This window comes from Adlercreutzia sp. ZJ473, from assembly GCF_013185065.1.
Taxonomy (GTDB): domain Bacteria; phylum Actinomycetota; class Coriobacteriia; order Coriobacteriales; family Eggerthellaceae; genus CAAEEV01.
Map to the genome: position 1 here is coordinate 1 of NZ_JAAVTO010000011.1, position 57,556 is coordinate 57,556.

Here is a 57,556-nt window from a genome sequence, read left to right on the forward strand (position 1 = left end):
CGCGAGTACTTCGCCAAGAAGAAGCAGGCTGGATAGCGGTACCACGCACGTTTACTCGCGGTACCAAAAATCGTTGACCACGGTACCAAGTCAGTTGATTGGCGGTACCGCGAGCGTTTATTACTCACCTCGCCATCGGGAGGGAGCGCGTCTCGTGTCGGGGAGGCGGCTCGCTACGCGATCTCGAGGTCCCTGGGCTTCGGCGGCCTTGGCTCGAGGGGGCGTTTCTCGCGGCTCTCTTGAGCCTGCCTTGCGTGCTCGGGGCGGTGAATCCTCATGCTCGTCTTGGCTACCATCGTCTGGTCCTTCGGCATGGCCTTCGTCATCGCCCTCATGTACGGCAGGCGCCGGGCCGCGTCCGCCTTGCCGTTGAAGTCCTCGACGTCGAGGTCGATCGCGGCGTTCAAGTCGAAGGCGCCGTCGTGAAGTCCGGCAACGGCCTCGCGGGCCTCTGGCAACGTGACGTCGGCTTCGAGCACCCCGCCGTCGACCTCGGCGAAGTCGCAGTCGTAGAGCGTGTAGTCCCAGCCCCCGTCGCGTTCTTGGACGTGGAGGTAGCCGTACTCGGGGATGAAGAGAGCCTGCTCCTTCAGGGATGAGTCCCTGGCCTGCTCGAGGGAGAGCATCTCGCGGTCAAGGTCGGTGATGATCTGGTCGGTGGCAGCTCTGATGTCGGCCATGCTTTCCTTCAGCTCCGGAGCCTGCCTGCCGGAGGACCAGCCGGCGATGTAGCCGAAGGAGTAGTCGGACGTGTCGACGCCGTAATGGTCGGCGACGGCGAAGGCCACGCTCTCGGCCTGCACTTCGCGGGTGAGGCGATCGGGCCTCTTCTCCCCGTCCTTCGCTTCGGTGAAGTCGTGCATGTGTGCGTGCGCCAGCTCGTGCATCGCAGTCTTGACCGTCTGCGTCTGGCTCATTCCCTCCTGGATGGCGATCCTCTTGTCTTCGGGATTGTGGGAGAAGTATCCTTTCGCGCCGCCTTCGATTTGCTCGAAGACCACCGGGCAGGGCGCGATGTTCTCGATTGCCCGCATGACGTCCTCGTATTTGCGGACGTCTCCCTCAAGCGACTCGACGCCCAGGGAGGGCAGCTCGCGGCCCGTGGTCTGGCTTACGTCGAAGACGTTGCTCACCTTGAAGCGCTGCCTGACGCTGACGGTCTCGTCGATGATGGGCTGTCCGTCGTCGTCGAGCTGGAGTTGGCCTTGCTCGTCGACGCGTGGCTCGTAGCTTCGCACCTTCTGCGGAGCCGGTGCGATGATCTGGATGGCCTTCTCGCCTTTGCTCACCTGGCGTCCGAACTTGCGCTGCCAGGCTCGGTATCCGGCGACGAGGGACGCGTCGGGCTTCTGCAGCGCGATCAGGATGCAGTTGTTGAGGGAGTAGTTGTGGAAGCGGCCCATGACGCGCAGGTACTCCGCATAGCGGCCGGAGGCGAAGATTTCCGACACTCCCGCTTCCAGGCGGTCGAGGGTCTCTTGGAGCTTGGTCTTTCCAGAGTCGCGTGCGTTGCCGCTGGTTGCTTCGTCTGCCACGGCATGCTCCTTTCAACGGCGCAGGCGCCGGAAGACCGGCGCCTGCTTGGGGTGGGTGGGGGTTGTCTCTAGCCGTTCAGCGGATCGTCGTCCGTGTCAAACGGGATGGTGCTTCCGGGGCCTGAGGCAGCGGGGCTCATGAACTCCTGGACTCGCCTCTCCTCGACTTTGCGCTCGTTGCGCTCGGGCTCGAGCTTGATCTTGTAGTAGGCGAACGCGCCGCCTGCTGCCAGGGCGACGATCACGGCCCAGGCGGCTCCGGCGGGAATCTGGGGTTGGGGCTCCTCGGGCTCGCTGCCGGTCTCGGCTGCCTCTGCGGGCTGCTGGGCGCTGTCGCTTTGGATCTGGCTCAGGCTGTCGGAGATGCTGGCGGTGCCGCCTTTTGACAGGGCGGCCAGGTCATCCTCGTTGACCTGGGTGAGCAGGTACACGTTGTCGTTGGCGGCCTTCTCGTCGACCACGAGGTAGAAGACGCTGTTGTCGGGGGACTTGATGGTGTAGAACTTCATGCTTTCGCCGTCGACGACCTCGTCGACCGTGCTGCCGGTGCCCGCGAAGGAGAGGGAGCCTTCGTGGAGCTTGTCTTCTTCGGCCTGAGGCGCCGGGGCGACGGGGGCCTCCTCGACCTGCTCTGCCCCTGCGGGCTCGGCTTCGCCGGGAGGGTCTGTGTTGGCGAAGGCGAGGGCGGGGACGGCGAGGGCTGCCGCCAAGGCGAGGCAGGCGAGAGCCGCGCTGGCCCTTTTAATCGAGGCTGACATGTTCGGGTCCCTCCTTCTCGAGTCGGGCAAGCAGGGAGAGCAGCTCCTCGGTGGTGGAGGCCTTGCTGCGGAAGACCTTGACGATCTCCTCGTCCTCAAGGAGCCTCAGCTGGTCCTCCTTTGCCTTGAGCAGCGACTTTCTCTCGGCGATCTCGTTCTGAATGCGCTTGATGTCAGACCTCAGTCGTTCGATCTTCTTGTTCATACGCACCTCCTGGAATTGGTTTGGGCTGACTTGGTAGGGACGCGGCGCCTTCTGGTTGGAAAGCGACGCCTGGTCATCCGTGGAGTCGGCCGAATGCGAGGAAGTGCTGCTGCCAGTAGCTGGTCTCGATGGACGCATACTGGATGGGATCGCCGCAATGGATCATCATCCCGCCGCCCACGTAGATGCCGACATGGCTTGCGCCTACCTCGGGGTAGGTGTTCTGGAAGAAGACGAGGTCGCCGGGCCTCGCCTCGCTCGGGCTGACGTAGCTGCAGCGGCCGCGAAGGCCCTCTGCCGTAGTGCGGCCAACGTCGCCGACGGAGTGGTTGACGACCCAGCAGACGAATCCCGAGCAGTCGAAGCTGGTGGATGGGCTGGAGCCGCCCCATACGTAGGGATAGCCCAGGTACTTCTCGGCTTCTTCGACCATCGCGGCGAACTGAGCGTCCTTGAGCGCTTCAGCAGGGATGCTGTATCCGAAGCCTCCCGTTGACGGGTTGGTTGTCCAGGAGCCCTTGAACAGGTCGTCGCGGTTGCCCTTGGTGGCCGCGAGCAGCTGGTAGTGCGGGATCTCGTCGTCAGTCAGGAGCTTTGCCGCAGCGCCGGCGATGCCCGTGTTGCTGAGCGAGACGGTCATGATGCGGGCTGTGTGGGTTTCCTTGACGGGATTGCCTGACTCGTCGAGTAAGGGGTTTCCGCTTTCGTCAACCACGTCGCGCTGCTCGGTCTCGGTGCTGGCCGCATAGGTCAAGGCGTACTGCGCCGAGGCGATCTGGTCTAAGAAGCCCCTTGTCTTGGCGAGGTCGTATTCGCCGTAGCGAGCCGTGAGCAAAGCCGCCAGCGCGTACGGGTCGTGCCCGATCTCGTCGATTCGGTAGCGGTACTCGTCATAGCCGGGATAGCGCGACTCGGCGCCGGTGGCCTCGGCTTCGACTTGGGCTTCGAGCGCCGAGTAGGCGGCGTCGACGTCTTTGATGCTCTGGTCGGCCGACGCATAGGAAGAGGCCACCGAAGTCTGCATGAGCGATCCTGCGACCGGCATGGCGACGGCGCCGACGGCAAACGCCGCAAGCAGAGACAGGGCCAGCGCGATCGCAACCGCCTTGGCGCCACCGCTGCTCCCGAGGGCGACGAGTCGCTTCGCAGCTGATGCCCGGGCCATTCGAGCTGCGTCGGCTGCTGCCGAGCTCGAGCTGGCGATGCCCCTTGCGATCGCAGCCGTGTTCGTCGGCGTGCCCTTCGCCGCACAGGCTCGCATGAGCTCCTTCTTGGCTTTCCTGCGTGCCGCTCTTGACGCGCTGCTCGCCGTCCCTCCCGCGCCCTTGGCGTTCGCCGCGCCCGGTGCCCCCGCAGACTTCCTGACTGCCCGAGCTGCCTGCCTCATGTCGGTTGGTCTGGCCCCGTGCGCGGAATGGGGGCGCAGCCGGGTGGCGGCAATGCGGTCTTCGGCCTCCGTCACTGCCTGCTCGCTGGCGTCGTCATCGTCGTCATCGCCTCGATTGGACTTCGAGCCGAGGCGGTGCGTCAGGGCGGCGCCTTCCTCGATGAATCGCAGGGACGTCCGGCGCAGCTCTCTGGATGCCGCCGGTTTTTCGCTCCTCGCGTTTGCGGAGGGCGGGTTGGCTTGGATTCTCGATGCCGCCGTGCCGCAACCCGCCTCTGATCTCATGCGGCGCTTCGTGCGTCGATTGCGTCGAGCATCCGTCCCGTTCCTCACGCTGTCCTGCCTGGAGGAGGAGCTTCTCAGCCTGCCGCCGGCTGCCTTCGGCGATTCGGGGCTCGGTTCGGGGGAGGCCCTCCGCTCGAGGCCCTCCCCGGCTGCCTCGACGCGATCCTCTGTCTCGAGCTTGCTCATGGCCGCCCAACCTTCGCTTCGCCGGGCTTCGTGGTCATCAGGTGATACAGCTGCGTGTCCGTGTCGAAGCGGTTCTCGAAGGGGACGATGATGTCGCCGAAGAAGAGAAGGCCCTCGCCCGGGCTGGTGTTCGTCACGTAGGAGAGCTGCTGCTTGGAGATGCTCAGATGGTCGGCCAGGATCGCCCGATCGCCTGCGGACTGGGCCAGCATCATGATGAAGTCGGAGTTGTCCAGGATGTTCTCGATCTCGCGGCTGCTCAGGAGGTCCTTCACGTTTTGGGTGATTCCGGTGGGGATGCCGCCCCACTTGCGGAAGCGCTTCCAGATCTCGACGGTGTAGGCAGCCGTCTGCTCCTCGCGCAGCATGAGGTGCATCTCATCCATGTAGTAGCGGGTATGGCGGCCCCTGTCGCGGTTGACGGTCACGCGGTTCCATACCTGGTCCTGGACGATGAGCATGCCGATCTTCTTCAGCTGCTTGCCCAGCTCCTTCGTGTCGAAGCAGACCAGCCGGTTGCTCAGCTCCACGTTGGTGCGGTGGTTGAACACGCTGAGGGAGCCGTGGACGTAGGGTTCCAGGGCGTCGCCGATGCGCTTTGCCTCGACGGTGCCCTGGCGGTACAGCTCCTCTTGCAGGTCTCCCAAGACGGGCATGTTCTCGGGCTGGGGGTCGTCCATGTACCTTTGGTACGTTGGGCGGATGCAGCGGTCGACCGCGGCTCGCTCCAGGGGATCCAGGCCGTCGCGCGAGCCCATGACGAGCTCTACCAGGGAGAGCAGGAAGTCCGCCTTGAACGCGAGCGGACTGTCCTCGTCGGAGTAGTTGAGGTTCACGTCCATGGGGTTGATGTGGTCGCTGCTGGTCGAGGAGACGACCACGACCTGGCCCTTCATGCCCTCGATCAGCGGGCGGTATTCGCCCTCGGGGTCGCCCACGATGATGTCGTCGTCGGTGTACAGGCGCGCGTATGCCATCTCGCTCTTCGCTGAATAGGATTTTCCCGACCCCGGAATGCCCAGGATCAGTCCGTTGGGGTTGCTCAGCTTCGTGCGGTCAGCCTCGATGAGGTTGCGCGTGATGGTGTTCACGCCGTAGAAGATGGCGTCGCCTCCGGTGCTCAGCTCTGCGGCCACGAAGGGGATGAAGATGGCTGCGGCCTTGGTGGTCAGGATGCGCAGCTGCTTCTCGTGCAGGCTGAACGAGCCGACGGGAACGACGGATCGAAAGCCCGCCTCCTGCTGGTAGCTCAGGGTCTTGAGCTTGCAGTTGTGCTGCTGGGCCACGGCGTCGGCTGCGAAGAAGGCGTTGTCCAGGTCCTGGAGGGTCGCTCCTTCGACGACGATGACGAACGCGGCCTTGAACAGGCGCTCGTTGTGGTTTTCGAGCTCGTGGTTCAGGTTGCGGGTGTCGTTGGAGAGCGTCACCAGGTCGGGCGGCAGGATGTCCGGGTCGTAGCCGGCGCGAATGGCCTTCTTCTGCTCCTCGATCTTCACCTTGTCTATGTCCGACACCTTGCTCTTCACCATCTTCTTGGCAGCCAGTTGGTCGAGGGGCTCGAGGTGAAGGTCGATGGTGATGGGGCATTCCAGCGCCAGGAAGTCGGCGAGGATCTTGTCCGAGAGCTCCGGGGCGTCGATTATCAGGTAGGCTGCTCGCTTGTAGGCGCCGTCGATTCGGAACCAGTCGCCGTGGCCGAAGTCGAACTCGTTGGGCGTGGCGGCGTCCTTGGCGATGTCCGCCCTCCCGTGGTCTGGGGCGAAGACGGCCTCTTGGGCGTTGGGGCCGGCGCAGACCTCGGCGATGAGCTTCGTGCGCTCTTTGCCGTTGAGGACATGGGCGTGGACGCCGATGGCGTGGAGTCGCGAGATCGCGTCGGAGGCTATGCGGGACAGGCGCCCACGTGCCTCGAAGGGATCCTTCGCCTCGATGGTGAGGGTGACGTAGTGCTCCTTCATCAAGCCTCCCGATGCCTGTGCGTTGCGAAGCGCGAGCATGTCGGAGTACTCCTCGCGGAACGCGTCGAGCCCGTCGTCCTCGCGTTTGTCGACGATGGCGCAGGTGCGCTCGGCTCCGTGGGGCTTGCGGTTGATGCAGGTGATGTCCACCTTCACGGAAGCGTCGAAGTGGTTGAGGAAGTCGCACCACTTGTCGAAGATGTCCTCGCGCTCCTCGCGACGTGCCAGCTGGTAGTCGATGGAAGTGAAGAACACGGTCTCCGAGTAGGTGCTGTCGCCTGCCATGACGATGCCGTCCTTGGCGATGGCGACGAAGGGCAGGGTGTCTTGCGCCGTGATCTCAACCTGCTTTGCCTTGTTCTTTGGGCCGGGTTTTCCCGCAGCGGCGCCGTGGGCTCCTCGCGGGACTCCCTGCCTGATGGCGGATGGCGCGTTGCCTCTCGGGGCGGCAGGTTGCGGGTCGGCATTGCCGCGCGGAATGGTGATGCACTCGCCGGTCCTCCGTGCGCGGCGCTCGGCTCTGCGGTCGGCCTTGCGGGCTTCCCGCTCGGCTTCGCGACGTGCGGCCTTGGCGCGTCTTCCCTCCTTCTTCTCGGCTCGTACCTGCTCTCGGGTCTTCGCGTGCCGGGGCTTCTTGAGCAGCATTTGTCATCCACCTCCTAGCTCTTGAATCGCTTCTTGCGGATGGCGGGCTTGCGGTAGCGCACGTCGATGAAGTTCGTCAGCGCGGCTTCCAGGGGCAGGCCGTTCTTCTCGTACAGGCCGAAGGCGAAGCCGGGGACCATCAGCAGCGCCATGAGGGCCACTGCGAGGGTGTTTCCCAGGCAGGGGCGGGCAATGAAGAAGAACGGGAGGCCTACGGCTGCGGCGATGCCGAAGCAGATGAGCTGGCGTCGCGTAAGGCCGAAGGCGACCTTCGATTTGATGGAGTTCAGGTCTTTGGGCACGTCGACGTAGCCGGGCATTTTCGGGTCTCCTTTCGTCTCTAGTGGGCCGCGAACACGGAGCGGGCCAGGCTGGATGTCTTGAACAGCGAGAAGCAGAGCAGGATGGTCATGCCGGCGATCTCGAAGAGGGCGGCGTGGATGTCGGAGGAGTCGGGGATCTGCGCGACGAGCACCGCGTAGATCCCGACGCATACGATGATGAAGAAGCCCTGCGCGGCCAGCGCGGCCATGCCCCTGAGGTAGTTCGTGCCGATCTGGCCCCATTCGCGGTTGGCGAGCGTGGCCATGGGGATGGGCGCGATGGACGCGGTGAGGTAGATCTCGATCATGCGGCCGTAGATGATGACCGTGATCAGAACCGAGAGGATCTTCATGCCGAGCGACACGAGCGCCGACTCCACAGCCAGCATGAGCAGCTCGCCGATCTCCATGTCCTTGAGGGACTCGTCGATCCTGTCCAGCACTGAGGCCGGGTCAACGGAGGTCTGCGTTCCGATGAGCCCGGAAGCCTGCGTGACCATGTGCTGGCCCACGTCGAAGAGGGCCATGATGATGGTGAACGTGTTGCTCAGGACGAGGACGGCGACAAGCGCCTTGAAGAAGTACGCGAAGAAGTCGAAGGTCTGCATGTCGTGGAAGTTGTTCTTCTCAGTGATCATGGTGATGAGCTCGACTACCAGCACGTAGGTGATCACGATGCCCGCGATGGGCAGGACCACGTTGTCGGAGAGGCTTTGGACTAGGGAGAAGATGCTCGCGTTCCAGTCGGCAGGTGAAGCCGAGACCTCGCCTGCGATCGATGCCGTCTTGTCGTTCACTTCCAAGAACATCGAGCTCACGTTGGAGTCGATCATTCCCGTAAGCGTTTCCCTGGCCCAGGTCTCGATGGCGTCAAGAACGCTATCAAACACCGGAATCACCCCGCAGGCTAGAAGAGGTTGGCCAGCAAGGGGATGAGCTGCGTGCCGATGAGGATGACGCCGCCGCCGCTCATGAGCTGCTTGATGCCCTGGCTCTTCGCTCCGGGGTTGTCGCCGCCGTAGCCTTCGAGCAGGTTGATGGCGCCCCAGGCCCCGAGGCCTGCGCCAAGTGCGGTGACGAGCGTTTGAAGAATGCCGATGGCAGAGGTGAAGAATTCCATATGCTCACTTCCTCTCTTGAATTCGGGATGGAAGCCTTCCAGAGAGGGATGAGGCGCCGGCTCTCTGGAAAGGCCTTTTCGGCGAATCGGGGGAAGTGTCCTTGGTCGGCTAGTCGATATCGGGGAGGTCCCCGTCGAGGAAGACGAGCTCCTCGTCCAAGTCGATGACCGCTTCGCTCAGGTGCTTCTGGCCGTAGTCGTAGCGAAGCCTCGGGTCGGACTCCGCATGTTGGCGGTATCGCGGATGCTGGGTGATGTCGTATTTCTTGGAGCGGAAGGGGCGCAGGCCGCGAACCATGAGTATGCACTCGTCGTTGGGCAGGACGGCGATCTCGTCCTTGGTCATGAGCTCGCGTCCGAGCGTCTGGTAGTTCTGTCCGTAAGATCGGTTGGACCCGCGCGTGTCGGACTCGTTCATGAGCTCGATGGTCTCGCGGCCGAGCGCCTCGCAGATGTCCCTGAGGGTCTCCTCGTCGCGTCCGCCCAAAAACAGGCGCATGTCGCAGTTGCCGATGATGGTCGCGGCATGGTCCTTGTAGATGGCCTTCAGCTGGCTTTTGTTCTGAACGATGATGGTGGCGGAGATCTCGCGGCTGCGGATGGTGCTGATGAGCCGCTCGAAGTTGGGAATGTGCAGGTTGGCGAACTCGTCCAGGAGGAAGCGCACGTGATAGGGAAGGCGCCCGCCGTGCACGCGGTCGGCGCGCTCGGTCAGCAGGTTGAACAGCTGCGTGTAGACCATGGCCGCGACGAAGTCGAAGGTGCGGTCGTTGTCTGACGTCTGGATGAAGAGCGCCGTGGGCTCGTCGCCGACCATGTCGAGGTTCAGCTCGTCGTATCTCATGAGGTCGCGAAGCTCTTGGATGTCGAACGGCGCCATCCGTGCGCCGACTGATACCAGGATGCTCTTGGCTGTCTTGCCGGCGGCCAGCTTGTACTTGCGGTACTGGCGGACGGCGAAGCAGTCGCCTTCGCGGCTCGCCAGCTCCTCGAACAAGACGTCAACTGGGCTTTGGAACTCCTCGTCGTCCTCACGGGCTTCGCACATGTTGATCATGTCCAGCACGGTGATGATGTTGCGCTCGCTCTCAGGCGCGAAGTTGACGACATAGGACACGAGAGCGCACAGGAGGAGCCGCTCTGCCTTGGTCCAGAAGTCCTCGGTCGAGCGCTCGCCTGTGCCGATTGTGTTGCAGATGATGACGTTGACGAGCTTCAGCACGTCGCTTTCGGAGCGCACGTAGCTGAGCGGGTTGTAGTGGAGGGACTTGGGCATCTCGATGAGGTCGAGACATTTGATGCGAAAGCCCTCTGTCTCCAGGATATGCCCGACGTTGGGAAGGATGCTGCCCTTGGGGTCGGTGGTGACGTAGCTTACCCCGGGAGAGGCCTGCATGAGGTTGGGCTCCACCACGCCGCGGGTCTTCATGGAGCCGCTGGAGCCCTCCACGAGCAGGTTGTTGTTGCGTGCGGTGAAGTAGTCCTTGGGCCGCGTGTTGATGGTCTTGCCCTCGGTGCGGGTGAGAAGGATGTTGCGGTAGGGATTCGGGTCTGTGTACGGCTTGAAGTCAGCGGGGACGGACCAGCGGGCGGAGCCGTACTCGACGCCATCGCGGAGCTTCCTCTGTCCGTTGAGCTTCAGGTAGAGCAGGCCGCTGGCGGCGATGCCTGCCACGGCGCCGGTCATGAGGTCGGCGGGCGCGAGGGAGGGCCAAGGCGGGCTGAACGCGCAGCGGGCGTTGGCCAGCGCGGTCGTCCACTGCTCAAGCGGGTTGCCTGGCAGCTGGCTCGCAAGCCAGCTGAGCCTGTCGGCCACTGCAAACGAGGCCAATCCCGCCGCGCCGATCCCGGCAGCGCGGGCTGAGCGCCGGTTGAGCTTGGGCTTGGGCATCAGCGGCTCCTCTCAGGCTCGCGCAGGTGGTCGCGGGCCTTGTCTTTGGGAAGCGACTTCGCGATCTCTCGCAGGCGCTTCACGACGGAGGGACGCTTGTCGGGATCGAGCTCGAGGGCGGTGTACTCCTTGAACGCGGCCTCGAGTTGGGCGGCCTGCTTCGCGTGGAAGTACACCAGGTACTGCGGCGGGTCCTTGGACTTGTCCTTGAGAAGCGCGTAGGTGACCTGGTGTCTGCGGGCGATGCGCCCGAAATCCGCGATGCCGCTTTTCGCGATGGGGATCTGGGAGAGCTCGGCACCGTCGGCAGACAGCTGGCGGAGGGTCTTCTTGCCGGGGCGGGGTGCCTTGTCTTTCTGGGAGGCCTGCTTGGCGCCTCGGTTCCGGTACATCCAAAGGCGCATGACGGACAGCAGCATCTGGGATCCCGTCCTCGTGGTGGTTGCGCAGAACGACACGGAGCGGTCGTCGACTTCCTCTTGCATCTGATCTCCTTTCGAGAAGCCCCCGGCACGCCCAGCCTGAGCATCCGTCTTGATCTGGAGATTCGGTCGGGGATGCGTTGCTGCGTGCCGGGGCCGAGCGGGTCGGTCTCTTAGTTAGAGGGGCATCGTCCTCGCCCGAAGCTGGCGATCGTCGGTGTCGCCTAGCTCCTCTCCTTGGTACCTGCCGCGTATCTTGCAGCAGTTGTCTCGGCGTCACGCTCGGCGCTGGAGCCGACATACAGGCAGCACCAGGCGACGAAGGCGTTTCCCGCCATGAGCAGGACGATGAGGGCGACGGCTGGAAACATGGAGGGCCTCCTTATTGGCAGAACACGAGCGTTCTCTCGTTTCGGTAGGTGGTGTATGAGCAGGTGCAGAGCGTGAAGGTCTGCCTGGATGGGTCGAGGCTCGCAAGGGTCGCGCAGGATCGGTCGTTGGTCTTCGACACCCAGTCGGCGTAATCCTGGGAATCGGCGAACTGGGTCGTTGCGAGCTCAGATGAGCCGTCGATGATCTGGGCGCCTTTGACCTTGAGCTCATAGGTCCTCTCCCTCGTGTAGATGAGCACGTCTCGGTGCTCTTGCGCGAACTCGGATCTTGAGAAGCCGGCTACGTCGGCGAACATGCTTCCGTCGTCCATGTGGTGGGCGCAGATGATCACGTTCGGGGAGTCGATGCCCTTCTCGCATCCAGCTGCGATGAACGGAATCCCGTAGACGTCGTATTGCCCGTATTGGTCGTGGGTCAGGTAGTAGTCGGGGCTGCTCGGGGAAGCCTGCACGACGGGGTAGTCCACGCGGGTTCCTGGTATCTCTATCCAGGCCACGACCTCCTCTGGCTGCCCATCCCAGTCGATCGGGCTCGCGAGGTCGATCCCGGAAAGGTCTTTCAGGTCGCAGATGAGGTTGTCCGCCTCGTGACGGAGGACGGAGCGGTTCTGCCCGTCTGCTGCCACGAACGCGGTGCCGGCGGCCAATGCGAGGGCGAAGGCGGCGAGCAGCGCACCCGCCGCCTTCCTGAGGCTAGGCCTCTTCATCATCAGCCCGACCCATGAGCTTCGCGCCTTTGCGGGCAGCCAAGGCTGCGGCGCAGCCGCCGCAGACTACCAGGGCCAAGATTCCTCCAGCTACGGCTGCGCCGGTCTTGGGGTAGCCCGCCTTGGGAGATGCGGGCTCCTCCGGGTTGCTGGGAGGATTGGGGCTGTCCGGGGCGTCGGGCCCGCTGACGACGACCGTCTGGGCGGCGTCCTCGATGTCCGCGTGGGCTGCGACCTCGACGCCGTCCTTGGTGAGTGCCTCGAATGCGACGACGGTCTTCTCGGCAAAGCCCGTCGCGTCGAACTCGAAGACGACGTCGACGGCGCCCCCTGCCGTCTCGGGGGTGAACGTGGCGGAGGATCTGATCTCGTTGCCGTCCGCATCTGTCAGAGGCTCGCCGGTTTCCTTGTCCATCAGCGTGCCTGCGACGGTGTACTCCTTGCCGGGGATCAGGTTATTGAACGTCACCGTGTCGATGACCATGGCCTTCTCTCCCGCCAAGACGTTCTTGTCTCCGTCCGCGCCGTCTGCGGCGCTGGTGGAGATTTCCGCGAAGCGGATGGTCTGGCCGTCGTCGTCGATGTCCTCGTGCTTTGCCACGGTGGCCTGCTCGGCATTTGCCAGCTGCTCGAACACCACGATGCTCTTGCCGGCCAGCATGCGGGAGTCGATGGCGAACTCGACCTCAGCCGCTCCGTCGGGCTCTTCTGGGATGAAGGTCGCCTGGGAGACGATCTGGTCGCCGTCGGCGTCGAGCAAGGGCTCTCCAGTGGCCTTGTCCATGATGGTTCCAGTGAGCGTGTACTCGGCGCCGACGGTGAGGTTGGTGAAGGCGACGGTGTCGATGATGGAGAGCTCGTCATCGAGGGCGCCCTGGTTGTCGTTGGTCGAAGAGTCGATGGCGGTGGTGCGAATGTCGATCACCTTGATGGTCTGGCCCTCGTCTTCGATGTCGGCATGAGCCATGTACTCGACGCCCTCGTGGGTCATGGTCTCGAATGCGACGATGTCGTGGCCGGCGAGGTCAACTCCGTTGAACGTGAAGCAGATGCTCGCGGTGCCGTTGTAGCCCTCGGCGACGAACGTGGTCTGGGAGGTGATCGCGTTGCCCTCGTGGTCAACTGCGGCCTCGCCTGTTGCCTTGTCCATCAAGGTGCCGCTGACGGTGTACTCTTCGCCGGGAATGCAGCCGGTGTAGTCGACGACGTCCACGATGGACATCTGCTCGGCTGCCTGGGACTCATGGGTCCCGTTTGCCTCGTCGGTCGCTGTTGTCTTCATGGTCTTGGGCATGTTCTCCACGCTGAGCTCGAGCGCTGCGGTCATGGCGCCGTCCTCGAGCTCGACCATGCCCTGGTCGTTGACGGTAAAGTCGTAGACCACAGGCTCGCCCTCGGCGTCAACCTCGTTGATGACGTAGCCTTCAGGGGATCCTGTCTCTTGGATGTGCCAGCGGCCATGGGTCGCGTTCCTCACTTCGATGCAGCCGTTCTCGTCGGTCGTCATCTCGTCGTCGAAGGTGCGGTCATCGTTCCATACGTGGAACTTCGCGCCGACGACGGGCTTCTCGGGGTCGAGGGCGTCGACCTTGCGGAGCTTGATCTCGGTGGGCTCGTCGACAACGTCGACGGGTTGGTCGAAGACGTCGATCTCCTGGCCCTGGTATTCCAGGGCCACGGTCTTCTCTGTGACGTCGAGGGCGTATCCGTCCTTGGCCTTCGCTTCGTAGACCGTGTAGGCGCCCAGGTAGAGCTCGCCGGTGGAGGCGGTGCCGTCCTTGCCGGTCTCAAGGGTTGCCACGATGTCGCCGGCCTTTGCGCGGATGGTGCCGTCAGGCGTGACGATGTCGGTGGCGGCTTTGACGACGTAGACGGAGTCGTCTACGGGCTCGCCGTTGTCGGAATCGGTCTTGGTCACGTTGATGATGCCCTTCTGCGGCATGTCCTCGAAGGTCACGACGATGGGGTCATCCCAGTTGTTGTAGGCGGAGCCGACCTCGACGGTCTTTCCCTCCAGCGCGAGGACGTAGCCTTCGGGAGCCTGAGCCTCGGTGATGGTGTAGGTTCCCTGCTCAAGCAGCATGGGGAGCGTCACCTCGCCATTGGCGTTGGTGGTCCAGGTGTCGAGAACCTGCTCGTCGGGGTAATGGCTGGTCCAGGTTGCAAGGTTTCCGTCTGCGTCAACCAGCTGGAAGCTGCAGGGCAAGGGGATCTGCCTGCCGGACTCGGCGTCGACCTTGACGACCTTCAGAGGCGTCTGGGGGATGTGGTTGTTGACCAGAGGAGGGTTGTCGTACTGCCCTTCGTCGGAGATGGTGATCTTCCAGTCGTCGACGGGGATCAGGTCGCAGCCGTGCTCGGCCTTGAAGCTCTCGGAGACGGAGCTGGGGATGACCTCGTGCACGTTGTAGGAGCCGAAGGCGAGCGCGCCGGTCCAATCGTCGGGGATGCCCAACGCCTTCGTGGTGGCCAGGCCGTCTTCGTCGGTGACGATGGTGCAGACGATGCTGCCGGGAGAGACCTCTTCTCCGGTCTCGGGGGAGACGACGGGGTTGGCGGAAGCGTTGATGATCTGGAACTGCACGCCCTCGAGGACGATGCGCTGCTGCTCCTGGTCGATGCCGCTCTCGCTCTCAGCTTCGACGGGGACCTCCTTGACCAGGCGGTAGTCGCCGCGCTTCACGGAGTTTTCCGCCGTGGGCGTGTGGTAGGTGGTCACCACGGGGCTGTCGGCTTGGTCGGAGACGATCTGGGCGGACTGCTTCCTGGGCGCGTTTCCGCAGCCGTCGTCGAGGTTGTAGCCCAGAGGCGCCTTCACCTCTTCGACGACGACGGTGCCCAAGGGGATGACGGGGTTGCCGTCTTTGTCGGCGTAGAGCGCGTCACCGGCGACCTTGTGCTCTGCGTCGAAGAGCGCCCGCCCGCTTTCGTCGGTGGCGAAGGTCCAGCTGCGCAGCTGCTTGCCGGACTGCTCGGCCTCGTCGGGGCTGTCGTAGTAGCCGTCGTAGTAGTCGACGACGAACTGGGCGCCTGCAAGGGACGCGTCGCCTTGGGGGACGTCGCCGGCGGATGCGTCTGCCTTGGCGACGATGACTCGGGGGGTTCCGTACTGGGGCTCGTCGGAGACGGCGCCGGAGTTGACCTTCGCGGTCTTGCCGGCCTCGACCTTTACGGGGTAGGTCTGGGGGTCGAGGGCGTAGCCGGTCGCCGCGACGGTCTCCTTCACCCAATAGCCGCCGCGCGGGACGCCGCCGAGCTCGCCGTGGCCGTCAGCGTCGGTGACGATGGCGCCGAACGCCTCGGTGCAGCTCTCGTCGGAGTACACGGTGTAGGTCGCGCCGCCCAGGCCGTAGCAGTCGTTGCCGCCTGAGATCTCGGTGCGGGCGCTGGTCTTGCAAAGCTCGATGCTGCCCGGGCGCTCCTTGACCTTGACGCTCGTGCACATGTTCTGGCTGTTGGGGCTGGTCCATTCGACGCCAGTCGCCTCGTAGGAGTCCTTGTTGTCCTGGTAGAACTTCTTCGCGGCGTCGAAGACGCCGTAGAAGTCGCCGTACTCCGGGGTGACGTACGCGCTCATGTAGCCAGGGGTGTAGGTGCACCAGATCATGTACTGCAGGTAGCCCATGCGCTTGTACGCAGACCAGTCGGAATGATGCCCTTCGAGGTACTTCTCGTACAAGCCGATCTTCAAGGCGGTGCCTTCGTCCATGGGGCTTGAGCTGTAGCTGGACCCGGGATATGCGGTGGTCGTGATGTCGATGCAGTAGGCGTATTCGCCGTCGATCATGAAGACGGAGTCGGCCCAGGTTGCCCCGGTGCTGCTGTCGTGCACCTGGAAGTCGAACTTGTCCCCGGTGTCGACGAGGGTCGCCGTGGCTGCGTGGGCTTGCCGGGCTGCGCCCTGCAGGAGCACGGACAGGCCCGAGAGGACGAGTGCCAGAGCGAGGAGGCATCGCAGGCACTTGTCGGGAGTCTTTCTTGCTTCAGTTGCCATTTCGCTTCCCTCCTTAGAATGCGATGTCCTCTTCGTATGCTTCGTCGGGGCCGTGCTCGTCGAAGATGCGCTTGATCTCGCGCGGGTCCACGTCCTTGCGGCGCCTGATCGCCTTGCCCGCGTCATCGCGGATGACGTGGCCCTCTTCGTCCAGCTCTGCCTTGGTCAGCCACACCAGGCGGTCTGCCAGCAGGGGAAGGGAGCAGAGACGGGGGTCTCCCTTGACGGGGTTCACGAACTTGGGGCTGAACTCCCAGCCGGACACGTCTTCGCCGGCGATGGCGGATCCGGGGGGCAGCGCCACCTTGAAGAAGCTGTCGGGCTCGCCCTGCTTGTTGGTGTACCCGATCTCGTTGATCGCTTCGGCGCCGACGATCACGTCGACTGTCTCTCGCTTTGCCATGGCGTTTCCTTTCGTTTCTGGGGGCGGACGGCAATGGAGCCGACGGGCGGCTCCATTGGGGGATGGCGTGCTTGGGTTTTGGAAATGAGAGGGCTTCTACTCGAAGAGCAGGCGGGCCTGCGCTTGGGCCGCAGCTGCGATCTCGGTGCGCCAGTTGCGCTCGGGAAACGCCAGGGGGCGGCAGCGCTCGAGCAGGCGCTCGTAGATGCGCTGGGAGCTCATGCTGTCAGGGGCCTTCATCTCCTTTAGCGAGAGGTTCGTGGTCACGACGAGCGCGGCTTGGGAGCGGTAGATGGAGTCGATCAGGGTGAACATCTGCTCGCGGGTGAAGTCGGTGATGCGCTCGGAGCCGAGGTCATCCAGGACGATCAGGTCGAATCGGGCGATGGAGTCGATGAGGTTGTTGCGGTTCTTCGCGCGAAGGTCCTGCAGCTCGTTGAGGATGCGCGTAGGCGCGGTGACCAGCACCCTGTGCCCCGCCTCCTCGACTTTGCTTGCCAGGTAGCTTGCCCCGTATGACTTGCCGCAGCTTGGCGGGCCGAACAGCAGCAGGCCGACGCGCGAGGCCTTCATCTTCGGGAAGCGCTCGGCGTACTTGGTCAGCTTGTCGTAGGGCGGTGCCGTCGTGCAGAGGCCGCTGAGGTCGGCGCGCCAGCCGGGCAGCTCGATGTTCTCGGGGGCGCCTGAGGCCCTGCGCCTGCGCATGGCCTCGCGGCGGGCAGCCGCCTGCTGGCGCTCGTGCTCCTCGCTCTCGCATCGGCATATGCAGGGCAGCGTCTTGGTCGTGCCGAGCCATTCCAGCCTGACCTGCTTGGCACCGTGGCACTTGCCGCAGCGGAGAAGCCCGTCTTCGCCGACGTAGGTCCCAGGGGCGCCGGGCTCGGTTTCCTTGAACTCGAGGTTGCTGAGGTCGATGTCCATCACAGCACCTCGCATTCGTCGAACGAGTAGTCGGGCTTCTTGGACGCCTTGGCCTCCTGGGCGCGCTGCCTGTCCGTCCGGGCCCATCTGCGAATCACGGCGAGGTGGTTCTTGTAGGACTTCCCCGAGCAGGCGATGTACTCGCTCAAGCGCTCGATGCGCACGGCCCAGTCTGCGGGGAACTCTTCCTGAAGGGTGCGGTAGTCGCCGTCGGAGAGCAGCACGTTTTCGTACTGGCCGTAGCGGCTGCGAGCCTCGCTTGCGCCTTTCTTGGGCTTAGTGGTTGATGAGTACGTCTTTCCCTCGCAGTGCGTACTTGTTTCCGTCGGGTTCTCCGTCATGGTGCAGCCCGTCGTCGGCTTTTCCGACGACGGCGAATCCGCCGGCGCAGGCGCCGTGTTGTTCTGGGGGATCTCGTAGATGGTGTAGTCGTAGCCGCAGAACCTGCCCTCGTCGTCGTGGGCTTGGGTGCGCACGACGTAGCCGGCATCCTCGAGCTCCTCGATTCCGGAGCGCACGGCGTCCTTGCCGTCTTTGGACAGCGCGGACAGGCCGGCAATGGAGTACTCCCAGTTGTTGGGGAAGGAGAGGAGCTGGGACATGAGCCCCTTGGCTTTGAGGGACAGGCTCTTGTTTCGGAGATGGTGGTTGGACATCACGGTGAAGTCCCTGGTCTTGCTTACGCGGATCACGGGCATGGCTGACCTCCCGTCATCGGGCTGGGTTTGGGCATGGCAAAGCCCTCCTTTCGACTTGGGTTCACGCAGGGTGCGCTTGGCCGAGGGACGGAAGGAGGGCTGGTTGGAACGGGCGGGCCTAGAGGTACTTCCAGATCATGCGCAGGAGGGCTGCGCCGAGCGCGATCGCTGCGTTGACGGCTGCGGCGACTGCGAAGGCGATCAGCGTCAGGGTCCCTTTCAGGAGCGAGGCGACGATCCGCATGTTCAGCTCACCTCCTTCTGGAAGACGTCCTCAAAGGCGAAGGACAGCGTTATCGATCCGTCGGAGTGTAGCCGGACCTGCTTCACGAACCGGTGGATGACCTCGCGAGTCATCGGCTTGTCGGGCTCGACGATGCCGAGCTGCTCGATCAGGTCCGCAACGCGCCCCTCGTCCCGCAAGGCAAAGTCCAGGCTGCGACGCTCGTCCTTGAGGGAGCATTCGCGTGCCGCCAGGTCGCATAGCGCGTCGGCAACGCGCTCCTTCTCTTCGAGGTAGCGGCTCTCGGTCAGTCGGCCCAGGGAGAACGCCTCGTAGAGGCGGAGCTTCTCTGACTTGACCCTGGACCTTTCCGCGTCGAGCTCCGACAGGCTTCGCGCGATGCCCGACTGGCGAAGCTGGATGCTCTCCGCCTTGCTCTCGAAGGCGAGCTTTGCCGCCTGCGCGACTTGCAGCTGCCTCTGCAGGGCGGCTCGCACGATTTCCTCGAGCTCTGCCTCGGAGACGGTCGCGTCGCAGCCGCATGGGCAGTTTGCCACGTAGTGGGTGACGACGCGCTCCTCCCTGAGCGTCTTCGGGGCCATGTTGCACGTCGGGCAGACGATGATGCCCGAGAACAGGCCCTTCAGCGGCTTCCTGCGGGGAGCGCATTTCTTCGACCTGATCACCTCGTTGGCTCTCGCCCATTCATCAGGCGTGACCAACGCGGCATGGGCGTCTTCGACGTAGATGCGGTCTTCGGGCCGAACGAGGCGCTTCTTCCTGGCTCCGACGCCGATGACTTCGGTCTTCCCAGCCTCGAGGGTGCCCTTGTACGTGACGTTCTGGAGGATGTGCCGAACCTTTCCCGAGGTCCAGGCCGTCCACTTGCGCTTCCCGTTGGGGATGCTCCCGCGCTTCCCGATCATCTCGTGGTAGACGCTTGGGGCCGGAACGCCTTCCTCGTTGAGGGTTGCCGCGATGGTTGCGGTGCCGTATCCCTGCACGGCCAGGTCAAAGGTTCGGATGACCCACTTGCCGGCCACGGGGTCGATGCGCAGGTTGCCGCGGGCCTCCTTGTCGTAGAAGTAGCCGAAGGGCGCTGCCCCTTGCACATGCTTGCCGTTGAGCCAGTTCGCCTCAATTCCGCTCTTCACGCTCTTCGACACGTTGAAGCTGTACCCGGCGTTGATGATGTTCTTGAACCCCATGACGAAGTTGTCCTCGGACGCGTTGCCGAGACGTGCGGAGTCGTAGTTATCCGCCACGGCGATGAAGCGGACTCCCAGGAAGGGGAACAGGTTCTCGACGAGGGAGCCTGCGTCGACGTAGTCGCGGGCTAGCCGGGAGAAGTCCTTCACGATCACGGTCGAGACCGCCCCGTCCTTGCACAGCGCTATCATCTCCTGCAATGCCGGGCGCTCGAAGCTGGTGCCGCTGTAGCCGTCGTCTACGAAGAAGCGCACCTCCTCCCCGATAAGCTCGGGCTCGTCGGCGATGAAGTCCTCGAGGAGGGTGCGTTGGTTTTGAACGGAGTTGCTCTCCTCGTCCGGGGGCTTGTCCTTGTCATGCTCGTGATCGGATACCGACAGTCGGACATAGCAGGCGATCATCCCAGCACCTCCTTCAGCGCGTTGAGCCTCGTGGCGTAGTCTTCGAACTTGAACGTGATCCTCAAGGTCTTGTCGGGGAAGACGTCGACCTGCTTGACCATGGCCTCGATGATCTCAGGTGAGATGTCGGGCATGCCGTCGAGGCCCTTGATCAGAGAATCCACCTCAGACGAGGGGCTTCTGAGGCTTGAGATGGCGTCGATCCTCTGGCTGAGCTGAGCGACCTTGCCCGACAGCTCCTCAGCTTGCTCGTCCAGCGGCGCCTTGCCTGACTCCCATGTCGCTCGGCTGATCGCGCCGCTGGAGAAGCTCTCGTAGAGGTGGCGGCGAGACTCGTTGCATCTTGCCAGCTCCAGCTCCAGGACCGAGGCCTCTCGGGCCAGCGTCGCCTCTGCCTCGAGCGACTTCTCGACGAGTCGGGCGCTGCCGCGCTCGCCGGTGAAGGCTCCGTGGAGCGCGAGCTGCGCCCTGAGGGCGTCGGCCACTGCCATCAGGACGTACGGCTCGGCAACCGTGGGGCCGTCGGGGCAGGTGATGCGCTGCTTCTTCGCGGTGCAGGCGTACGTGGGCGCCTTGACGACGTCACCTCTGCCGATGTCCCTCACGAAGCCCATGTAGCTGCCGCAGACGCCGCACCTGAGCATTCCCGAAGGGAAGAAGCTCGGCATGGCGTCGCGGATCTCCTTGGTTCGCGCCTGCTTCTCTTTGGACGCTTTGCTGCGGGCGTCGTAGCTGGCGTTGACTTCGTCGAAGACCTCGCGCGAGACGATCGCCTCGTGGGCGTCGCGGATGATGATGCGCTCGCTTTCGTCTCGCGGGCCGCGATGCTCGGAGAAGACGCTCTGGTCGCTCTTGTTCAAGACGAGGTCGCCGGCGTAGGCCCTGTTCCTGACGATCTTCATGACGGCTCTCCAGTCCCAGGCGAAGAAGCTCTCCTTCTTGCCGGCCCAGTCGCCGCCGGCTTCTTTGGCCATCCCGGGCGTGGGGATGCCGCAGTCGTTGAGCTTGTCCGCGATGCGCTTGAAGCTGGTGCCTCGGAGGGCTTCCCCGAAGATGAGCTCGACGACGGGAGCCAGGTCGGGGTTTACCACGTAGCGCGTCACGTCCTTCGGGTTTCGCAGGTACCCGAAGGGCGCGTTGCACAGGGCGAAGGTGCCGGCATGCATGCGGGCCAAGTTGGAGTTGCGGATCTTCCGGGAGATGTCGCGCGAGTACATCTCGTTGACCAGGTTCTTCACGGGGATGATCAAGCGAGACGCGTCGCTGCCGGCGTCGAGGGTGTCGATGTCGTCGTTGACGGAGATGAAGCGCACGTTGAGGTGGGGAAGGATCCGCTCGATGAGGACCCCTGCCTCGAGGTAGTTGCGGCCGAAGCGGGAAAGGTCCTTCACCGCGAGGCAGGTGATGCGGCCGCTTCTGATGTCGTCGAGGAGCTCCTGGAACGCCGGACGCTCGAAGTTCGTGCCCGTGTGCCCGTTGTCCCTGTAGACCTTGACGACCTTGACGTCGGGAAGCTTGGCGATAGCCCGCTCGACGATCTCGACCTGCGTCTCTATGCAGCCGTCCTCGCGGTTGTTGTTCTCGTGCGACAGGCGGGTGTAGATTCCGCACAGCCACCTGCCTGCCTTCGCGGGGGCCTTCCTCGGCTCGCTGCTCGCAGAGGGCTTCCTGCTCTTACGCGCCATTTCGGGACCATCCTTCCTTTCGCGCCGCCGCTCCGGGCCAGTGCTCGCTGCGCTTCTTCCGGGTTTCCGTCACCTCTTTGAAGAGGGACTTGCTGACGAGCGGCTCGTGGTGGCCGGCCACCGTCGGCTGCCTGTCGGCAGGGAGGCGCTCGGAGGAGACGATCTTGTTGTCCTTCTTCCTTCGGACCACGCGGCGCAGAACGTAGCTGCCCGTGTACATGGGGTTGTCGACGATGCACTTGATGGCGCTGGCGGTCCAGCCGCGATCTTCGCGGGCCTTGTCGCCGTAGAGCTGCGCTCTTCTCTGGCTCGGGGTCACGTAGCCTCTGCCGTTCATCTTTTCAGCGACGGAGTGGAGGCTGACGTCTTCTTTTGCCAGCTCGAAGATCTCCTGGACGACAGGGGCCGTCTCCTCGTCGACTCGCATGCATGATTCGATCGAGGCATCGTACACGTAGCCGAAGGGGACGCTCTGGCGTCGAACCACGAGGTCGCCGCCGGGCTTCACGGACCGCTTGTTCTTCGAGTTGACGCGATGAAGGTAGTCTGACAGGTCGCAGGTGCTCAGGTCGAAGCGCTCGGCCGCATCGAGGTAGCGGATGCCCAGGGGCTCCATCACGTCTCGGACCCACTGGTAGGCCAGGGAGCTGTTGGAGCAGAAGGTGGTGATGCTGGGCACTGCCACGCAGTCGACGTGGCGGTTGATGACCAGGCGGCGAAACTCGTGGAACACCGGGTCAAAGGGGTATGGCTCGCCTGCCGACCTGAGCACTGCGCTGACCTTCAGGCCCGGCTTGCGCCCGACGAGCTTGAGGCACTTCTGGTAGTTCGCCTCGACTCGATCCGCGTCGAGCGTCTTCTTGATGCGCCAGTCGTAGGCGGACAGGTAGACGAGCACCTTGCACTCGCCCTGCTTGCTCCTTGCCATTACGCAGCACCTGCCTCGGCGAGCATCAAGTCTGAGAACAGGAACTTGATGCGCACGTTGCGGTCGGAGTCGACGGTGATGCGGTCGACCAGCTCGGCCAGCATGCGGCGATCGACCCCGGTCGCGTCGCGCCAGCACTCGAGCGTGCTCGCCCATCGGCTTGCGTCGTTGGATTCGGCAAGCGCGATGCGCTCTGCTTCAAGCGCCTTGATCTGGCTCTCGCATTCCGAGGCGCGCTCCTCGTAGGCGGCCTTGTACTCAATGAGCTCGTCTTTGGTGATCAGGTCCTTGGAGAAGTCGTCGTACAGGCGGCGGCCCATCTTCCGGCACCGCATCATCTCCGCCTCGGCGGCACGCTGCCGGCTGGCGAGAAGCCTGTCCTTCTCCGTCGCCGCAGTCGCCTGGCTGGTCTTCGACCAGGCCTCTTTCGTCTCGAGCATGTGGCGGATTGCCGCGAGGATCGAATCGGTGACGATGGCGAGCAGCTCCTCGTCGCGGATCGAGTGGGAAGTGCAGGATTTGCAGTCCTTCCGGTAAGAGGAGCAGCAGTAGTAGGCGTACTTCTTGCCTTTTGACGTGTTCGTGTGGCGGCAAAGCGTGTCCCCGCATTCCTCGCAGAACACGAAGCCCGAGAGAAGGCCGAGCTTGTCCTTGCCGGGCGCGGTGCGGGTGTCGCGTGACATCAGGTTCGAGACCATGCGGAAGGTGCGTTGGTCGATGATCGGCTCGTGCATGTCTCTGACGACGGTCCACTCCTCGCGCTCGCGTTGCACGACTGCCTTTGAGCGGAAGCTGGGCTTGTACGTCTTTCCCTGCACCGTGGCTCCGGTGTAGGTCTCGTTTGACAGGATGCGGATGACCTCGCGGGCGTGCCATTTGCAGCGGAGGCCCTTCTTGAAGTGGGAGTGCTGCTTGCAGTCTCGGGATTGCTTGAGGTCGTGGGGCGTGAGGAACCCGAGATCGTTGAGCTTTGCCGCGATGCCGTTGGCGTTGAGGCCGTCGATTCGCCACTCGAAGATCATGCGGACGACCTGGGCGCCTTCTTCGTCAACGACCAGATGCCGCTTGTCCTTCGGGTCCTTGAGGTAGCCGTAAGGCGCGAAGTTCGAGACGTACTCGCCGCGCTTGCGCTTGACGTCGAGATGGGCCTTGACCTTCGCGGAGGTGCTGGCGCAGTAGTTGTCGTTGACCAGGTTCTTGAAGGGGACGATGAGGGCGTCGGTGAAGTCATGCTCGCGGTTGCTGTCATAGTCGTCGTTGACGGCGATGAAGCGGACGCCCAGGGAGGGGAAGATGCTCTCGATGTAGCGGCCGACTTCGAGGTAGTTGCGGCCGAACCGGGAGAAGTCCTTCACGATGACGCAGTTGATCTCGCCGCATTCGACGGCATCCAAAAGCGCCAGGAAGTCGGGGCGGTCGAAGTTGCTCCCGGTGAAGCCGTCGTCGGCGTATTCCCGGACCAGCTGCATGTCCGGATGGCCGAGGACGTAGTTTGCGATGATCTGCTTTTGGTTCGAGATCGAGTTCGACTCGGCTTCCCTCTCGCCGTCGTCACGCGACAGGCGGGAGTACGAGGCGACTCTCCAGGGGACGCCTTTGGTGAGATTTGTCTTGGAGGACATAAGAAAACAACCTTTCATGATTCTGCCGTTAGCCAGAACCTCGAAAAGCTGCTTGCTGGTTATTGCGTTGTCTGCTGAACGAGGTAACTATAGCAGAATGCGCGGGTGGCGCGCTAGTGGGTGCTGGACAGGTAGTGCGCGCAGCACTCCTCCAGCGTCGACTCGCCGGCGAACTCAACGCGCACGATGTGCTTGCCGTGCCGGTAGAGGTACGGGTTGCCGATCTGGTCGATGTAGCTGCGGAGGCGCTCCTCGAACGGCAGGTTGGGGTCCACCACGACGTCGCGGATGTCCCTCAGCGCGTCGATGTCGATCTGGTCGTTGGGCAGCGCGGCTGCCGCCTTCGCCTTGCCCAGCTTTGTTGTCGTGAGCACTGTCTCGTCCCTTCGGTCACGGAAAGGCACGTTCCTTTCTCATGCGGGGGATTGATCGAGGCGGTTGTGGAAACCTGTCAGCCCGAGTTCCATCAGGAGCTCGGGCTCGGTGCGTCCGGCGCGAGCAGAGTGCCGAAAACCGGCTGCTGTTTCTTCTGAATCTGGATCCGATGCTTCATGTTGCGTGGGCGTTTCAATAACTCCTCTAACACTCTGCAATTTTATTTACTTATGAGTGTATAATCTCGCTATGTCAAAGAGAGGGAACATCCAGAACGTCTATGACCTCGCCGCTGGCCAGTGGGGTTTGCTCACCTCTGCCCAGGCCATCGACATCGGCATCAGCAGAACCCAGCTCAACCGGATGTCCGCAGACAGGCGGCTGGAGCCCATCTGCTACGGAGTTTATCGCGTGGCCGCCGGCGAGGAGACGATTAATGTCGGCGCAAAGGCGGCGTGGCTCTCCCTCTATCCGAAGAAGACCGCCTACGAGCGCCTCGGGGCTCAACCCCATGACGCAGTCGCCACGGGACGCACCGCGGCCTGGATGCACGGCTGTGGCGACTTCCACGCGTCTCCCTACTGCTTCGCCGTCGCACGCGAGAAGCGCTCCGCCCGGACCGACCTCGAGCTGCTTCACGATGTGGTGGACGAACGCGACGTCACGCTCTCCTTCGGCATCCCCACGGCAACGATCGAGCGCACGGTCGCCGATCTCGTCAGGCTCCACGAAGACCCCAGCCTGGTGGACGGCTTCATGTCCGATGCGGCGGCAAGCGGCCACCTTTTCGACGAGGAAAGGCTCTCCGATCTGCTGAGCCCTCTCTCAAAGGAAAACGGCTTCGCGTCGGGAGGCGAGTTCGCGAGGCACCTCATTGAAAAGAACGCGGCGCATGTCGCAACCGCAAGGGCGATCAGCGACTTTGCGAAGGCCGTCATGGCGTCTGGTGCGTTCGACCAGGCCCGGCACCTCTCGGAGAGCATGCGAGATACCATGCTCGCAAGTCTTTCCCAGCTGTCAAGCGAAATGGAGAAGATCGCCCCGAACACTGAGCTTCCGACAGAGGCGCTCCTGACGCTCAAAGAACTGATGGACGCCCTGGCAATCCCGCATTCTGCAATCGGCAAAGACGAGGCGTCGAAATCGGCGGGCTTGCTAGCGGATGCGTCGGAAGAGTTGGATCGACACGCAGCCCGCGCTGACAGAGCGAGTGATGATGTACGCTACGAGAAGAAGGAGCAGGGATGTCCCGATACGCAAGCGCCCGGGCCCTCGAGCAAGCGATAAGAGAGGCGGCCCGCAAGTCGCCTCGAGATACGAACAGGGCAATCGAGGGCTTTTACCTCGACAGGCTCCTGTGCCGCGTGTTCTCCGAAGCCAAGCCGGCCTTCATCCTGAAAGGCGGCCAGAGCCAGCTTGCCAGAAGAATCGACGCGAGGGAAAGCCGCGATACAGACCTGGTGGGAACCTCTGCGGAAATCGAGGAATCACTCGCCAAGCTCAAAGAGCTCGCGTCGATCGACCTCGACGACTTCTTCGAGTTCAGGTTCATCAAGGCAGACCCCATATCGGTATCACAGGAGTACCGCACGGGATACCGCGTCGAGTTCCTGCCCGTAATCGGGCGAACCAAGCGGCTCAACCCCCTGCACGTGGACCTCGTCGTAGACCAAACCCCGCCAGAGAACTGGATGCTCGTATCTCCCGCGAGCAGGCTTGAAGTCGAAGGGCTGCCCGTCTACGACTACGCGCTCCAAACCGTGGAGGAGAGGATAGCCGACAAGGTCTGCGCAACCATGCAGCTTTACGACGGCAGGCCGTCCTCGCGTGTGAAAGACCTGGCAGACCTTGCCGTCGCGATGTGCACCGACGTTGTCGACGCCGACATCCTGGCGGAGAAGATCAAGCGCGAATCCATCTTGCGCGGCATGAACGCGATCGAGCGATTCGAGGTGCCGGGCGAATGGGTGGCCTTCCGAGGACAGACATACGCGAAAGAGGCCCGCGCCTGCTCAGCGTCCAACATGCCAACCAGTATCGAGCAGGCAGTCCAGATGGTCGCCGACTGGCTCGCGCCCGTCATGAGCGGAGCCGCCCGAGGCAAGACCTGGCTCCCGGATAAGGGGCGGTGGCGGTGAGCGCGGAATCCTGGTTTTCGACTTGACCCCGCCGGAAGCCTCTCGCTGCTACCGGCTCGCGAGGACATTCGGTTGCTCATCGATAACTGCGCCGTTCTCCTCGAGGATATTGGGCGTGTCGGCGTCTTCGAAAACGGCGTTTCGGAAGCTCGCCTTGAAGACTCTGATGGAAGGCAGGACCTGAGAGTAGGCGATCTTGCCCGACTTGACGTCAATCGTTCCGAGACCGTCTTCGCCGTATCGAGCGAAGAGGCGCGCGTCGTCGTGCGAGAACTGAAGCGAGTCGACGGTTGCCGTGTGCGCCTTGTCTGCCTCGAACTCGATCGCCTTGCAGGTAAAGTCATCGAGATCGGCGATGACGATGGCGTACGTACCCCCAGGGTGGCTCGTATCCAGCGTATACGCATAGTACCTGGAGGATGGAGACATGGCGCTGAACGTGACTTCGAGGTTCAAGTTTTGAACGGCGTCGAAGATTCGCTGATCGTCGTCTACCAGATTGTGGGCAACGTCAAAGCTGAAGCTCTCGTCGAATGCGGTGATGGTGTCGAAGGGCCCCATGCAGACAATTCGGTTGTTCGGGAGGCTGGCGTCGATGGTCGTGCACTCATGCCAGACTTCGTTTGAGGCGACGACGCCAACGAAGGTCAGGCGCGAGTCCTCAACCTGGTATCGAATCGTATGAACCGTATTGCCCAAGTCTGCGACAAGCAGCTGAGACTGCGGAATCGGGCAAATCGATTCAGGCCTGATTGCGTCAGGCAACAGCTCACTGAGGTCTCCCTCGTAGAGGAGGGTGAGGTCGTCTGCGTCGAAGGCAAGGATATTGTCTCTTTCGGTTGAGACGAATATGATCCTTAAGTCTGTTGAGTACCTGATTCGATCGGGACTGTACAGGCACTTAACCGAGCTCAAAGGAGTGAAGCCGTCTTTGCTGATCGAGTAGAGATGCAAGTCAAGATCATCGGTGGCGAGGAGCAGGCGACTGCCGTCAGGGCTGATGGCAAAGGCCTCTATCCTGCAGTCCTCGAGTTCGAAGTCTCCGCACTCGTCAATCCTTCCTGCGTTTGGGTTAAACCAATAGACCAATCCCTTCGAAGTCATCAGGAGCAGCCTTCCGCCGAGGGACTCGATGTGCGACAGCAGTTCCGCATCGGAGCCAAACAGGACCTTCAAGGGCTTCTTGGCGCCAAGGTAGTTCGCCTGAGTCAGGTCCCATATGCTCACGGCGTCCGTTGCGTGGGAGCACAGAAGGTAGCTTTCGTCAGACGAGAACGCGAATGCCTGAACCAGCGCCGCAGAAGCGTCGGTCAACAGCTCTTGGTTGAAGGAGTCGACGAGTCGGCCGCTGAACGAATCGTAGATGCGAATCTCGTCTTCGAGTCCAACGGCCAGGTATCGGCCGGTGGGAGAGAACGCCGCGCCAAAAGGATGCTGACCGATTCCGAACAGCGACTCCTCCGCGTTGGTTTGGTAGTTGTACCGCACTACGTTGTTTCTTTTACTTAGGAGGCAGAGAACCTCGGGGTGGTTGGTGTCGAAGTGGGCGGTGGTGACTGTGCTCTGGAAGGTGTGCTTCCAACACTGCTCGACTTTTCCTTCACTCCAGTCGATTTTCCACTTGTGGAGAGTGTCTGACGTGAAGGAAAAGAGCTCGGTTGCGTCGCTGCTTCCGAGGTGGAACATTCTGTGCTTGGCGAATGCTCCTCCGGATTCAAGCTCGGCGTGAAGGCCTGCGAGTCTGGACTTTGCTTGGCCGGGGATGATGTCCAGGCTGCTTCCTCCGATCATCATACGCAGGCAAGAGGACGGGACGGGGATGGATGAGACTATTTCTGCCCCACCGTACTCCTCTGTGGTTCGCCCTTTCGTGTCGATCGTGAAAACGCGGCTCGTCGTCACGAAGCCGATGAGGTCGGCATCTCCATACGGCACGAGCTGTTGAATGCTGCCTTCGTCCTCTGTCAGCTTTCTGTACCCGAGAATCGAGCCCGTCAGGGAGTTCCAGACAAACACTGCGCTTTCTGATGCGGTGGCGAACATGGGGCTTGCGCCAGAGGCTCCGAGGAACGAGATCAGGTCGACGTGCTCGTTCGACGCCGCTGACGCAAACGTGTCGCTGCCGATCACCGCAGAGTCGAAACGGCAGCCTCGAAGGTCGCATCCGTACGTGTAGAAGTGAACGCTGCGCAGGTCCTTTCCCGTGTAGTCAAGAGACCCGAAATCGACGTTCAGCCTTCTGTACAGCTCGAGCATGTGAAATGCCGAATAATCGTCTTCGTTGCCGTTAAGCCGTCTTGATGAGCAGCGGGCCCATGCCTCGTCGAGCTCGCGCTTGGTGAAGAGCGGCGCGAGAAGGTTGAGGGTCTCGGTCTCCTTGGCCTCAAGGCTCCACTGCTGCGAGGTTGAAGGATCGGCGTTCGTCGAGTAGGGCCTCAGGGAGACACGCATGCAAACTGCATCGAAGAAGTCCCTGAACTTCTGGTGCATGAACGCAAAGCTGATCTCACCATCGCCCAGCTCAACCTCATGGAGGATCTTCGTCTGGTCGCAGAGGATGTGCAGGTAGGCTCTGTAATCCCAATGCGGAGCTTGCGTGATGTCTGCGGGTCTTGAGAGGCAGTAGTCAGAGTCAAACCAAGAATCAATCCTGCCTTCGGGCTGGCTTTGCAGCAGGTTGGCAGCTTCGCCTCTCGTCATCTCGAAGCGACCCGACTGCTTCATCGCCGCGCCGATGACGGATGACGCGTAGATGAGCGCCGTGGAAATATCGAGAGGCGTCAGCCTTGCGTCTTGGGAGAACTTCGCAATTTGGCATTGGATGAAGTTCCAGATGATCGCGGCTTGGGTGCTGATATTCGGCTCCTCGGCAATAAACCTAAGGCCGCGTGGGTCGCCGATGTAGCTCTGCTGCTTCAGCGTGTTGGTGTAGAGCGTGATCATCAGAGGGTTCGCCAGCGTCTCCCACATGTTGCTGCTGTCGGCAGGGACCGGGGCTTGGTGGTCTTCCAAGTATTTCCTGATGTTGGCTTTTTCCAAGGGAAGAGCCTCGATGTATTCGAGCTTCTTCGACCAGAACGACACTTTGTCAGCCTGCTCTCGCCCGGTAATTACGATTGTGAGGTTGGGATAATGCATCCATTGATCCTCAAGCTCTTTTTGTATGTAGAGAGAAGCGTTGTTTGTGGCTGACGATATCTCGTTCCATCCGTCGAGGAACAGGAAGGCCGGCTTTTCGGCATGCTCGTCGTCGCATTGCGCGAGGAAGGCCTCCCAGCAATTCTCGGCGTTTCTGAAGGCGATCTCCCTGATGTAGTTGGCGAGGCAGTTGCCGCCCTCAACGGCTCGCCAGGTGAAAACGTTTAAAGGGATCAAGGCCGACAGGTATCCCTCTGACAGCGCGGTTCTCGCTGCCGTCTGGACGGAAACGGTCTTGCCGATTCCGCCTTCCCCTACAAGCATGGCATGGCGGTTCCTCTTGAAACCGCCGTCGTCGAACAAGAACGACCAAACCGACGGGTAGTCGGATCCACGAGACGAGTACTGGCGGGTCTCGATGTCGGACCTCAAATCAGGGAACAGCTCCCTTGACACGCTGTCGAGGTAATACGTTCCGCTGTTCTTCTCGATGTTGGCCAAGTGGTTCTTGAGGACCTCAATCGCTTCGGCGCTGCCGCCGAAGCGGGCGAGGCTTGCCTCAAGCGTCTCGAGGCCTTGGGAGAGGCGAGGCGAAATCACGTCGCTCCATTCGGCGCCTTCCAGGCTTAGCTGTGCGCATATGCCGTCGAGGACGCTCAACCAGAAGGTCTCGATGATTGATCGGATCTCGGGGTTGCTGGTGTTTGCATGCTCGCGAATTTGAGCAAGGTCGGCTGCTTCTTCGCCATACCAGCTCGATAGCAGAGCAGAGCAGTTCGAGGAGAATGCGCTGAGCGTGAATCTCTCGGAGCCTTTCGACCTGATCGCTGCCTCGGATATGGTCCTTACGCGACTTGCGCACTTCCCGTCGATGGGGGAATCGCCCCTTATCTTGTTGGGAAAATAGTTCTCGCTGGGCCATTCCTCGTGGCTGACATCTTCTCTCGAGATGCCGTATCGGCTCCAGTTTCCTATGTACGTCGTTCCGAAGGCTCCTCTTAGGTATTCGGCTAGCAAGCTGGCTTTGTTGCTGGGAAACACGCTAATCACTCACTAAGTACTTCAGGGACAGGCCCGTGCGGTTGCGGTGTGGTCCTGTGCGGTTTCCGCGATCTGCGCGCTGGTCTATCGTTTTTCTTGTAATGAAGCCATTTTACCAAGGAGCCTGAAATGAAGACCTAATCCGATTTAGCGACACCCAAAAATCGGTAATCCACCCAGGAAGACTGCAGCTCCTTGGCGTGATTGCCAGCAATTTCAAGACATGTTGAGATAGCTGGAATCCCCAAACAGAGTCTTTGGTCGCGCCGCCGCGCCTGGGTGGCCTGGGTCCTGCTGTCTCAACTCGAGACAAAGGACTCAAGATGAGCTTTCGCAATCCTGGTGCCTTCCTTGGCACAAACGGCGCCTCCCGCACCCGCCCCTCTGCAAAGGTCCTTCGCGAATCAGGCACGCAAACCTGGTCGATCTGCTTCGAGGGAACCGTTGAGTCTATCACGGCCTACGACTTCGGCGACGGCTTCATGGTCGTGGTCAACGGCAGCGGCGCGGCGACGGTGGCGAACCTCGACCATGACCTCGTGGTGGACAGGGACGCGGATCATGATCGATTCTGCGAGCAGCTGCGCACAGCCTACTACCGACTGGAATGGAACAACGACGATCGCGAAGCCCACCATCGTACCGGCTACGGCAGCTCGGAATGGGGAAGCGACGAGGACTTCCATGATCCGATGGAGCGCTATCCGGTAGTTGGCTGCTTCGACGATGCCGACTTCCGGCTGAACTACCTTCCGCTGTTCGAACGGGTATTTGCTGAGATCGATGATGCGGTGACCGCTGAGATATTCGTGAGGCACTGCTTCGAGGACTGCACGTTTCGCCATCTCGGCGAGATGTTCGGCATGAGCCACACTGCTGCGCGCATGCGCTACAACAAGGTGGTCGCGCTGATGCGCGAGATCTTTGGCGATTACTTCGGCGGCTAGCACGAGCGCGGCTCGGATGTGCCCATCCCGCCCGCCCTTCGCGCCTGCCTGAGGAACCGAGAATGCGCCCCTGGGGAGTGATCTCCAGGGGCTTTGGTTCGTTGGCCTCCTGGCTTGCGGACCGGGGTTGGCCTGTGGCAGAGCGCGGCCGCTTTTCGCCGATGATGGTTGGCGTCGAGGCTGCTGTGGGCGCATCGGCTCTTCGGGATTGCCGGGCGCTGCGCCATCGAGGGTCCTCTTGCCGGATTGTGGCGGGCTGGTTCGGCTGGGCGCTTCCACGTGCGGCGTTCCACCTGCAGCGATGCGCCGGGCCTCTGCGGTGTGCGGGCCTGTTCGCAGCCCTGGTCGGAACGCGGTGCTTTGGCATTGCGATCGGGCTGTCCGACGCCCTACCCCCTTGTGCTTCTACGGTGGGGCGCCCATGTCTTTCCGTTGTCCCTTCGCTTGCGGCGAATCTTCGCAAGCCCGCTCCCTGCGCCCGCAAGGGTCGCAAAAACTTTCCGTAGACGAAAACTCGACTGGCGCCGCCGTCCCGGTTTTGCCTTCCTCCCTTGTTGGGCAGTCGCCGGCTTGCGGACTCGCGGCCACAAGGGCAACGGGCCATGGGGGCCACCGCCCACGAATACGTACAGGAGGTACGTGTTATGACTACCAGCATCCTTTCCGATCGCATCAATGCCGCAGCCATCAGGTTCCTGGAGCGCCAGGGCTACAAGATCATCGACCCCGCCTGGGACATCGCAGAAGGTCAGACCGGCATCGTCGCCGACGACAAGGGAACCCTCGTTTTCGTGGAGACGGCAGCTTCCCAGGCCGGTTCCGACATGCCCGCCGAGGACGAATCCGACGAGAGCCGCAGGGCTTCTGAGGGTGCAGTGGCTCGGTGGCTGGCAACCCCTCAAGCAGCGGAATTCGAGGACATCCCGATTCGCTTCGACGTCATCAGGGTGCTCGTCATCGGCGCTGACCGCGCACTGCTCCGCCACCACATCGGCCGCTTCGGCATCGCCGCATGCTAGCATGTCAGGAAGTCTGAGCAAACGAACCGAAAGCCCCTTGCAGGAGATCCCTGCGAGGGGCGCATTCTCGGTTTCTCAGGCAGGCGCGACGAGCCGCGCTCGCGCTAGACGTATCCGCAGCGGCGGCGCTGCGGATACGTTGCCTCGCGTTATCGGTTGTAAAATATCGTTTGTGCTTGAAGCTGCCGCGCTGGTGTCCACGTTGCCGACTATCGTGGCTGTGCGGGAGATTCTGCCTTGTTGCCGACGGCGTCCCAGGAGCTGTCCGCCCCTGGACCCCGAGCAGAGGAAATGATCCCTCTGCACTCCCATGTCTGTTCGCACGGGCTCAGCCTGCGAGTAAAGGGCCCCGCAAAATCCTTTCGCGATTTGCTGCGCAAATTGACGCAAGCACCGCGCTGCTTTTTGCAGGTCTTCCTTGACACGGTCTTCGTCCGTGCGCGGCGGCAATCAGGGATTGCGATGACGAACCGCAATCCGCAGGCGGATTCGTAAGCCAATCCTGAAAGGAGACCAAACATGTTAACCCAGACGAAGATTGAACGTGCGCGTGAGGCCGCCGCACTGCCCAACGACCAGATCGACATCGACGCGCTGAGGGACATCCGCGACGTCGTGGTGGACCCCAACCTGCCGTTCGAGGAGCGCCTCCGCAGCTACATCGACCAGATCGGCAACCCGTACCTCTACCGGCACGGCAAGCGCATCGTGCGCGTGGAGTTCGCCGGCGAGTCGACGCTGGAGGAGTGCTGCGCGCACTACCTGTCGAAACTCAGTGGACTGAGGGCTAGCTCATGTGCGAGTTCTCACGTCAAGGTGGTTTCCGATTCCACTCTGCGGCGTCCTGAAGCCAGGACGGCATAGGCCGTTCGCGATCGGACGGGCCTTGGAATCCATCTCGAAAAGGCAGGGGCATGAAGATGGTAGCAACTTGCTCATACACGGTTTTCCACGACGCAGCCTCGGACGCTGGCGGTGTTCCTCTCCTCATTGACAACAAGGTTGGCTAATCATGACCGAAGATAAAGCAAACTTCATGTTCTTCATTGACCGCGCTGCTCGCGACGAGGCAAAGGACCTGTTCGGGTATTTGGGCTTTGGCATCAACGCCGCAGTGGCGATGCTCATGAGCCGCATTGCTCACGGCAGGACGGTTCCCTTGGATTTCTCGCTTTACGTAGACCCTGCGATTGCCTACAGCAGGGACAAGGTGAAGGTGACCGTATGCTTGGATCGCTACGTGCGAGACGAGGCGACAAAGGTTATTCGCGACTTGTCTCTTGGTAACACCGAACTCATGGAGCACTTCATCAACGAGTGCCTGGTGAAGCAGGCGATCCCGTTTGCGGTGAGGAAGTAGACTGCCGAGCGGTTAGTCGAGCGAGCCGAACGTTAAAGAAATAGATTGGCTGGTTCATGAGAGCCCCAGGAAACCGCGCACGCGCCTGGGGCCTATTTGCGTTTGTCAAAGATGGCTGTCCTATCGGCTTCTTGCAGATGCTCGCGTCAATTCCTTTCTGCCTGACGTGATTCCGATGCCAATTTCTGAGCACTGTTTCGCAATATGCTGAGCGGTATGATGCTAATTCTTGAGCATAAGCGCGTCATTTGTTGAACGCTCCCGGTATACCAAAGAGCTCGTGTCAAATCGCCTGACCCCCGACATCCCCTGCAGCTTCAATCGATGCTTAAAAAAGCTCCGCTTTGGCTATGAGCGGGATGCGCAGAGCCCCCGCCCTTGCGCGCTTGCCGATCCTGCACGCTGTACGTTATGGATCGTTTGTTGCCCGTCGCCTTGACCAGGTTCCTTCTCTGCAGCCTCTTCAACATGTTCGACACAACGTCCGGCGTTGTATTCCGGTTTCACCGGATATGGCCGAGGCGCCTGAGCAGGGGTTTTCGCGGAGGAATTCATACACGCCAGCTCATTTTTAGGGCGATCGGCAATGTCGTCGCCCTTTTTTGCCGGAATCTGCTGGAAGAACAGCTCGGTTGGTGTCCTGGCTATCCTCGAACCAATTCGGGTGCATGAAGCGGATGACGGTTCCCTGCATCCCGGTTGCATATTCGAACGCAATGCCCGCACCGGCGCACAGGTCCTTGATCCGATGCGGTCCCGTTCCGTACGATTCGATGTCGCGCGATCGGCAGAGCGTTTGCGCGATCAGCTTGTCGGAGTTTTTCGAGTAGGGTATCGCATCGTCGCGCAGCAGCTGCTCCGGGGTGACTCCGGACGGGAACCACCCGGGGCTGAAGATCTCGATCTTGTCGCCGAATATGTCCACCTGGATTGCCAATTCCGACGTGCAGTCCCTGCGTTATCGGAAGTCAGACATTATCAGAAGTCACCGGAAAGGCCCGCAGGCTGAACTGAACCCCGATAGGGGCTGCAGCAGAATCCCTGAACAGCCGTTTTGAGCCGCTATATTATGAAAGGAAATGCAAGAAACCCACCGCATATTCGAGATGCTACAGAAATGTGGCATTGAAAAGGGAAAGGCGTGGGAGTTTGCCAACACCCGCAAGGCTTATTGGCATATAGCAGGAAGCCCGATTATAAATGTAGCAATCAAAACCGAGCAGCTATGCCGTAAAAGCTACTTGTTTTTCTCAGGCTATTACGAGCAAGCACATGTATGTTAGTGGAAACGCCGTATACCGAACGGTACGTACGTGTTGCGAGAAGACGGGATACCAACTAACGACATCCCTCCTACTCGATTGAGTTCTAAGGCTCGTGTTCCGGTGGTTCATGTGACGCGCGGGACGATGAGGGCCGCGCCAACGGTACGACAAGCAGGATGATTCCTGTTCTGCCACAGGGCGCATGCATTGCCAGCGGAACTGCAATCCCTTACCCAGCATAAGTCCAAGTAGACAAGAAGCCAATGAATAAGCAGCCGCACAGCTACGATCGTGACCTGGCCTCCGCATGGGGCTTCTGGGCTGTAACCAGATTAGCTTTATCCGCCTATGCCCACCGTCCGAAACGGCCAGGCGCTAGCCCGTCGAGGCCCGTCCGCACCCATCATGCACGCCGGGCTGGGCAAGCCGCCTGCCGTGCACGGCGCGTGGAAGTCTCCCTGGCAGCGCGCATGCTGGGTGCTGCGTTATCCCGGGCAGCCGCGCCTGTCCTTTCGGGTGCCAGCGGCGGGCATGGGTGGATGGTCAATGCATCGCAGACCGTTCGATGTGATTGCGCCGCTGCTCCGAAGTTATTCCGAAAGCCTGTACTCGCGGTTCCTGGCCTGACCTTCCGCCCGAACCGTCCCAGCGGCGATCATCTCACGCAGAATCTGGTTTGTGCGCGTGACCTTCAGACCTACTGCCGCTGCAATATCTGACGATTTCGAAGGGCCACTCGTTGTCAGATACTCCACTATCGCTTTCTTGTTCTGCGCCGTTCTCCCTGTTCGCATATCCATTTCACCCTCAGAAGAATCTGACGATTTGATCTGACGATAATTGTCAGATTCCGCTTGCAAGGGCAATGTGAGCGTCGTGCGGTCGGGGCCGTACTCCACCTCGTAGATCGGCTCCGCATAGCCGGCCCATTCCCATCCGTTGAAGATCTTGTCCATGCCGCTGCCCGCACGCTCGCCAATCTCGACCATGGCGAACATCTTCATGATCACCTCGTTGCGCGGATCGGACTTGCCGGGCTTCCTCGCCTCTTCCAGGGGCATGCGGAAGTCGCCCGGATTCTCGATGGTGATGGCCTCGTTTCGCCACACGCAAACGATCCCGCGCCGGTCGAACCAGTTGGCGTTCGTCAGCGCGTTCACGATCGCCTCGCGCAGCGCCTCATGGGCGGGCGTGTCGTCTACCCGGTCGACGCCCTCAAGACGGAAGGGTACTTTCAGTGCGGCCTTGAGCTTGTTGTACACCCGCATGTAAAAGTCGTAGACGTTGCCAGTCCAGTCTCCGGGTTGGCTGGTGAAACGGTCATCCCAACGCGTCTCGCCACTCGTCTCCTGCCGGTAGTCGAGGAAATAGTGGGGGAACTCGCGCGATATCCACCTGTCCTCGCCGAACATGAGAAGTCCCGCGCGCGTTGGCTTTAAAACCCCGTTCTTATCCTTGTCGAGCGCTCCTATGTTGGAAAGGAACTCCTCGTCGTCCAAACCGCTCCATACATGGTTCTCATTGCGTTCGTTGAAGCGCCTGCGATAGCGCTCGACGGTCTCGCGGTTGATGTATCTGAGCTCGGCGGATTCCGCCAGCGCCGCATCCTGGCTCGATGTGTCGGAGTCGCGCACCATGGAGAGGACTTCCTCGCGGTCGCATCGGTGGTCGCCGGTATGGGTTCTGCGGAAGGTTCCGCCGAAGAGGTCGTTGTCGATGAACACGGGGCGGGTGTAGCGGTCCACCCACGGCACACGGATCACCACCACCCTCTTGCCGTCAACATCCTCAACGGTCGCGTCTTCGTCCTTCAGAAAGCGGGCGCTCACCTTGTCCTTGGAAAGGGCTGTGTTCCAGAAATCGTCGAGAACCTTGTCGGCCTTCTTGATGCCTACGACGTTGAAGGTGCCATCTTTGAGCTCCTCGACACCCAAGACAATAACGCCGCCCGATGTGTTGGCGAATGCGGAAAGGGTCTCCCAGACGCTGCGCGGCAAAGAGCCATTGCCATCGCGTCCCTGCGCCGCCTTCATCTCCAGGCGGTTGCCCTCCTTGAATTGTCCGAACTCGCTAAGGTCCAACATGCACCCCTGTATTCTCGATATTCCAGACGTGTTTGGAATATGTTGCTGTTGCTCGCGTCTTACTTGGCGAATTCCTCGCTGAAACGCACAGTCATCCATTTTACCAGTGCCGAGCAGCGGGAAGGTGAAGGCGCCGCCTGTTGTCGGTCATCACTTCCGATTCCAGCCCCAAGGCCAGTTGCACCGGCTCGTCCTCGTCCGTGCAGGCCATCACCTTGCGCGGGCGCATGCGCTCGGGCACGCGGTAGAGCACCTGGGCCAAACGCTTCGCGCATCCCACTCCGCCAAGAGCCATAGTCGGTTGGGAGTGCGGCGGAGACATCCGCTCGTTCCACAACGGCGACGCAAGCCCCTTCGGACGTCATTCCTTGTTGCGCACGGCGCCATGGCTCACAGTGCGCACTATGCAGTAGTTCGCGCTGTCGCATTCGCGGCCGGTAAAGAACGGTATCACGATGAACCCCAGCGCCTCAGGCTCGCACACAGAGAACTCGGGCATGATCTCCTTGGGGTGCCGACCGGAATGAGCCTACGATTGCCTTGACGTGGCAAGAGTATTACGGAAGCATAATACTTTTGCCATTCGGTGCGTATGACAGCCAATCTCTCGGAGTGAGAATTAGCCAATAGTTAAAAATTCCGTGTCTAAACACGCTTTTTTGGAACAGGGCTTGTTGCTATACTTCACTCTAGTTAAAAATTCCGTGTCCAGACACGCTTTTTTGGAGTGGAAATGAGCATACCAAGACCACGATATCTTGAAAGCCTTATTGCAAAGAAAGGCAACGGCCTCGTGAAGGTGGTGACGGGCGTCAGGAGGTGCGGCAAGTCCTACCTCCTGTTCAACCTTTTCAAAGAGCATCTGCTTTCCGAGGGCGCGCCTGCCGAGAACATCGTCGAGGTCGCATTCGACGAGTACGAATCCAAGAAGCTCAGGGATCCTGAGGTGTTCTACCCTTGGGTGAAGGAGCGCCTGGCGGCAGACGGGAAGCACTACGTCCTCCTCGACGAGGTTCAGCTCCTGGGCGACTTCGAGGAGGTCCTGATCGGTTTGATGCGTATGCCCGGCGTTGACGTGTACGTCACCGGGTCGAACGCCAAGCTGCTGTCAAAAGACGTCATCACGGAGTTTCGCGGCCGTGGCGACGAGGTGCGCGTGCGACCCCTGTCCTTCTCCGAATTCATGGGAGCCTACGACGGCGACGTCCGCAGGGGCTTCGAGGAGTACTCCGTCTACGGCGGCATGCCCGCCACCGTCGGGATGGAAGCCCAAGCCAAGGCGTCGTATCTGGAGGGCATCTTCTCGGAGATCTACGTCAACGACATCGCCGAACGAAACAACATCCGCGACGCTGGTGAGCTCGAGGCGCTGCTGAACGTCCTCTCCTCGGGGATAGGATCGCTTACCAATCCGAAGAAGGTTTCCGACACGTTCAAGTCCAAGGGCTCCACCTTATCCCCCAAGACCGCACGAGCCTACATCGACCAACTCATCGACGCGTTCGTCATCGAGGAGGCCAAGCGCTACGATGTCAAGGGCAGGGCCTACATCGGCTCGCCCTTCAAGTACTACTTCTGCGACCTGGGCCTGAGAAACGCACGCATGAACTTCCGCCAGGTCGAGCCGAGTCATGCCATGGAGAACGTCATCTACAACGAGCTTGTGGGGCGCGGGTTCGGAGTGGACGTGGGCATCGTGAACGCCTTCTCAAAAAACGCCGAGGGTAGAAGCGTCCGATCCTCGCTCGAGGTCGACTTCGTGTGCAACAAGGGCGACCGCCGCTTCTACATCCAGTCGGCGTACGTCATCTCCAGCCAAGACAAGATGGATCAGGAGCTTGCATCCCTGCGGAGGGTGGGCGACTCGTTCGAGAAGATCGTCGTGGTGAGAGACCCCATCGTGCCCCGCAGGGACGAGTCAGGCTTCCTGTTCGTCGGCGTCGAGGACTTCCTGCTGGACGAGTCCTTCCTCAGCTAGGCGGCTGGCATCCGCTTTCAAAGCTTTGGGAAGAAATGTCGAAGCCGCTGCCTCGATGCCGTCATCATTTCGGTTCGGAATGTCCGTCAGGCGAAGCGCGGCACCCTCTTTCACTACTGCGGCGACAACGATCGCTCGCTCAGAAAATCGGCAATCAAGCACAGCGACTTAATTGCCTCTTCGTAGGCAACGGGCTCGTTTAGTAGCTTCGAGGTTACTTCGCGATAGTCTGAGGCGTAGTATCTGCTATCAATAAACTCGTTAAGCACCTCGCTCAACACCACCCCGTCCTCAGCCGAGAGGCAATAAGGAAGGGATTTTCGCTGCAAGCGCACCTTCGCGAAAAGGTCGCGCATCTTCTCGTCGAGGGCCACCATGGGCAGCATCTTGTGCAGATCGTAGATGTGCCTCGAGCAACGCTCGGAGGGGCGCTGTCCCATGTAGTAGTCGCATATCGCATAGACTTTGTCGCAGAAGCAGCGCTCGAGCGACGTTACTGCCAACGACAGCGGAGCCAGGTCAAAGCGCTCGAGAAGTTCCTCGCTTCCGGTCCTATCCTTGAGACACTCGTAGATGAAGCAGCTGAACGTCTTTTCAACGCTAGGGGAAACGGGGGTCATGAACGCAGTCTCGACAACCAAGTCCTCTTTCAGGCCCGCAGCGCTCAAAGACTCAGGGAGTCTGACCAGGTACTTGTTGTATTCGCGTCGGCTTCTGATCTCATCGAGGTTAGAGATGGCAAGTCCAAGATCCGCGATAGCGTCGACAACTGCGGCCTTGATCCTCTTCCTCTGGCCCTCCGTGAGATGCTCCGCCTCGACGCCCAAGTCAATGTCTTCGGAGAATCGGTCAATCACGCCATGGCATTTTGACAGGCTCGTCCCACCTTTGAAGATGATGTCGGGATAACGCGCCGTGATACCCTTAAGCACCATGTAGATGAAGTAGTCCTTGGTGACGAAGCCTGGAACGAGCTTCAGCTCGCTTGCCGTTGTCAAAACCGCAGCGTTGAACAGTTCGGAGTCGTTATGCAAATACACCGAGCATCTCGCTTTCTATCAGACGGCGGGTGGTTTTCTGAGGGTAGGCTATGGAAAGGCTCAGAAGATCGTCCTTGGACAGGCCCTCTGCCAATCTCTTCACAGCATCACGCTGACCATCGGTGAGCTCCCTGGGCTTGCGCCTGGTCAGCACATCTAGGAACCGCAAGGCATCAACGTTATCCTGAGCGACATCGACGCGCGACTTGTACACCACGCATTTGACGTATCCGCCGATGGTGACTTCCCTTTGCGCACATGATGCGTTATTCGTCACAACCTCGTATCGCATGGGAACTTGCTCGGAGATACCCTCGCTGTTATCTAAGGTGGCCCCACTCCAAAATCCGCAGACGCCGCCTTCATGATCGCGAAGGTACTTTCTCTCGATCACCTTCAACGGATTGAGAGGAGTCTTGCCGAGCATTGTCGTAGAAGCGATGTAGTAAACACCCGTTTCGTAGCGTTCAATCGCACCCGATTCGATCAGGCGATTCAGCCTAGAGTAGATGGTCCTCCTGGGAACATCGGGAAAGGCCTCCTCCAGATCGCAAGCTAGGATGGGCGTGTCGTAGCCGAAGCGTTCAACCAATATGTCGAGGGTCTTTTTCATGAATCAAATTATAGGTTAAGTTGCACAAATTTAGAATATCTGTAAGTTAAAAGGATGCAGCATCAGAAGATCGCCACAACAGACGGTCTTTCGATAAATCTGCGTCGATGCGCACTCCCGAATAACTCCTTCAAGTGTGGTAGAGCTGTGTCGCTAATGTCACGCTGAAAGCCAGCATGACACCAAATTTGGCTATCGGGCCCTGCTCGGAGCCAGGGAGGAATTGCGGTTTTCGTATCGCGAATACGAATCTCACAAGTAACCGACTTTTACGAAACAAACTACGCTGCCGATTTGGACTTCTGCGCAGGCTGTAAAGAGTTAGAATACAAAAAAGCAATCAGCCATGATGCGGCTTTCCGCTTCATGGTTGACTGATAAATCGCGGAATCAAATGATTCTATGCGCAGTTTTTTCTTTTTCTGAGTTGTGAGATATTTCGCTCTAAGGTAGTGGAATTACGAGCAACATTTATTTTCGCCGTTCTGGCGATACGCAGTTGACCTGCGTAAACTCTCCCAGTTCCTGGTTGTGCAAAGCTTGACTTAATCGGACGGGAGGGACGGCAGGGTGTTTCGGGTCTACAAGTTCCGCTCCATGTACGCCGACGCCGAGGCGCTAGGCGCCCGCTGGGCGGCCGACGCCGACCCGCGCGTCACGCCCTTCGGCCGCTGGATGCGCGACCACCGCGTCGACGAGGTCCCGCAGTTCTGGAACGTCGTCAGGGGCGACATGTCCCTCATAGGCCCGCGCCCGGAGCGCCCCGCCTTCTGCGAGGCGTTCGAGGAGAGGATCGTGGGCTGGCGCTACCGCACGAAGGTGCGCCCGGGCCTCTCCGGCCTCGCGCAGGTGAGCGGCGGCTACGACCTGCTGCCGAGGGAGAAGGTGGTGCTCGACCTGGAGTACATCGAGAAGAGGAGCCTCGCGCTCGACCTCAGGCTTGTCCTGCGCACCCTCGGCGTCCTCGGCACGGGGGAGGGCGCGAGGTGAGCCTCGGCGAGCTGCCCGCCGGCTTCCCCAGGCGCGGTCTCTAAGCGAAATGCTGGGCAGGAAAGGGACGGAACCGCACTAAATTCTCAGCATTCCGAATGCGGGGTACGGAACAAGAGAATTGATGCGACCGCAACCGAAAGAAAGAGTATTAGGTTTACTTGGGCGCAAGACGAATTAGATGTAGTCCATTGTGAAGGAGCTGAAGCATGATTTGGGTTACTGGAGCAGGCGGCATGATTGGATCTCATATGATGGAATTCTTTGCCGAAAGATCATTGCCTGCTTTCGGCACTTTCTATATGCCGACAACGGATATTACGGAGCTTTGTTCCTCTATCGAGATGCATGAGTGTGATATTCGAAATTCTGCTAAGGTCGATGCATTTGTTTGCTACCGAAAACCCGACGTAATATTTCATCTTGCCGCGCAAAGTTTTCCCGCAGTGTCATGGGAAAAACCGCTGGAAACCATTGAAACGAACATCGGTGGAACAATAAATGTTTTCGAAGCAGTAAAGCGGGTTCGCGCGATTGACTCATCGTACGATCCAATGGTGGTCGTTGCGTGCTCCAGTGCAGAATACGGATCAACGTTAGATAATCTTACCGCTCCAGTAACAGAGGATACTTCTTTTGAACCAGTTCATCCGTACGGCGTGAGTAAGGTTGGCCAGGATTTGCTCTCACGGCAGTACTTTGTCAACGATGACATTCGATGTATTCGTGCGAGGATTTTCAATACTACAGGAACGCGAAAGGTAGGGGATGTTTGCTCCGATTTCGTAAGAAGGGTTGTTGAACAGGAATACACCGAAGGAGCGATTAATCTTAGGGTTGGAAACGTCGAGACATATCGCGCAATTTTGGACTGCAGAGATACAATATCCGCTCTCTATCTTCTAGCTCAAAAGGGAATAGCGGGAGAAGCTTACAATATATCCTCAACTAAAGTATACCAGATTAAGGAAATAATAGATGCTCTTGAAAGGCTGACAAAAAGACCGATAGAAAGGAGTGTTGATTTATCTCTACTTAGACCTACGGATGAGAGGGTTATTACAGGTGATGTAAGAAAGCTTGTACTGCATACCGGCTGGAGTCAGTCGATAACACTCGAAGAGACGCTGAAGGATATGCTTGACTATTGGAGGAAGAAAAGTCATGCGCCAAATCGGTAAAGGCGAGACGGTATGTTTGGTCTGTCTGTCCGACAACCCTGATCATCAAGAGGTTATATATTCCCTTTATCGGAAGATGAAAGACGCTGGATTTAATGTTCATACTATTGGAATAGAAAAACCCAAGACGCCTCATGCTTGTTTTGATGAAAACAACCATTATGTAAAATGCCCTTGCAGACCAGGTATATCTGCCGCAACGTTTGATATTGCGGGTCTCAGGAGGGTTATTGATGAAGTGAAGGCTCTCAATCCTGACTTTCTATACTTTGAATCAGTACATACGTGGAATATCCCTATAGCATTTACTCTGAGGAATCAGGCAATAATACTCGAGGTCATACATGACGTCGATCCTCATGATGGAAGCAGAGCTGTTGAGGTTGCAAATTGGTGTTGCGCGAGAAGCGCTCATTATGTGGTCATTCGCAATGGCAAGGATCGGGATTTATGCGCGTCAAAGTATGGTCTAGACCATAGCCATGTGATCACGCTTGATTCTTGGCGTGCATTTCCGCCTTTTGACCCACCGACAAAAAGCGGCGAGGCTTTGTTTTTTGGTCGTCTAAGGAAATACAAAGGCCTATCAGCTCTCTTGTCTATTGCGCAAAAGGCACCCGAGGTCACATTTAACGTGATGGGGCAAAGTGATCAAGAGTCTCTTGAAACCATTCAAGCACTTTGCAGGCTTCCAAACGTGAGGGTCACGGAAGGCTTCATAGAATCTCGCCAGATGGATGAAGCTTTCCATAATGCAGATTGCGTCGTGGTCCCGTATGAGAGCGCAAGTCAATCAGGCATCATCATGGATGCATACCGTTATTCCAGACCAGTGGTTGCTTACAATGTGGGAGCAATTTCTGAGCAGGTGGAAAACGGAAAAACCGGCTTCCTCGTCACGTCAGGTGATGAAGACGGATTTGTGGGTTCTATTCGCGGTATCGTCCATTCCGAACCTGATTCGCTGGCTGCATGGTCTCATCGTGCATATAAATTCGGTTTAAAGAAATACTCAGCGCAGGAAGCGGTGTCTCGTTTTGTCGCAATGTTGTCTCAGCTAAATTAGGAGAGATTCTTTTGGCTCCCTACGCGGTTCTGCTGTTATTTATTCTGGTGCTTGGATTAATTGCTCGTGAGGCAGCATTTGTTGGCAAGCGCCTGTCGAAGCACGTTACAGCGGTGGGATGCTTTGCTATCGCATTGATGGCGGCTTTACGTTCGCCAACAGTTGGTGCGGATACGAGTAATTATCAGAATTATTTCAGCTGGATTGCAGGCATTCCATTAACGGATATCGCATCAACGGACACTGCATATTGGAACTCTCAGGGCACTGAGATTACGTACAAACTCTTCAATAAATTCGTGTCCATGTTCTCGGTAGATCCCCAGGCGATCACGATAGCTTGTGCAATAGTGCTTGGCGTTGGGCTTTATTGCCTCTGCTGCCAATCAAAGGATTCCTGGTTGAGTCTCTTGCTTTTTGTCTGTTTCGGGTTGTTTCAGACCGCGATGAACATCGCCCCGTCGTGTCTTGCATCGATTATCGCAACTGTTGGATTGAGATACATACCACAAAGAAACCCCAAAATGTTTTTTCTCTGTATCGCACTTGGCTTGATATTCCACTATGCATCACTGATGTTTATTCCCTTGTATTTTCTCGGTAGGATTGGGTATCGGCTGAAAGGCGTAGTTATCATACTTATAGTGGCATTTGCAGCCATTCCTGTTCTTTATACCAGCATTGTTCCTCTTATTGCACTCGTCGTTCCATCTCGTTGGGCCCAGTATTTACAAGTAGAGAGGGTGTCTCTTTCTCAGCTGGGTGTTTGGACCTTTTACGCGGGTATGTTTATGCTTGCGGTTCTATTTTCCAATAGTCGAGATGATGACCGTAGCGAACGGATCAATCTTGCGAACATGTTATTTTTGGTCGTGGGAATTGCGTATGCATTCACGCTATGTAGTATGAGCTTTTCGAGAATCGCAATTCTCTTTGCTCCTTACCTCGTTGTTGCAATTCCAGAGTATCTAGCCGATGCGAAAGAAAGCATGCGTAACTCTAGGATAACTCGCAGGACGATGACATACCTTGATTGGACTGTACATGCGAGCCATGCGAAAACAGTGACTGTGTCTGTTGCGACAGCAGTATTTGTTTTGAGGCTCGCTATCAACAATATCGGGCTCACGATTCCTTATGAATTTTTTTTTCTAGGAGACAAAATGAAAAGGTATCTGCTAATAATCAAGTTAATGCTTATGAGAGACGGATATAAACGCGCTGAATACTTGCGGAAGAGAAAGTACTTTCACCGTCAAGGTGAAAACTGTTTTTTTCAACCCTTTAATTTTGGTACAGAGCCCCATTTAATTTCTATGGGATCGAACGTTTATTTTGCTGCGGGCGTCCGATTCCTGACCCATGACGTTATTGCGTTAATGCTGCGCACAAAGCTTGGTCGCGAGGATATCAACGAGAGAGTTGGAAGCATCGAAATTGGAAACAACGTGTTTGTCGGTGCGGATACAACGTTGCTTTACGACATCAAGATCGGCAGCAATGTTATTGTTGCCGCTGGGAGCTTGGTTTCGAAGGACATTCCCGATAACTCTGTATGCGCTGGAAGACCAGCGAGGATAATCGGCACGTTTGTCGACTACGAGAAGCGCATGCTTGAGTATTCAGAATTAATGCCTTGGAAGCAATGGGAGCAAAGGCGTGATCAGATCGTTCACATTGAAAGAGAGTACTTTTGGAGCGGCAAGAGGAAAAAGCCTTTTTCATCAAAAACGAACAACAAATAAGGTGGATTTATGGGCGGAAAAATCGGAATCGTTACGCTCTATCACGATAATCTCAACTTCGGTGGACTGTTGCAGGCGTTTGCCCTCCATCATGTTGTTGAAACGCGCGGCTATGAATGCGAGTTGGTGACTTTCGATCTTGACTTGATGGGGCACTACACGCGTAGACTCGTGCACTTCAAACCTTCTCAGGCTTATGACGCAATTAAAAGGAACCTCTCGTTCCGATTCTGCGGGGCTGACTTGAAGCGGATGCGCAAAGAACGCATCCATGCATTCAAGCAGTTCGAAAAGTCGATACCGCACTCGAAGATTGTTACCAAAAGCGACTATCGTACGCAAATCGAAGATTACGATGTCGTATTGGTGGGAAGCGATCAGGTTTGGAATCCGGCATGGTGGAACGACATTCTGCTTCTCAATGGGGTGGACGGAGCGAAAATCGTTAAGGCGTCCTATGCTGCAAGCATGGGATGCTCGTCGCTTGATGCACGTGACTCAAAAGAGCTTGCGTACTCCTTGGCGGATTATGCGTTCTTGTCCGTACGCGAAAAAAGCGCAGCAGATATTATTAGATCAGCAATTAATGACAAGGCAGATATCGAGGTGGTGCTAGATCCGACGTTGCTCCTTTCGAGAGACGAATGGTTCAAGGCTCTGCCAAGTTTTGCTGAAGCACGAATTCCTGACAGTCCATATGCCTTCATTTATATGGTAGACAAGCAAGATCGATATACGGAGAAGAGCATACGTGCTTGCGCGGATGCAGGTTTGATTCCTGTGGTTGTGACATATGGATTAGATAAGAATTATAAGGAAGAGTTTGGGGGTAGAGCACTCATTCTTCATGACTGCTCTCCTGAGGAATGGGTTCGTTTGCTCGATGGTTCAGCAGTCATCATTACTGATTCATTTCATGGCATTGCTTTTTCTTGTAATTTCGAAAAACGTTTCTGGTGTTTCCGGAAGGCAGAAACGCTCAATGGCTCAAACAAAGACGATCGACAAGAGGCGCTGCTGAGCCGTCTTGGGCTTTCAACGCGCATTATCGATGCAGAAAAGGATCTGACAAAAACAATGCTGCTCAGTGAACCGCGCTTTTTAAAGTGTTCTGAAGAGCTAAAAGTTGAAAAAGAATCATCTTTCGTTTATCTCGATAGATGTCTTACTGCGGCCTCGATATCAAGATAATTCTAAAACGGGCACTCTAGGAAAAAATATTTCAATGTCGCTCCTTGCGAACGGCATTTCTATGTTTCTTGGTATGCTGGCCGTCATCGTGTTGCCTAAATATCTCAGCCTTGAGCAATACGGTTTGTACCAACTCTATTTACTGTATGTAGGCTTTACCGCCATGCTTGCATTAGGGGTTCCTGAAGGCATCTACCTTGCGCTGGGCGGCAAAAAGAAAGTCGACGTTGATCGACGTGATGTCAGATTTCAGTTCAGTCTTCTGGCTGTATTGGATTTATTGGTGTTTTTCGTAATCGCGCTATTTACCTGCCTGACGGAAAGTGATGAATTACGGCGCGCTACGCTATTATGGGTTGTTCTTTCGGGGCTAATTAACTGCGTGAGAAATTATCCGCTCTTCGTTTTGCAGGCAACGGGCAAAATTAGAGAATACTCTATCTCGGTTATTCTTGAGCGTGTTATCTCAATAGTTCCTATTGTAACAATGGTGTGCATAGGGTTTTCAAACATTACCTTCCTGCTGTTTTTTGACGTATTCGGACGAGCTGTCTCCTTTGTGTACGTGATGGCAGCATTTGTGAAGCTTGACTCTGGGCTGTTTTCGGACTGCTGCTCGGATGACGTCTCGGTTTTCACGAAATTAAGGGCTTTCCTATCGCAGACGCAATCTGGCTTTCAGCTGATGATTGCTTCGTACGCGAGTACTGCAATTATAGGTATTGCTCGTATTGGCGTGGAGGAGGGATGGGAGTTCGCTCTTTTTGCCCAGATTTCCCTTGTGATAAGTATCGCCAACATGCTAACTCGGTTGATTAACGCAGTAGCTATTCCCATTTTCCCTATGCTTAAAGATTTATCGGTTTCAGCGATTAAGGTGTTATACCGAAATGCATCATTTGTCATCACGTTGGCATTCCTTCTTCTCAATGTGTTTGTTCAGCCTCTTGTTCAGGTTCTTGCTTGGTGGGTTCCAAACTACAGCGAAGCGCTGGGCTACGTTGCGCTCCTTGTTCCTATGTGCTTGTTTGAGAGCAAAACGGCCGTGTTAGTTATGAGCCTCTGCAAGTCTTTGCGTCGAGAGGAGATTCTTTTTGCAATTAATGTCACTTCGATTGCCTTGGCAGCGTTGGGGACAATGCTGTGTGTTATTTTCAGTGATGGTATTGCCACTCTTCTCGTTTTCCTTGTTGTCATTATGGGAGTTCGATGCTTTGCCGGGGAAATGTATTTGTATAGGACATTTTCTTTTAGATCTGATGGGGCAATTATTTGGGATGTTGTGATTTCTTGCGGCATTTGCATAGTCTGGTGCATGCGTCCAAGTCTCTTGTCGGTAAGCAATGTCATGGTACCGGTGTTGTTTTCTATTGCTAATCGGAAAAAAATACTCTCTATAGCGAATAACTTCTGGGACATGAAGCGTTCCTCTCGCTAAAGGGCTAAAGATGAGCGAGTGCACAGGAGCTTCAGGATTAAGTGTGGACGATCCGAGCATATTCTCACTCTGAACTACAACGATGAATGCAAAACATATAAGAATCAATGGTTGTCTGATTGAATCGACTAAATTACGAGCGTATCCTCCCAGGCTCTCGCAGAGCCATTTAAAAATGCTATCGAAGCTTAAAAATTATCAACAGGAGGCTACCGAGTATTGGAAACTATTGAACCGCGTGAACCTATGCTTGCGGCTCTATCGACGCTGCGAAATTCACCGCCATGCCTATAAAGCTTGGATTCTTGATCCAAGTTTACTTGCTGGCGGAGCGCCTGTTGGTAACTATTGAATGGAAAGGAATCAAGTGGTCATAACGCGAACACCGTTTCGTATGTCGTTCTTCGGCGGCGGGACGGACATGCCGGAGTTCTTCCGCGAGCACGGGGGCTCCGTCATCTCCACCACGTTCGACAAGTACTGCTACGTGACGGCGAGGCACCTGCCGCGGTTCTTCGACTACAGAAACGAGCTGGTCTACTCCAGGATCGAGCGCGTCGCCGACCCCACCGACTTCGAGCACCCCGCCGTGCGCAACGCCATGGCCATGCTCGACATGCGCGAGCTCCGCGTGACCTACGAGGCCGACCTCCCGGCGCGCTCGGGGCTGGGGACCTCCTCCTCCTTCGCCGTGGGCATGCTGAACGCCTTCCACTGCATGAAGGGCACCTACGCGTCCAAGGAGCGCCTCGCCAGGGAGGCGATACGCCTAGAGCGCGACCTTTGCGTCGAGGCGGGCGGCTGGCAGGACCAGGTGGCCGCCGCCTACGGCGGGCTCAACCGCATCGACTTCACGGGCGACGGGTTCAGCGTGAGGCCGGTCGTGATGCCGGAAGAGCGGAGGCGCGAGCTGGAGGGCAGCCTGATGATGTTCTTCACCGGGTTCACGCGCTTCTCGTCCGACGTGCAGAAGGCCAACAAGGCGGCTGACAAGACCGCGCAGCTCAAGGAGATGCTGGCGCTCGTGGACGAGGCGGAGGCGGCGCTGACGGACAAGGCGAGGCCGCTGGCGGACTTCGGGAGGCTGCTGGACGCCACGTGGCGGCTGAAGCGCGGCGTCGGGCCGGGCGTGTCCAACGACTCGATCGACGCGCTGTACGCGCGGGGGACGGCCGCGGGCGCCCTGGGCGGGAAGCTGCTCGGCGCGGGCGGCGGCGGGTTCCTCGTCTTCTACGTCGAGCCCGACGCCCAGGCGAGCGTGCGGGAGGCGATGGGCGGCCTGTTGGAGATCCCGTTCGAGTTCGAGGGGGACGGCGCGACGGTGGTCTACTACGAGGCCGAGGACTACGACCCGGGGGAGGCCCGATGATGGACGCCAGGTGCCCGCAGACGAGGGCCGAGGCCCTGGGCTCGCTGTTCGAGCGCTACCCCGAGGCGGCCGCATGCGAGGACGAGGTCCGGGCCGCCTGCGACCTGCTTGCCTCCGCCTTCAGGGCCGGCGGCAAGCTGCTCGCGTGCGGCAACGGCGGGTCGGCCGCCGACTCGGAGCACGTCGTCGGCGAGCTCATGAAGAGCTTCCGGCTCAAGCGCCCCGTCGACCCCGCGTTCCTGGACGCCTACCGCGCGGCCAACGGGGAGGAGGCGCCCGCGTGGCTGGAGGGGGCGCTGCCCGCCATCTCGCTCGTCTCCCAGACGGCGCTCTCGACCGCCTTCGGAAACGACGAGGCGGCGGTCGGGGTCTTCGCCCAGCAGGTCTACGGCTACGGGAGGCCCGGCGACGTGCTGCTGGCGATCAGCACGTCCGGCAACTCGGCGAACGTGGTCGAGGCGGCCAAGGTGGCCCGCGCGAGGGGGATGCGGGTCGTCTCCCTCACCGGCTCCGCCGAGTCGGACCTCTCCGCGCTCTCCGACGTGTGCGTGCGGGTTCCGAGAGACGAGGTCTTCCGGGTGCAGGAGCTCCACCTGCCCGTCTACCACTGCCTGTGCGCCGCCGTCGAGGCCGAGCTGTTCGGGGGCGCGGAGTGACGCGGGCCGAATATAGGGGCACCGCGGGCCGCGCGCGCGAGGCGGTCGTCCTCGCGGGCGGCTTCGGCACGCGCCTCGCGCACGTCGTCCCGGGCGTGTGCAAGCCCATGGCCCCCGTGGCCGGCGAGCCCTTCCTGCGCCGCGTGCTCGACCAGCTCGACGCCGCCGGGTTCGCCCGCGTGGTCATCGCCGACGGCTACCGCCGCGAGCAGGTGGAGTCCTTCTTCATGGGGACGTACCGGGGCCTGGAGGTCGACTACAGCCCCGAGGACGCGCCGCTCCTCACGGGCGGCGCCCTCAAGAGGGCCCTGGCCCTGTGCGCGCGGCCCGAGGTCTTCGTGCTCAACGGCGACACGTACCTCGACGCGGACTTCGCCGCCATGGAGCGCGCCCTCGCGGCGGACCCCGGGGCGGAGTGCGCGATCGCCTCCAAGCGCATGAAGAACTTTGACCGATATGGCACTTTGGACATCGCCGTCGATGGGCGCATCCTGGCCTTCCGCGAGAAGGCGCCCTGCCCCGACGGCCTCATAAACGGGGGGACGTACCTAATCCGCCGCGGCGCGCTCGAGGGGGAGCCGGACGTGTTCTCGCTGGAGAGTGACTGGTTCGCCCGCGTCGTCCATGACGGCGCGCTCGTCGCCGTCGAGGCCGGCGGGGGCTTCGTCGACATCGGTGTGCCCGAGGACTACGAGCGCGCCCAGGGCCTCTTCGCGCCCGGCGGGGGGTGCGCGGGAGGGCCCGGGCCCGCGCGCTTGGCGATGTTCGACCGCGACGGTACCATCAATGTCGATACCGGGCACTTGCACGAGATCGATGGGTGCGAGCTAGTTCCCGGAACTGTCGAGGCGATGCGGCTCTACTCGCAGGACCCTGCGTGGAGGATCGCCGTGGTCACCAACCAGGCGGGCGTCGCCAGGGGGATGTACTCGGTGGCCGACATGCGCGCGCTGCACCGCGCGATGGCAGTGGAGCTGCGTGCGCTGGGCGCGCGCGTGGACGCCTGGTACTTCTGCCCGCACCACCCGGACTTCACGGGGGAGTGCGGGTGCCGCAAGCCCAGCCCAGGCATGCTCGTCCGCGCCATGCGCGACTTCCGCGCCGACCCGGCGCAGTGCGTCATGTACGGCGACTCCGAGAAGGACCGTCTGGCTGCAGACCGGGCAGGGGTTCGATTCGTGAGCGTTTAAGGGTTTTAAACCTGAATCATGGTGACGAGAAAGCGGTTTCGAGCCAAAATGTTGGCAAGGAGCCGCTTTCTTGCCATTAGGCGCGCATCAAGCACAGGGGAGAAGACAAGATGAATTCAAGTGAGATCGAGTTCAACAGCCTATGCAACGCGAGGATCTCCGAGGCGATAAACCAAGCGAATGCGATGGAATTCGAGATCGACGACATTTTGGCAGGCGCGCATTTCAGAGAAAACGGGGAGGCTTTTTCTGAGCAATCCTATCTCGACTACGTCGGAGGTCATCTGCAGGGAAGCTCGCTGAGCCGAAAGTGCAATGACCTGCTCGAGCTGTCGGAAGCTGAAGTGCTGATTGAAGCCGCAGGCATGCGTCGCGAAGACGCCGCAAAGACAATGAGCGCATGGCGTGCGTCGAGAAACAGATTCGCCCACGGGTTTCTCGTCATCAACTCGAGTTCCGACAAGGTGCTCTACCACAAGGGCTGTTGCTACGACGTCGGATCCCACGTTGACGAGTTTTTCGATCTCAATGCCAAGGTGTTGGGCATCATGGGAGCTGTCAGCTCCTTGCACACGGAACACTGGGGCAAGCCTGCCCTTCGCGAGGAAGGAGGCGATCCCGATCACCCTGTTGTAGCGAGAGCGATGAGACCAGCTTCGAGTGATCTCAAAAGCGCTGAAGCGTGATTCGGCGTCGACCATTGGGAGGTTTACTGCGATGTTAGACTCAGATGCGATAAAGAGGGCGTTGGCTCGAGGCGAGGAGGGCGTCCTCAACTCAGTCCGCTATGCTATCGACGAGCGTACTGCCCGGGAATGTGAAACCGCGTTTCAAAAGGGACTTGAAGTCGGCATCGAGAACTCGGTGCGCTCAATGATCGCGATTTCCGCTAAAGATGATGCGATGGTGACAGTGCTTCACGATGTGTGGGGGTTTTCGAGGATCGAGGCCGTGGACAGAATTGTTTGGGTGAAGCGGAGGATTGCCGTGGAGGGACTGGACGAGGTTCTTGCCTCGAAGGGCAAAAGCCCTCGCGAGATTGAGGACTTCCATCGCGCTTATGCGGTTCGCTCAAGACTTGCTCATGAGAATGCGCTTTTTGTTCTCTGGAGCGAACCTGACCAGCTTTATCGAAAGCTGGTTGAGATGGGAGAGCCCAAGCGGTAAACCTGCCCTTGTTTTGCGTTCGCGCGTTTTTCCTTCGCGAATCTATCTTCTCGTCAAGCGCGAGGTCGTCTTGGGCGCCTCATAGGTGGTGCCGGTCCCGCGGGAGCTCCCCCGCGTCTGCGGCAGCCTCGCCAGACGGTCCGCCTGCGCAGTGTGCGCAAGCGCGGGCAAGTCTTACAACGTGTGGGATAAATCGTTAAATCCTATGTCTGATCAGGTAAGAGTTGAAGGGCGAGGCAGGCTCGCTTAAGCTCATCTGCCCTGCTGATCTCAAGGGGTTCTAGACAAAATGTTGGGTAGATAATCGCGATAATCAACTCGCCATCAGGCAAAACTCTCTGAATTGAGGCCTTTCCGAAAATCGTGTTGGCGATAGGCCTAAAACAGGCCTTTCCGAAAATCGTGTTGCCGATAGGCCTAAAACATTAACTTGATCAGGTGATTTACATGAGAGCTAATGCGGCAACACCAGATCCAGAAGAAAAAGTGATAGGTTTTTGGCCGTACTGTCAGATGCCCTCTAAGCTGAGGGTTAAAAAACAAGCTATGAGATGCAGCTTTACAACTAAAAAGACAACATCATGTGACCTTAAGCTCAGGCGGGCTTCTAGGTACAGGCAGGTGTGCCATGTCCTGCCCCTAGCGCTTCTTCTTTCGTTTGGAAGGCTTGGAGGCAAAGGCGGCGGCTTGGGCTTTCTTTCTCCTTGTGTAGGCAGTGGCACCCTCAACGGCATCCGGTGCCCCGAAGGCCAGAAGCAGCCGTCTTCTGGTCTCCTCGAAGGTGCCGAACCCGCGGCTCTTGCGCTTGAGCTCTTTGATCTTGTCGTTAGTCGATTCTGCGCGTGCGGTGTTGACATGGCTTGTCGTGGCGGTCACCAGGTACTGCTTGTATCTCGATACGGTCTTGCCAAAGCGTCGCATCTCGGGAACCTCGAGCCCGCACGCCTTGCCGATCCAGCTGTCGAGAGCCTTCTCGCATTCCTGTCCGTCTGTCCAGTGATGGTCCTGCCATATGTAGTAGGGCTGAAGTGTCAGGTAAGCCTGCCGCAGGTGAGAGTGCTTGGAGTCGCAGATGGCGAGCATGCCGCATATCGTCTTCTTCTCTGCCTCAATCCACGGTGCGTCTTTGAACTCGCGTCTTCTCTTGCCGCGGTTGGCCGCGAGCTTTCGGTGACGTCTTTTGATGTCGGCCCCGTTGCTCGCGCCCTTCTGCAGGCGGCGTCGGGCATCATCCATGCAGGAAACGCCCGTCTTTGCGACATGGAACCGGTCAACTCCCATGCATGCGAGCTGGCACCACTTCTTCGCTGCGTTCAGGTAGACGTCGTACATGTCCGAGCGCATATGTCCATCGGGATGTCAAGCGGCAATATGAGCCTAACCCCTGATTTTCGCAGACAGGGGTTAGGCTCCGATCCGTTGGATTCAGCGCGATCAAGCGCATCCGTTCAGTGGCTATCTATCGATAGTTTCTCCCGGTCGCTCAAGCGATCCAGTCACATATTCGTGGATACAGCACAAGGCTGCCCACATGTTGATCTCTTCGGCAGGGGCAGGGCCGCAGAGCCGCGGAAAGCGACAGATTCAGAAGTCGTACGTAGCAAAGGAGAGTACTTTGCCGTACATGCTCGGAACGCGGGTTGCCAAAACGCGTCAACGGCACTGAACCAGGGGCGGGATATGTCGATTCGAGAACTAGGGAAGACCCAGTTCCCGGTCTACCTGACGTCCGATGACCCAGATCCACTTGATCATTTCGGAGGCTACGGCCACTTTCGCCGCATTGGGGCTTTTGCCCAGGTCGTCGACCATATGCAGGTATCTCTCGAAAAGCCGCCTGTTGGCCTTTGCGGCGATGGCCTCTACTTCGCCGGAGACGGGCCTTCCCTTGAGAAGGTATTTCTTGTGGGGCTGGCGCAACCGCATGGGGGCGTTGCATTCGATAGGTGCCCGGCGAAGGCGGCCGTCTCCCTGCTTGGTGATGGGACCAGGGGACCTGCGGTTTCCGCTGGAAGACTCAGAGGGAGCAGTTCCAAGCCAAGAGGAAAGGCGCCTGGGCGACTTGAAGCGCCTGAAGTCGCCGATCTCCGCCACTGCGAGAAAAGCCGTCTGGACGTTGACGTCCTTGAGCCCGCGCAAGCCGTCGACATAGGGTTTGAAGCGGGGCGTGTCGGCCAGATCCGCGATCTTCTCCCTGAGCGCTCTGTTCTCCTGAATCCTCTGGTCGAGCAGCGTCAAGAGGCCGTCCAGGACTTGCTGGGAGACGGGATCGTCGAGGTCGATGGACTTTATCCAGGCCATGTGGTCTTTCCCCCAAGGGGCCTTCGGTCTTCCGCTTTCGGTGGTTTCTTGCCAAACGTGGCCGTATTTGAGCAGAAGGGCGCTGATGCGCAGCTTCGCCGCCTTGACTTCGTCGGTTGCGGTCACCCGAAGCCTCGCAAGGTCTCTTGCCCCTTCGATCTCTTCGCTGGGAACCCACACGCAGGAGTATTTCTTGACCGGATTGGTGATTTCTCTTCGAATGGCGCAAGCGTCGATCTTGTCGCTTTTTCGACGCTTTTCGATGGAGGTTCTTGCCAGGGAAGATACGGCGATGATGTCGCAGTCGATGTCTTCGGCTCTGAGTTTTCTCGCCAGGTCAAAACCAGTGCATCCGGATTCATAGGCGCAATAGACAGGGCCGGGCAATTGGCTTGCCCATCGGATGAGGGCGCAATCCTTGTCGGGTCCTTTGAATACTTTGGAATACTCTTGGCCGTCGTTGATGTTTACGCCTTTGCAGGCCAAGGATTTGGCATGAACGTCGATTCCTACGTAGGTTGCATGCTGCTGCATAGAGAGGCTCCTTCCAGGCATCGTGTGATTGTCAAATCACGGGAATTGAGACACCTAGATGCTAATCCAGCTTTCGGGCTGGATAAACCGTTTCTTCAGGTCGGAGCCTCTTTGCGCAACATCCCGATGGACATATCATCAGAAAAACGAGACGCATCTGCGCTCATCTGCTCCGAACTGCTTGAACCACTGATCCATATCATCTGCGTCTCTGCCCTCTATGACATCTATCAGATATCCGGTAGCACCGTCATAAGCACAGGCCCAAAACACGCAGACCTGCTTTCCCGTGTCGGATTCCCGGTAGCTCATGGCATGTATCTCGTCTGTGAGCAGTATGCAGGGAAGTGCTGGCTTTTTGATATGCACGCTGTTTATGACGAGGCGCACCGTGTCGTGCGAGACGTTGCAGGCGTGAGCCACCTCGGTTATGGTCTGCCTTCTCCTCAAAAGATCGATGACGTGTTCCTCGAGCGCATCGGTGATGGTAGGGCTTACGACAGAAGCGAAGGGGACATCCGCACTTTGGGTAGTCCCGCATCTTTTACACCTGAGTCTTTTGACTTTGACGGTCAAGGTGCAGGGAGTCTCACCTACGACGTGCGCCATGCGCTTGGCGTAGCTGCCATGCCCTGTCATGGTGCGCCCGCACCCAGGGCATGCAAGATCGGGGGCATCGATAGTGACGTGGAGGTCGGTAAAGCCGGCGCTGGCTCCCGCCTTATCGACGCGGACGCTGTTTGGCAGGCCAACATCTGCTGGGCGTATCCTGCTCATGAGGCCGTCACCCAGCCCTCGAATCCCAAGATGGCAAGCCTGCACCACCCGGGGCAGTCTTCAATTGCACCGTCATTAAAGGCGCATCCGCGTGAGAAGCACTTTTCTGAGAGTGCCTCAACACACAGCACGTCTCATGCGCTGTGCTCGTCTTGTTCGATTCTTTTCAGCGCGGCGAGCTCGACTTCGTGTGCGGCGAGAACACTGCCGTCGGGCTTTTCGCGCTCATTTGCGTATGTGCCGGGCAAAAGACCCTGCGTATACGCAAGCCTTCTTTTCCTGTTGGCCTCTCTGCTGTTCATGGAGTCGCTCCAATCCTCCGATGACGCAGATGCCGCAAGGAGGATGCGAGGTGTTGCCGGCACCTCGCATCCTCCGCTTTTTCGCTTCCGATACGCTCTTGGATCCGCGCTATCGGAAATCGCTGTCAATAGACTTGCTCGGAAGCTCGAGACAAGCATGAAAGTGGTCGCATGAAATCGCAATACCCCAGGTCAGGGCAGGTGAGCAACACAACTCTCCACAAGAGTTGTGTTGCTAGACCCAAAATGGAGGCAGAAATTGGCAAAACAACACCAGATTCAGAAAGGCCTGAATTGAACGTATCTTTGACAACTAAAATCCCTGTTCAAACCCGATTTTGGGTACAGCAACCTATGCCCTCGGCAGGGCGAATTTTCGCGGATTCAGTTTTCAGCGCCCTAGGGGCGCAGATCGCCCAGGGGCGTCACCGCCTTCTTGCGCGGCAGCGCGGCGTCGGTCAAGCGCATCGCCTCCGCTTCACGGGTTGTCCGCTAGCCCCTCGGGTCCTCGAGCTTGACGCCGTTGATCCTGACGCCGCGCTCGACGATCCTCATGCAGCCCAGGGACAGCAGGCAGCGCCTGCGCATGCGCTCGAAGGTCTCGAGCCCGCAGCTCATGCGCTTCATCACCTTGATGGAGTTGTTGAGTCCCCATATGACCCGGATCCTGTCAAGCGGGCGCAAGGAGAGGCCCCTCGTCCGTCGGCGAGGGATCTCTCTCCATATGCATCGACCCTGTGGTGCGGATCCCGT

At 59.4% G+C, this 57,556-nt stretch carries 50 protein-coding genes and 1 pseudogene; 18 read left to right on the forward strand and 33 right to left on the reverse strand.

Translation table 11 applies throughout. The annotated features are described in order from the left end of the window. Positions 1-173 precede the first annotated feature (173 nt). From HRL41_RS03475 to HRL41_RS03575, 22 genes are all read right to left on the reverse strand, one after another. A complete protein-coding gene (locus HRL41_RS03475) occupies positions 174-1,535 on the reverse strand; it encodes an LPD16 domain-containing protein (protein ID WP_172135559.1) in 1,362 nt (453 codons plus the stop codon). 68 nt (positions 1,536-1,603) lie between these two features. Further along, complete coding sequence (locus HRL41_RS03480; RefSeq protein WP_172135560.1) at positions 1,604-2,293, reverse strand: CD1107 family mobile element protein; 690 nt, start codon at positions 2,291-2,293, stop codon at positions 1,604-1,606. Beyond that, positions 2,277-2,498, reverse strand: coding sequence for a DUF4315 family protein (locus HRL41_RS03485; RefSeq protein ID WP_172135561.1), 222 nt, complete (start codon positions 2,496-2,498; stop codon positions 2,277-2,279). Before HRL41_RS03485 ends, HRL41_RS03480 begins: the two co-directional genes overlap by 17 nt. 73 nt (positions 2,499-2,571) lie before the next feature. After that, positions 2,572-4,356 carry a C40 family peptidase gene (locus HRL41_RS03490; protein WP_371808789.1) on the reverse strand — a complete coding sequence of 595 codons (1,785 nt, stop codon included), beginning with the start codon at positions 4,354-4,356 and terminating at the stop codon, positions 2,572-2,574. Then, positions 4,353-6,959: a VirB4-like conjugal transfer ATPase, CD1110 family gene (locus HRL41_RS03495; protein ID WP_172135563.1), complete on the reverse strand. Its 2,607-nt coding sequence runs from the start codon at positions 6,957-6,959 to the stop codon at positions 4,353-4,355. Before HRL41_RS03495 ends, HRL41_RS03490 begins: the two co-directional genes overlap by 4 nt. A gap of 14 nt (positions 6,960-6,973) precedes the next feature. Further along, entirely contained in the window at positions 6,974-7,279 is a 306-nt protein-coding gene (locus HRL41_RS03500; protein WP_172135564.1) for a PrgI family protein, read from the reverse strand. A gap of 20 nt (positions 7,280-7,299) precedes the next feature. After that, positions 7,300-8,115, reverse strand: coding sequence for a VirB6/TrbL-like conjugal transfer protein, CD1112 family (locus HRL41_RS03505; protein WP_172135605.1), 816 nt, complete (start codon positions 8,113-8,115; stop codon positions 7,300-7,302). A gap of 74 nt (positions 8,116-8,189) precedes the next feature. Then, the gene (locus HRL41_RS03510; RefSeq protein ID WP_172135565.1) at positions 8,190-8,402 is read right to left on the reverse strand and encodes a Maff2 family mobile element protein; all 213 of its coding nucleotides are present in this window, start codon (positions 8,400-8,402) and stop codon (positions 8,190-8,192) included. A 109-nt stretch (positions 8,403-8,511) separates the two neighbouring features. Next, positions 8,512-10,293 carry a VirD4-like conjugal transfer protein, CD1115 family gene (locus HRL41_RS03515; RefSeq protein ID WP_172135566.1) on the reverse strand — a complete coding sequence of 594 codons (1,782 nt, stop codon included), beginning with the start codon at positions 10,291-10,293 and terminating at the stop codon, positions 8,512-8,514. Next, positions 10,293-10,778 carry a PcfB family protein gene (locus HRL41_RS03520; RefSeq protein ID WP_172135567.1) on the reverse strand — a complete coding sequence of 162 codons (486 nt, stop codon included), beginning with the start codon at positions 10,776-10,778 and terminating at the stop codon, positions 10,293-10,295. Before HRL41_RS03520 ends, HRL41_RS03515 begins: the two co-directional genes overlap by 1 nt. A gap of 161 nt (positions 10,779-10,939) precedes the next feature. Then, complete coding sequence (locus tag HRL41_RS03525) at positions 10,940-11,086, reverse strand: hypothetical protein (protein WP_172135568.1); 147 nt, start codon at positions 11,084-11,086, stop codon at positions 10,940-10,942. A gap of 11 nt (positions 11,087-11,097) precedes the next feature. Beyond that, a complete protein-coding gene (locus tag HRL41_RS03530) occupies positions 11,098-11,817 on the reverse strand; it encodes a class B sortase (protein ID WP_172135569.1) in 720 nt (239 codons plus the stop codon). Further along, entirely contained in the window at positions 11,801-15,808 is a 4,008-nt protein-coding gene (locus tag HRL41_RS03535) for a VaFE repeat-containing surface-anchored protein (RefSeq protein ID WP_172135570.1), read from the reverse strand. The genes HRL41_RS03530 and HRL41_RS03535 overlap by 17 nt, the downstream gene beginning before the upstream one ends. A gap of 13 nt (positions 15,809-15,821) precedes the next feature. Then, positions 15,822-16,211: a hypothetical protein gene (locus HRL41_RS03540; protein WP_172135571.1), complete on the reverse strand. Its 390-nt coding sequence runs from the start codon at positions 16,209-16,211 to the stop codon at positions 15,822-15,824. A gap of 96 nt (positions 16,212-16,307) precedes the next feature. Next, positions 16,308-17,132 carry an ATP-binding protein gene (locus HRL41_RS03545; RefSeq protein ID WP_172135572.1) on the reverse strand — a complete coding sequence of 275 codons (825 nt, stop codon included), beginning with the start codon at positions 17,130-17,132 and terminating at the stop codon, positions 16,308-16,310. Beyond that, positions 17,132-17,830, reverse strand: coding sequence for a helix-turn-helix domain-containing protein (locus HRL41_RS03550; protein ID WP_172135573.1), 699 nt, complete (start codon positions 17,828-17,830; stop codon positions 17,132-17,134). The genes HRL41_RS03545 and HRL41_RS03550 overlap by 1 nt, the downstream gene beginning before the upstream one ends. Before the next feature lie 118 nt (positions 17,831-17,948). Then, positions 17,949-18,074 carry a hypothetical protein gene (locus tag HRL41_RS12300; protein ID WP_256368260.1) on the reverse strand — a complete coding sequence of 42 codons (126 nt, stop codon included), beginning with the start codon at positions 18,072-18,074 and terminating at the stop codon, positions 17,949-17,951. Between the two features lie 2 nt (positions 18,075-18,076). Further along, positions 18,077-19,663, reverse strand: a complete 1,587-nt coding sequence (locus tag HRL41_RS03555; RefSeq protein WP_172135574.1) for a recombinase family protein — start codon at positions 19,661-19,663, stop codon at positions 18,077-18,079. Then, positions 19,660-21,348: a recombinase family protein gene (locus tag HRL41_RS03560; protein ID WP_172135575.1), complete on the reverse strand. Its 1,689-nt coding sequence runs from the start codon at positions 21,346-21,348 to the stop codon at positions 19,660-19,662. The genes HRL41_RS03555 and HRL41_RS03560 overlap by 4 nt, the downstream gene beginning before the upstream one ends. Beyond that, positions 21,338-22,276 (reverse strand): recombinase family protein, encoded by a 939-nt coding sequence (locus tag HRL41_RS03565; protein WP_172135576.1) that lies wholly within the window; start codon positions 22,274-22,276, stop codon positions 21,338-21,340. Before HRL41_RS03565 ends, HRL41_RS03560 begins: the two co-directional genes overlap by 11 nt. After that, positions 22,276-23,898 carry a recombinase family protein gene (locus HRL41_RS03570; protein WP_172135577.1) on the reverse strand — a complete coding sequence of 541 codons (1,623 nt, stop codon included), beginning with the start codon at positions 23,896-23,898 and terminating at the stop codon, positions 22,276-22,278. The genes HRL41_RS03565 and HRL41_RS03570 overlap by 1 nt, the downstream gene beginning before the upstream one ends. Positions 23,899-24,011: 113 nt before the next feature. Next, a complete protein-coding gene (locus tag HRL41_RS03575) occupies positions 24,012-24,272 on the reverse strand; it encodes a DUF6870 family protein (protein WP_216662490.1) in 261 nt (86 codons plus the stop codon). Positions 24,273-24,522: 250 nt separating this feature from the next. On the opposite strand from HRL41_RS03575, the gene HRL41_RS03580 reads away from it, so the two are divergent. Beyond that, positions 24,523-25,560, forward strand: coding sequence for a type IV toxin-antitoxin system AbiEi family antitoxin domain-containing protein (locus tag HRL41_RS03580; RefSeq protein ID WP_172135578.1), 1,038 nt, complete (start codon positions 24,523-24,525; stop codon positions 25,558-25,560). Next, positions 25,518-26,411, forward strand: a complete 894-nt coding sequence (locus tag HRL41_RS03585; RefSeq protein ID WP_172135579.1) for a nucleotidyl transferase AbiEii/AbiGii toxin family protein — start codon at positions 25,518-25,520, stop codon at positions 26,409-26,411. The genes HRL41_RS03580 and HRL41_RS03585 overlap by 43 nt, the downstream gene beginning before the upstream one ends. Positions 26,412-26,459: 48 nt before the next feature. Here the strand turns inward: HRL41_RS03585 and HRL41_RS03590 are convergent, their stop codons facing one another. Continuing rightward, a complete protein-coding gene (locus HRL41_RS03590; protein ID WP_172135580.1) occupies positions 26,460-30,590 on the reverse strand; it encodes a hypothetical protein in 4,131 nt (1,376 codons plus the stop codon). A 323-nt stretch (positions 30,591-30,913) separates the two neighbouring features. Here HRL41_RS03590 and HRL41_RS03595 point away from each other — a divergent pair, with 323 nt between their 5' ends. From HRL41_RS03595 to HRL41_RS03610, 4 genes are all read left to right on the forward strand, one after another. Continuing rightward, on the forward strand, positions 30,914-31,537 hold the full coding sequence (locus HRL41_RS03595) for a hypothetical protein (protein ID WP_172135581.1): 624 nt from the start codon (positions 30,914-30,916) through the stop codon (positions 31,535-31,537). Positions 31,538-32,181: 644 nt separating this feature from the next. Next, positions 32,182-32,556 carry a YraN family protein gene (locus HRL41_RS03600; protein WP_172135582.1) on the forward strand — a complete coding sequence of 125 codons (375 nt, stop codon included), beginning with the start codon at positions 32,182-32,184 and terminating at the stop codon, positions 32,554-32,556. Positions 32,557-33,075: 519 nt separating this feature from the next. After that, positions 33,076-33,420, forward strand: coding sequence for a DUF6870 family protein (locus tag HRL41_RS03605; RefSeq protein ID WP_216662491.1), 345 nt, complete (start codon positions 33,076-33,078; stop codon positions 33,418-33,420). A 148-nt stretch (positions 33,421-33,568) separates the two neighbouring features. Then, entirely contained in the window at positions 33,569-33,916 is a 348-nt protein-coding gene (locus HRL41_RS03610; protein ID WP_172135583.1) for a hypothetical protein, read from the forward strand. A gap of 571 nt (positions 33,917-34,487) precedes the next feature. Here the strand turns inward: HRL41_RS03610 and HRL41_RS03615 are convergent. The 3 genes from HRL41_RS03615 to HRL41_RS03625 form a co-directional block, all read right to left on the reverse strand. Further along, the gene (locus HRL41_RS03615; RefSeq protein WP_172135584.1) at positions 34,488-34,853 is read right to left on the reverse strand and encodes an ATP-binding protein; all 366 of its coding nucleotides are present in this window, start codon (positions 34,851-34,853) and stop codon (positions 34,488-34,490) included. Positions 34,854-35,771: 918 nt separating this feature from the next. After that, the gene (locus HRL41_RS03620; protein ID WP_172135585.1) at positions 35,772-37,262 is read right to left on the reverse strand and encodes an RNA-binding domain-containing protein; all 1,491 of its coding nucleotides are present in this window, start codon (positions 37,260-37,262) and stop codon (positions 35,772-35,774) included. Between the two features lie 364 nt (positions 37,263-37,626). Continuing rightward, positions 37,627-37,764: a hypothetical protein gene (locus tag HRL41_RS03625; protein WP_172135586.1), complete on the reverse strand. Its 138-nt coding sequence runs from the start codon at positions 37,762-37,764 to the stop codon at positions 37,627-37,629. 294 nt (positions 37,765-38,058) lie between these two features. Between HRL41_RS03625 and HRL41_RS03630 the strand changes: the two genes are divergently transcribed. Further along, positions 38,059-39,243: an ATP-binding protein gene (locus tag HRL41_RS03630; RefSeq protein WP_216662492.1), complete on the forward strand. Its 1,185-nt coding sequence runs from the start codon at positions 38,059-38,061 to the stop codon at positions 39,241-39,243. 113 nt (positions 39,244-39,356) lie between these two features. Here HRL41_RS03630 and HRL41_RS03635 read toward each other — a convergent pair whose 3' ends face one another. Both HRL41_RS03635 and HRL41_RS03640 read right to left on the reverse strand, forming a co-directional pair. Beyond that, a complete protein-coding gene (locus HRL41_RS03635; protein WP_371808790.1) occupies positions 39,357-40,283 on the reverse strand; it encodes a nucleotidyl transferase AbiEii/AbiGii toxin family protein in 927 nt (308 codons plus the stop codon). Continuing rightward, positions 40,270-40,896: a hypothetical protein gene (locus HRL41_RS03640; RefSeq protein WP_172135589.1), complete on the reverse strand. Its 627-nt coding sequence runs from the start codon at positions 40,894-40,896 to the stop codon at positions 40,270-40,272. Before HRL41_RS03640 ends, HRL41_RS03635 begins: the two co-directional genes overlap by 14 nt. A 567-nt stretch (positions 40,897-41,463) precedes the next feature. On the opposite strand from HRL41_RS03640, the pseudogene HRL41_RS03645 reads away from it, so the two are divergent. From HRL41_RS03645 to HRL41_RS03695, 11 genes and pseudogenes are all read left to right on the forward strand, one after another. Next, positions 41,464-41,886: pseudogene (locus HRL41_RS03645) on the forward strand (sugar transferase); the annotation flags it as partial. 209 nt (positions 41,887-42,095) lie between these two features. After that, positions 42,096-43,067 (forward strand): GDP-mannose 4,6-dehydratase, encoded by a 972-nt coding sequence (locus tag HRL41_RS03650; protein WP_172135591.1) that lies wholly within the window; start codon positions 42,096-42,098, stop codon positions 43,065-43,067. Further along, positions 43,027-44,133: a glycosyltransferase family 4 protein gene (locus HRL41_RS03655; RefSeq protein ID WP_172135592.1), complete on the forward strand. Its 1,107-nt coding sequence runs from the start codon at positions 43,027-43,029 to the stop codon at positions 44,131-44,133. Before HRL41_RS03650 ends, HRL41_RS03655 begins: the two co-directional genes overlap by 41 nt. A gap of 11 nt (positions 44,134-44,144) precedes the next feature. After that, positions 44,145-45,878, forward strand: a complete 1,734-nt coding sequence (locus HRL41_RS03660; RefSeq protein WP_172135593.1) for an EpsG family protein — start codon at positions 44,145-44,147, stop codon at positions 45,876-45,878. A 9-nt stretch (positions 45,879-45,887) separates the two neighbouring features. Continuing rightward, entirely contained in the window at positions 45,888-47,069 is a 1,182-nt protein-coding gene (locus HRL41_RS03665) for a polysaccharide pyruvyl transferase family protein (protein ID WP_172135594.1), read from the forward strand. Positions 47,070-47,103: 34 nt separating this feature from the next. Beyond that, the gene (locus HRL41_RS03670; RefSeq protein WP_172135595.1) at positions 47,104-48,507 is read left to right on the forward strand and encodes a hypothetical protein; all 1,404 of its coding nucleotides are present in this window, start codon (positions 47,104-47,106) and stop codon (positions 48,505-48,507) included. Between the two features lie 367 nt (positions 48,508-48,874). Then, positions 48,875-49,876 carry a kinase gene (locus HRL41_RS03675; RefSeq protein WP_172135596.1) on the forward strand — a complete coding sequence of 334 codons (1,002 nt, stop codon included), beginning with the start codon at positions 48,875-48,877 and terminating at the stop codon, positions 49,874-49,876. Continuing rightward, complete coding sequence (locus tag HRL41_RS03680) at positions 49,873-50,532, forward strand: SIS domain-containing protein (protein ID WP_216662494.1); 660 nt, start codon at positions 49,873-49,875, stop codon at positions 50,530-50,532. Before HRL41_RS03675 ends, HRL41_RS03680 begins: the two co-directional genes overlap by 4 nt. Continuing rightward, complete coding sequence (locus HRL41_RS03685; RefSeq protein ID WP_172135597.1) at positions 50,529-51,722, forward strand: HAD-IIIA family hydrolase; 1,194 nt, start codon at positions 50,529-50,531, stop codon at positions 51,720-51,722. Before HRL41_RS03680 ends, HRL41_RS03685 begins: the two co-directional genes overlap by 4 nt. Before the next feature lie 185 nt (positions 51,723-51,907). Further along, positions 51,908-52,408 carry a hypothetical protein gene (locus HRL41_RS03690; RefSeq protein ID WP_172135598.1) on the forward strand — a complete coding sequence of 167 codons (501 nt, stop codon included), beginning with the start codon at positions 51,908-51,910 and terminating at the stop codon, positions 52,406-52,408. A gap of 31 nt (positions 52,409-52,439) precedes the next feature. Then, positions 52,440-52,889 (forward strand): hypothetical protein, encoded by a 450-nt coding sequence (locus HRL41_RS03695; protein ID WP_172135599.1) that lies wholly within the window; start codon positions 52,440-52,442, stop codon positions 52,887-52,889. 639 nt (positions 52,890-53,528) lie between these two features. On the opposite strand, the gene HRL41_RS03700 is transcribed toward HRL41_RS03695, so the two are convergent. The 5 genes from HRL41_RS03700 to HRL41_RS03720 form a co-directional block, all read right to left on the reverse strand. Then, the gene (locus tag HRL41_RS03700) at positions 53,529-54,221 is read right to left on the reverse strand and encodes a transposase (RefSeq protein WP_172135600.1); all 693 of its coding nucleotides are present in this window, start codon (positions 54,219-54,221) and stop codon (positions 53,529-53,531) included. Between the two features lie 363 nt (positions 54,222-54,584). Beyond that, a complete protein-coding gene (locus HRL41_RS03705) occupies positions 54,585-55,724 on the reverse strand; it encodes an IS110 family transposase (RefSeq protein WP_172135601.1) in 1,140 nt (379 codons plus the stop codon). 138 nt (positions 55,725-55,862) lie between these two features. Beyond that, entirely contained in the window at positions 55,863-56,501 is a 639-nt protein-coding gene (locus tag HRL41_RS03710; RefSeq protein ID WP_172135602.1) for a transposase, read from the reverse strand. 134 nt (positions 56,502-56,635) lie between these two features. Further along, complete coding sequence (locus HRL41_RS03715; protein WP_172135603.1) at positions 56,636-56,803, reverse strand: hypothetical protein; 168 nt, start codon at positions 56,801-56,803, stop codon at positions 56,636-56,638. 492 nt (positions 56,804-57,295) lie between these two features. After that, on the reverse strand, positions 57,296-57,487 hold the full coding sequence (locus HRL41_RS03720) for a hypothetical protein (protein ID WP_172135604.1): 192 nt from the start codon (positions 57,485-57,487) through the stop codon (positions 57,296-57,298). Between the last annotated feature and the right edge of the window lie 69 nt (positions 57,488-57,556).

Coding starts and splice junctions, on each gene's coding strand:
- HRL41_RS03535 (WP_172135570.1), bottom strand. CDS start 15,808: ATGGCAACTGAAGCAAGAAAGACTCCCGACAAGTGCCTGCGATGCCTC.
- HRL41_RS03495 (WP_172135563.1), bottom strand. CDS start 6,959: ATGCTGCTCAAGAAGCCCCGGCACGCGAAGACCCGAGAGCAGGTACGA.
- HRL41_RS03580 (WP_172135578.1), top strand. CDS start 24,523: ATGTCAAAGAGAGGGAACATCCAGAACGTCTATGACCTCGCCGCTGGC.
- HRL41_RS03505 (WP_172135605.1), bottom strand. CDS start 8,115: ATGATCGACTCCAACGTGAGCTCGATGTTCTTGGAAGTGAACGACAAG.
- HRL41_RS03640 (WP_172135589.1), bottom strand. CDS start 40,896: ATGAAAAAGACCCTCGACATATTGGTTGAACGCTTCGGCTACGACACG.
- HRL41_RS03550 (WP_172135573.1), bottom strand. CDS start 17,830: ATGCCCGTGATCCGCGTAAGCAAGACCAGGGACTTCACCGTGATGTCC.
- HRL41_RS03705 (WP_172135601.1), bottom strand. CDS start 55,724: ATGCAGCAGCATGCAACCTACGTAGGAATCGACGTTCATGCCAAATCC.
- HRL41_RS03595 (WP_172135581.1), top strand. CDS start 30,914: ATGAGCTTTCGCAATCCTGGTGCCTTCCTTGGCACAAACGGCGCCTCC.
- HRL41_RS03540 (WP_172135571.1), bottom strand. CDS start 16,211: ATGGCAAAGCGAGAGACAGTCGACGTGATCGTCGGCGCCGAAGCGATC.
- HRL41_RS03525 (WP_172135568.1), bottom strand. CDS start 11,086: ATGTTTCCAGCCGTCGCCCTCATCGTCCTGCTCATGGCGGGAAACGCC.
- HRL41_RS03555 (WP_172135574.1), bottom strand. CDS start 19,663: ATGATCGCCTGCTATGTCCGACTGTCGGTATCCGATCACGAGCATGAC.
- HRL41_RS03485 (WP_172135561.1), bottom strand. CDS start 2,498: ATGAACAAGAAGATCGAACGACTGAGGTCTGACATCAAGCGCATTCAG.
- HRL41_RS03520 (WP_172135567.1), bottom strand. CDS start 10,778: ATGCAAGAGGAAGTCGACGACCGCTCCGTGTCGTTCTGCGCAACCACC.
- HRL41_RS03530 (WP_172135569.1), bottom strand. CDS start 11,817: ATGATGAAGAGGCCTAGCCTCAGGAAGGCGGCGGGTGCGCTGCTCGCC.
- HRL41_RS03700 (WP_172135600.1), bottom strand. CDS start 54,221: ATGTACGACGTCTACCTGAACGCAGCGAAGAAGTGGTGCCAGCTCGCA.
- HRL41_RS03545 (WP_172135572.1), bottom strand. CDS start 17,132: ATGGACATCGACCTCAGCAACCTCGAGTTCAAGGAAACCGAGCCCGGC.
- HRL41_RS03600 (WP_172135582.1), top strand. CDS start 32,182: ATGACTACCAGCATCCTTTCCGATCGCATCAATGCCGCAGCCATCAGG.
- HRL41_RS03585 (WP_172135579.1), top strand. CDS start 25,518: ATGTCCCGATACGCAAGCGCCCGGGCCCTCGAGCAAGCGATAAGAGAG.
- HRL41_RS03650 (WP_172135591.1), top strand. CDS start 42,096: ATGATTTGGGTTACTGGAGCAGGCGGCATGATTGGATCTCATATGATG.
- HRL41_RS03680 (WP_216662494.1), top strand. CDS start 49,873: ATGATGGACGCCAGGTGCCCGCAGACGAGGGCCGAGGCCCTGGGCTCG.
- HRL41_RS03515 (WP_172135566.1), bottom strand. CDS start 10,293: ATGCCCAAGCCCAAGCTCAACCGGCGCTCAGCCCGCGCTGCCGGGATC.
- HRL41_RS03695 (WP_172135599.1), top strand. CDS start 52,440: ATGTTAGACTCAGATGCGATAAAGAGGGCGTTGGCTCGAGGCGAGGAG.
- HRL41_RS03690 (WP_172135598.1), top strand. CDS start 51,908: ATGGAATTCGAGATCGACGACATTTTGGCAGGCGCGCATTTCAGAGAA.
- HRL41_RS03610 (WP_172135583.1), top strand. CDS start 33,569: ATGACCGAAGATAAAGCAAACTTCATGTTCTTCATTGACCGCGCTGCT.
- HRL41_RS03605 (WP_216662491.1), top strand. CDS start 33,076: ATGTTAACCCAGACGAAGATTGAACGTGCGCGTGAGGCCGCCGCACTG.
- HRL41_RS03500 (WP_172135564.1), bottom strand. CDS start 7,279: ATGCCCGGCTACGTCGACGTGCCCAAAGACCTGAACTCCATCAAATCG.
- HRL41_RS03625 (WP_172135586.1), bottom strand. CDS start 37,764: ATGCCCGAGTTCTCTGTGTGCGAGCCTGAGGCGCTGGGGTTCATCGTG.
- HRL41_RS03710 (WP_172135602.1), bottom strand. CDS start 56,501: ATGAGCAGGATACGCCCAGCAGATGTTGGCCTGCCAAACAGCGTCCGC.
- HRL41_RS03565 (WP_172135576.1), bottom strand. CDS start 22,276: ATGGCAAGGAGCAAGCAGGGCGAGTGCAAGGTGCTCGTCTACCTGTCC.
- HRL41_RS03480 (WP_172135560.1), bottom strand. CDS start 2,293: ATGTCAGCCTCGATTAAAAGGGCCAGCGCGGCTCTCGCCTGCCTCGCC.
- HRL41_RS03570 (WP_172135577.1), bottom strand. CDS start 23,898: ATGTCCTCCAAGACAAATCTCACCAAAGGCGTCCCCTGGAGAGTCGCC.
- HRL41_RS03560 (WP_172135575.1), bottom strand. CDS start 21,348: ATGGCGCGTAAGAGCAGGAAGCCCTCTGCGAGCAGCGAGCCGAGGAAG.
- HRL41_RS03665 (WP_172135594.1), top strand. CDS start 45,888: ATGGGCGGAAAAATCGGAATCGTTACGCTCTATCACGATAATCTCAAC.
- HRL41_RS03490 (WP_371808789.1), bottom strand. CDS start 4,356: ATGAGCAAGCTCGAGACAGAGGATCGCGTCGAGGCAGCCGGGGAGGGC.
- HRL41_RS03510 (WP_172135565.1), bottom strand. CDS start 8,402: ATGGAATTCTTCACCTCTGCCATCGGCATTCTTCAAACGCTCGTCACC.
- HRL41_RS03670 (WP_172135595.1), top strand. CDS start 47,104: ATGTCGCTCCTTGCGAACGGCATTTCTATGTTTCTTGGTATGCTGGCC.
- HRL41_RS03715 (WP_172135603.1), bottom strand. CDS start 56,803: ATGAACAGCAGAGAGGCCAACAGGAAAAGAAGGCTTGCGTATACGCAG.
- HRL41_RS12300 (WP_256368260.1), bottom strand. CDS start 18,074: ATGCGGATCGTCGCCTCGCTCCTGAAAGGGACCCTGACGCTGATCGCC.